Annotated in this window: 56 protein-coding genes (1 of these 56 running past the window's edge); 29 read left to right on the top strand and 27 right to left on the bottom strand. The window is 61.5% G+C overall.

The features are described from left to right. On the bottom strand, positions 1-482 hold the 5' portion of the coding sequence (locus LB543_RS15805) for a PLP-dependent aminotransferase family protein (RefSeq protein WP_224614703.1). Its footprint begins 904 nt before the window's first position; only the first 482 of its 1,386 coding nucleotides appear in the window; it begins with the start codon at positions 480-482; its stop codon lies off the left edge, out of view. Positions 483-565: 83 nt separating this feature from the next. On the opposite strand from LB543_RS15805, the gene LB543_RS15800 reads away from it, so the two are divergent. The 4 genes from LB543_RS15800 (at position 566) to LB543_RS15785 (ending at position 5,204) form a co-directional block, all read left to right on the top strand. Continuing rightward, complete coding sequence (locus LB543_RS15800) at positions 566-1,057, top strand: Lrp/AsnC family transcriptional regulator (RefSeq protein WP_224614702.1); 492 nt, start codon at positions 566-568, stop codon at positions 1,055-1,057. A gap of 130 nt (positions 1,058-1,187) precedes the next feature. Beyond that, on the top strand, positions 1,188-2,681 hold the full coding sequence (locus tag LB543_RS15795) for an NAD-dependent succinate-semialdehyde dehydrogenase (protein ID WP_224614701.1): 1,494 nt from the start codon (positions 1,188-1,190) through the stop codon (positions 2,679-2,681). Positions 2,682-2,711: 30 nt separating this feature from the next. After that, positions 2,712-4,091: an aspartate aminotransferase family protein gene (locus tag LB543_RS15790; RefSeq protein WP_224614700.1), complete on the top strand. Its 1,380-nt coding sequence runs from the start codon at positions 2,712-2,714 to the stop codon at positions 4,089-4,091. Positions 4,092-4,100: 9 nt separating this feature from the next. Beyond that, complete coding sequence (locus tag LB543_RS15785) at positions 4,101-5,204, top strand: alcohol dehydrogenase family protein (RefSeq protein ID WP_224614699.1); 1,104 nt, start codon at positions 4,101-4,103, stop codon at positions 5,202-5,204. Positions 5,205-5,361: 157 nt separating this feature from the next. Here LB543_RS15785 and LB543_RS15780 read toward each other — a convergent pair whose 3' ends face one another. Continuing rightward, a complete protein-coding gene (locus LB543_RS15780) occupies positions 5,362-6,804 on the bottom strand; it encodes an NAD(P)-dependent oxidoreductase (protein WP_224614698.1) in 1,443 nt (480 codons plus the stop codon). Between the two features lie 318 nt (positions 6,805-7,122). On the opposite strand from LB543_RS15780, the gene LB543_RS15775 reads away from it, so the two are divergent. Both LB543_RS15775 and LB543_RS15770 read left to right on the top strand, forming a co-directional pair. Continuing rightward, a complete protein-coding gene (locus tag LB543_RS15775; protein WP_224614697.1) occupies positions 7,123-8,976 on the top strand; it encodes an ABC transporter ATP-binding protein in 1,854 nt (617 codons plus the stop codon). Next, positions 8,976-10,868 carry an ABC transporter ATP-binding protein gene (locus LB543_RS15770; RefSeq protein WP_224614696.1) on the top strand — a complete coding sequence of 631 codons (1,893 nt, stop codon included), beginning with the start codon at positions 8,976-8,978 and terminating at the stop codon, positions 10,866-10,868. The genes LB543_RS15775 and LB543_RS15770 overlap by 1 nt, the downstream gene beginning before the upstream one ends. 53 nt (positions 10,869-10,921) lie before the next feature. On the opposite strand, the gene LB543_RS15765 is transcribed toward LB543_RS15770, so the two are convergent. After that, positions 10,922-12,346, bottom strand: coding sequence for a DHA2 family efflux MFS transporter permease subunit (locus tag LB543_RS15765; RefSeq protein WP_224614695.1), 1,425 nt, complete (start codon positions 12,344-12,346; stop codon positions 10,922-10,924). Between the two features lie 307 nt (positions 12,347-12,653). Between LB543_RS15765 and LB543_RS15760 the strand changes: the two genes are divergently transcribed. Further along, entirely contained in the window at positions 12,654-12,983 is a 330-nt protein-coding gene (locus tag LB543_RS15760; RefSeq protein ID WP_224614694.1) for a hypothetical protein, read from the top strand. A 35-nt stretch (positions 12,984-13,018) separates the two neighbouring features. On the opposite strand, the gene LB543_RS15755 is transcribed toward LB543_RS15760, so the two are convergent. From LB543_RS15755 to LB543_RS15725, 7 genes are all read right to left on the bottom strand, one after another. Then, complete coding sequence (locus LB543_RS15755; RefSeq protein ID WP_140715331.1) at positions 13,019-13,801, bottom strand: ABC transporter ATP-binding protein; 783 nt, start codon at positions 13,799-13,801, stop codon at positions 13,019-13,021. Between the two features lie 10 nt (positions 13,802-13,811). Continuing rightward, positions 13,812-14,675, bottom strand: a complete 864-nt coding sequence (locus LB543_RS15750; protein WP_263488785.1) for an ABC transporter permease — start codon at positions 14,673-14,675, stop codon at positions 13,812-13,814. 28 nt (positions 14,676-14,703) lie between these two features. Continuing rightward, entirely contained in the window at positions 14,704-15,714 is a 1,011-nt protein-coding gene (locus LB543_RS15745; protein ID WP_224614693.1) for an ABC transporter substrate-binding protein, read from the bottom strand. 425 nt (positions 15,715-16,139) lie between these two features. Then, entirely contained in the window at positions 16,140-16,871 is a 732-nt protein-coding gene (hutC, locus tag LB543_RS15740) for a histidine utilization repressor (protein ID WP_140757797.1), read from the bottom strand. Between the two features lies 1 nt (position 16,872). Further along, entirely contained in the window at positions 16,873-17,901 is a 1,029-nt protein-coding gene (locus LB543_RS15735; RefSeq protein ID WP_224614692.1) for a zinc-dependent alcohol dehydrogenase, read from the bottom strand. Between the two features lie 15 nt (positions 17,902-17,916). Next, positions 17,917-19,239, bottom strand: coding sequence for a histidinol dehydrogenase (hisD, locus tag LB543_RS15730; protein WP_224614691.1), 1,323 nt, complete (start codon positions 19,237-19,239; stop codon positions 17,917-17,919). An 80-nt stretch (positions 19,240-19,319) separates the two neighbouring features. Beyond that, positions 19,320-20,093, bottom strand: a complete 774-nt coding sequence (locus LB543_RS15725; protein WP_224614690.1) for an SDR family NAD(P)-dependent oxidoreductase — start codon at positions 20,091-20,093, stop codon at positions 19,320-19,322. Between the two features lie 362 nt (positions 20,094-20,455). On the opposite strand from LB543_RS15725, the gene LB543_RS15720 reads away from it, so the two are divergent. Beyond that, positions 20,456-20,749, top strand: a complete 294-nt coding sequence (locus LB543_RS15720) for an FAD-binding oxidoreductase (protein ID WP_318012965.1) — start codon at positions 20,456-20,458, stop codon at positions 20,747-20,749. 219 nt (positions 20,750-20,968) lie between these two features. Here the strand turns inward: LB543_RS15720 and fghA are convergent, their stop codons facing one another. Next, positions 20,969-21,832 (bottom strand): S-formylglutathione hydrolase, encoded by an 864-nt coding sequence (gene fghA, locus LB543_RS15715; protein ID WP_224614689.1) that lies wholly within the window; start codon positions 21,830-21,832, stop codon positions 20,969-20,971. A gap of 625 nt (positions 21,833-22,457) precedes the next feature. On the opposite strand from fghA, the gene LB543_RS15710 reads away from it, so the two are divergent. From LB543_RS15710 to LB543_RS15680, 7 genes are all read left to right on the top strand, one after another. Further along, complete coding sequence (locus LB543_RS15710; protein WP_224614688.1) at positions 22,458-23,429, top strand: SDR family oxidoreductase; 972 nt, start codon at positions 22,458-22,460, stop codon at positions 23,427-23,429. A 10-nt stretch (positions 23,430-23,439) separates the two neighbouring features. Continuing rightward, a complete protein-coding gene (locus LB543_RS15705; RefSeq protein WP_224614687.1) occupies positions 23,440-25,152 on the top strand; it encodes an HAD-IIB family hydrolase in 1,713 nt (570 codons plus the stop codon). A 76-nt stretch (positions 25,153-25,228) separates the two neighbouring features. Beyond that, on the top strand, positions 25,229-25,546 hold the full coding sequence (locus LB543_RS15700; protein WP_027042484.1) for a hypothetical protein: 318 nt from the start codon (positions 25,229-25,231) through the stop codon (positions 25,544-25,546). A 26-nt stretch (positions 25,547-25,572) separates the two neighbouring features. Continuing rightward, entirely contained in the window at positions 25,573-26,016 is a 444-nt protein-coding gene (locus LB543_RS15695) for a PPC domain-containing DNA-binding protein (RefSeq protein ID WP_224614686.1), read from the top strand. Positions 26,017-26,035: 19 nt separating this feature from the next. Further along, positions 26,036-27,049 (top strand): ATP-dependent DNA ligase, encoded by a 1,014-nt coding sequence (locus tag LB543_RS15690; RefSeq protein ID WP_411908762.1) that lies wholly within the window; start codon positions 26,036-26,038, stop codon positions 27,047-27,049. A 113-nt stretch (positions 27,050-27,162) separates the two neighbouring features. Continuing rightward, complete coding sequence (locus tag LB543_RS15685) at positions 27,163-27,681, top strand: ferritin-like domain-containing protein (protein WP_140808049.1); 519 nt, start codon at positions 27,163-27,165, stop codon at positions 27,679-27,681. A 129-nt stretch (positions 27,682-27,810) separates the two neighbouring features. Further along, entirely contained in the window at positions 27,811-28,086 is a 276-nt protein-coding gene (locus tag LB543_RS15680; protein WP_140765710.1) for a hypothetical protein, read from the top strand. 22 nt (positions 28,087-28,108) lie between these two features. Here the strand turns inward: LB543_RS15680 and LB543_RS15675 are convergent, their stop codons facing one another. From LB543_RS15675 to LB543_RS15630, 10 genes are all read right to left on the bottom strand, one after another. After that, positions 28,109-28,273, bottom strand: a complete 165-nt coding sequence (locus tag LB543_RS15675) for a hypothetical protein (protein ID WP_224614684.1) — start codon at positions 28,271-28,273, stop codon at positions 28,109-28,111. Between the two features lie 121 nt (positions 28,274-28,394). Then, a complete protein-coding gene (locus LB543_RS15670) occupies positions 28,395-28,589 on the bottom strand; it encodes a hypothetical protein (RefSeq protein ID WP_140765714.1) in 195 nt (64 codons plus the stop codon). Positions 28,590-28,704: 115 nt separating this feature from the next. Further along, the gene (locus LB543_RS15665) at positions 28,705-29,718 is read right to left on the bottom strand and encodes an acyltransferase family protein (RefSeq protein WP_224614683.1); all 1,014 of its coding nucleotides are present in this window, start codon (positions 29,716-29,718) and stop codon (positions 28,705-28,707) included. Positions 29,719-29,733: 15 nt separating this feature from the next. Then, the gene (locus LB543_RS15660) at positions 29,734-30,426 is read right to left on the bottom strand and encodes a methyltransferase family protein (protein WP_224614682.1); all 693 of its coding nucleotides are present in this window, start codon (positions 30,424-30,426) and stop codon (positions 29,734-29,736) included. A 274-nt stretch (positions 30,427-30,700) separates the two neighbouring features. After that, the gene (locus LB543_RS15655) at positions 30,701-31,240 is read right to left on the bottom strand and encodes a prepilin peptidase (RefSeq protein WP_224614681.1); all 540 of its coding nucleotides are present in this window, start codon (positions 31,238-31,240) and stop codon (positions 30,701-30,703) included. 1 nt (position 31,241) lies between these two features. After that, positions 31,242-31,802, bottom strand: a complete 561-nt coding sequence (locus LB543_RS15650) for a tetratricopeptide repeat protein (protein WP_224614680.1) — start codon at positions 31,800-31,802, stop codon at positions 31,242-31,244. A 54-nt stretch (positions 31,803-31,856) separates the two neighbouring features. After that, complete coding sequence (locus LB543_RS15645; protein WP_224614767.1) at positions 31,857-32,807, bottom strand: type II secretion system F family protein; 951 nt, start codon at positions 32,805-32,807, stop codon at positions 31,857-31,859. Positions 32,808-32,825: 18 nt separating this feature from the next. After that, positions 32,826-33,797 carry a type II secretion system F family protein gene (locus LB543_RS15640; protein ID WP_224614679.1) on the bottom strand — a complete coding sequence of 324 codons (972 nt, stop codon included), beginning with the start codon at positions 33,795-33,797 and terminating at the stop codon, positions 32,826-32,828. Further along, positions 33,797-35,185: a CpaF family protein gene (locus LB543_RS15635; protein WP_224614678.1), complete on the bottom strand. Its 1,389-nt coding sequence runs from the start codon at positions 35,183-35,185 to the stop codon at positions 33,797-33,799. The genes LB543_RS15640 and LB543_RS15635 overlap by 1 nt, the downstream gene beginning before the upstream one ends. Before the next feature lie 109 nt (positions 35,186-35,294). Next, positions 35,295-36,428 carry a phosphatase PAP2 family protein gene (locus LB543_RS15630; protein WP_224614677.1) on the bottom strand — a complete coding sequence of 378 codons (1,134 nt, stop codon included), beginning with the start codon at positions 36,426-36,428 and terminating at the stop codon, positions 35,295-35,297. A gap of 496 nt (positions 36,429-36,924) precedes the next feature. On the opposite strand from LB543_RS15630, the gene LB543_RS15625 reads away from it, so the two are divergent. The 12 genes from LB543_RS15625 (at position 36,925) to LB543_RS15570 (ending at position 45,624) form a co-directional block, all read left to right on the top strand. Beyond that, the gene (locus tag LB543_RS15625; protein WP_224614676.1) at positions 36,925-37,212 is read left to right on the top strand and encodes a Flp family type IVb pilin; all 288 of its coding nucleotides are present in this window, start codon (positions 36,925-36,927) and stop codon (positions 37,210-37,212) included. A gap of 46 nt (positions 37,213-37,258) precedes the next feature. Next, complete coding sequence (locus LB543_RS15620; protein WP_224614675.1) at positions 37,259-37,474, top strand: Flp family type IVb pilin; 216 nt, start codon at positions 37,259-37,261, stop codon at positions 37,472-37,474. A gap of 51 nt (positions 37,475-37,525) precedes the next feature. Next, complete coding sequence (locus tag LB543_RS15615; RefSeq protein ID WP_224614674.1) at positions 37,526-37,741, top strand: Flp family type IVb pilin; 216 nt, start codon at positions 37,526-37,528, stop codon at positions 37,739-37,741. 94 nt (positions 37,742-37,835) lie between these two features. Continuing rightward, the gene (cpaB, locus tag LB543_RS15610; RefSeq protein ID WP_224614673.1) at positions 37,836-38,876 is read left to right on the top strand and encodes a Flp pilus assembly protein CpaB; all 1,041 of its coding nucleotides are present in this window, start codon (positions 37,836-37,838) and stop codon (positions 38,874-38,876) included. Positions 38,877-38,929: 53 nt separating this feature from the next. Continuing rightward, positions 38,930-40,366 carry a type II and III secretion system protein family protein gene (locus LB543_RS15605; RefSeq protein ID WP_224614672.1) on the top strand — a complete coding sequence of 479 codons (1,437 nt, stop codon included), beginning with the start codon at positions 38,930-38,932 and terminating at the stop codon, positions 40,364-40,366. After that, positions 40,353-40,646, top strand: coding sequence for a hypothetical protein (locus tag LB543_RS15600; protein ID WP_224614671.1), 294 nt, complete (start codon positions 40,353-40,355; stop codon positions 40,644-40,646). The genes LB543_RS15605 and LB543_RS15600 overlap by 14 nt, the downstream gene beginning before the upstream one ends. Before the next feature lie 71 nt (positions 40,647-40,717). Further along, positions 40,718-42,217, top strand: coding sequence for a TadE/TadG family type IV pilus assembly protein (locus tag LB543_RS15595; RefSeq protein WP_224614670.1), 1,500 nt, complete (start codon positions 40,718-40,720; stop codon positions 42,215-42,217). 4 nt (positions 42,218-42,221) lie between these two features. Then, complete coding sequence (locus LB543_RS15590; RefSeq protein WP_224614669.1) at positions 42,222-42,716, top strand: TadE/TadG family type IV pilus assembly protein; 495 nt, start codon at positions 42,222-42,224, stop codon at positions 42,714-42,716. Continuing rightward, entirely contained in the window at positions 42,710-43,345 is a 636-nt protein-coding gene (locus tag LB543_RS15585) for a TadE/TadG family type IV pilus assembly protein (protein ID WP_224614668.1), read from the top strand. Before LB543_RS15590 ends, LB543_RS15585 begins: the two co-directional genes overlap by 7 nt. Further along, on the top strand, positions 43,342-44,505 hold the full coding sequence (locus tag LB543_RS15580) for a CpaE family protein (RefSeq protein ID WP_224614667.1): 1,164 nt from the start codon (positions 43,342-43,344) through the stop codon (positions 44,503-44,505). Before LB543_RS15585 ends, LB543_RS15580 begins: the two co-directional genes overlap by 4 nt. Then, positions 44,492-45,064, top strand: a complete 573-nt coding sequence (locus LB543_RS15575; RefSeq protein ID WP_224589857.1) for a L,D-transpeptidase — start codon at positions 44,492-44,494, stop codon at positions 45,062-45,064. The genes LB543_RS15580 and LB543_RS15575 overlap by 14 nt, the downstream gene beginning before the upstream one ends. Next, positions 45,061-45,624, top strand: coding sequence for a hypothetical protein (locus tag LB543_RS15570; RefSeq protein WP_224614666.1), 564 nt, complete (start codon positions 45,061-45,063; stop codon positions 45,622-45,624). Before LB543_RS15575 ends, LB543_RS15570 begins: the two co-directional genes overlap by 4 nt. A 16-nt stretch (positions 45,625-45,640) precedes the next feature. On the opposite strand, the gene LB543_RS15565 is transcribed toward LB543_RS15570, so the two are convergent. The 3 genes from LB543_RS15565 to LB543_RS15555 form a co-directional block, all read right to left on the bottom strand. Further along, a complete protein-coding gene (locus LB543_RS15565; protein ID WP_224614665.1) occupies positions 45,641-46,177 on the bottom strand; it encodes a hypothetical protein in 537 nt (178 codons plus the stop codon). Between the two features lie 91 nt (positions 46,178-46,268). Then, positions 46,269-46,895: an MraY family glycosyltransferase gene (locus LB543_RS15560; RefSeq protein ID WP_224614664.1), complete on the bottom strand. Its 627-nt coding sequence runs from the start codon at positions 46,893-46,895 to the stop codon at positions 46,269-46,271. Between the two features lie 158 nt (positions 46,896-47,053). Further along, on the bottom strand, positions 47,054-48,067 hold the full coding sequence (locus LB543_RS15555; protein WP_224589861.1) for an NAD-dependent epimerase/dehydratase family protein: 1,014 nt from the start codon (positions 48,065-48,067) through the stop codon (positions 47,054-47,056). Positions 48,068-48,450: 383 nt separating this feature from the next. Between LB543_RS15555 and LB543_RS15550 the strand changes: the two genes are divergently transcribed. Beyond that, entirely contained in the window at positions 48,451-50,466 is a 2,016-nt protein-coding gene (locus LB543_RS15550; protein WP_224614663.1) for an acyltransferase family protein, read from the top strand. Positions 50,467-50,546: 80 nt separating this feature from the next. Here LB543_RS15550 and LB543_RS15545 read toward each other — a convergent pair whose 3' ends face one another. The 3 genes from LB543_RS15545 to LB543_RS15535 form a co-directional block, all read right to left on the bottom strand. Next, the gene (locus tag LB543_RS15545; RefSeq protein ID WP_224614662.1) at positions 50,547-52,520 is read right to left on the bottom strand and encodes a hypothetical protein; all 1,974 of its coding nucleotides are present in this window, start codon (positions 52,518-52,520) and stop codon (positions 50,547-50,549) included. Continuing rightward, positions 52,521-53,783: a glycosyltransferase gene (locus LB543_RS15540; RefSeq protein WP_224614661.1), complete on the bottom strand. Its 1,263-nt coding sequence runs from the start codon at positions 53,781-53,783 to the stop codon at positions 52,521-52,523. It lies immediately after the preceding gene. A gap of 127 nt (positions 53,784-53,910) precedes the next feature. Beyond that, positions 53,911-54,576 carry a hypothetical protein gene (locus LB543_RS15535; RefSeq protein ID WP_224614660.1) on the bottom strand — a complete coding sequence of 222 codons (666 nt, stop codon included), beginning with the start codon at positions 54,574-54,576 and terminating at the stop codon, positions 53,911-53,913. A gap of 382 nt (positions 54,577-54,958) precedes the next feature. Between LB543_RS15535 and LB543_RS15530 the strand changes: the two genes are divergently transcribed. Beyond that, a complete protein-coding gene (locus LB543_RS15530) occupies positions 54,959-56,767 on the top strand; it encodes an ABC transporter ATP-binding protein (RefSeq protein WP_224614659.1) in 1,809 nt (602 codons plus the stop codon). Positions 56,768-56,939 lie beyond the last annotated feature (172 nt).

Genomic DNA, 56,939 nt, shown 5'->3' with positions numbered 1-56,939 from the left:
TGCGGGGAGGCATCGAGGCCGCACTGTTTCAGCCATTCGACGGCCACGGCGCGGTGGCGCGGGAACACCATGTTTGGCCGGAACGACAGAGCCGAACTCGACGGCAGGTTTTCGGCGAGCCAGCCCAGTGCCTGCTTCATCCGCTCCAGATGCATCGGCTCGCAGACCGGCTTCAGGATCGAGAGATCGATGACTTCGCCCAGGCGCTCGGGCAAATAAGGCGGCTCCGGCTCGCGGCGCTGCGTCTGGACGAAGCTGCCGCGGCCGATCTCGCCCGAAATCAGGCCGCGCCGGATCAATTCCTCGTAGGCACGGCTGACCGTCTGCACCGAGAGCTTCAGATCGTCCGCCAGCCTGCGATGCGTCGGCAGCCGCGCGCCGTTGGCAAGGCGTCCGTCATGGATGGCGCGTGCGAACTGATCGGCCAACGATTGATAGGCTGGCCGCCGGATGAGCGTTGGATCGGGTTGCCACAATGTCATGACTTATTAGAGATCGAAATCAGTGCAATTGACAATCGAAATAATGCGCCGTCATGGTACGATCGACGAAAAAGTGAGCGCTGATGACTGCTGCGAAACTCGACCCGATCGACCTCAAAATCCTGGACGCCATCCAGCGTGACGGACGCATCACCAAGCTGGCGCTGGCCGAGCAGGTCGGGCTGTCGCCGACACCGTGCTGGATGCGGCTGCGCAAGCTGGAAAAAGCCGGCATCGTCTCGGGTTATCACGCCCGGATCGCCATGCGTGTCGTGGCACCTGTCGCCACCGTGCTGATGGAGGTGACGCTGGCCAGCCACCGCCAGGCCGATTTCGACCGCTTCGAGCGCGTCATCCGCGACATCCCCGAGATCGTCTCCTGCTGGTCGGTGGGTGGCGGCGTCGACTATGTACTGAAGGTGATGGCGCGCGACATCGACGCCTATCAGCGGCTCGTCGACGGCCTGCTCGAACGCGAGATCGGCATCGACCGCTACTTCACCTACATCGTCATCAAGACGGTGAAAGACGATATCGTGCTGCCGATAGCCGACCTGTTGCCGGCATCGACATAGCGCCGGAGAAATGGGCTGCCCCCTCGGCGCAATAGAGAGATTCTCTCTGCGGCCAGGCATCCAAACAGCCTCTCTGTCTGCCAGTGATGGATAGTCTCCCCGCATCAAACCGAACCGGGAGGCTTCGACCATGTCCGCGCATTTTGCCCGCTCGCATCGCCACGAAGCGCTCGACCGGCTCGCCGACCGCCGATTGCTGCGCGAGCTTGCCTATATCGACGGCCATTGGACGGCGAGCGAGGCGGCCGAGAGTTTCGAGGTCACCGATCCGGCGACCGGCACCACCGTCGCCTTCGTCGCAGCACTCGACAGCCGGCAGACGACAAAAGCCATCGACGCCGCTGCGCGCGCCTTTCCGGCGTGGCGGGCGCTGTTGCCGCAGGAGCGCTCGAAAATCCTGCGAAAATGGTTCGAGCTGATTATAGCAGCGAAAGACGACCTGGCCCTGCTGATGACGCTGGAACAGGGCAAGCCGTTGAAGGAGTCGCTCGGCGAGATCGGCTACGCCGCCTCCTTCATCGAATGGTATGCGGAGGAAGCGAAGCGTCTCAACGCCGAGAGCGTCACCAGCCACCTGCCAAACGCGGAAATGATGGTGCGGCGTGAGCCGCTAGGCGTTGTCGGTGTCGTCACGCCGTGGAATTTTCCATCGGCCATGTTGACGCGCAAAGCGGCCGCCGCGCTTGCCGCCGGCTGTACCATCGTTGCGCATCCCTCCTCGGAGACGCCGCTGTCGGCGCTGGCGCTGGCCGAACTTGGCGAACGCGCCGGACTGCCCGCCGGCGTGTTCAACATCGTTACCGGCAAGGCCGCGACGATCGTCGGACGCATGTGCGAAGATCCGCGCGTACGCGCCATGAGTTTCACCGGCTCGACCGAGATTGGCCGGCTGATCGCCGCGCAAAGCGCGCCGACGATGAAGCGGCTGGTCATGGAACTCGGCGGCCACGCGCCGCTGATCGTCTTTGCCGATGCCGATATCGACAAAGCGGTGACCATCGCCATCGACGCCAAATTCGCCACCTCGGGCCAGGATTGCCTCGCCGCCAACCGCATCTATGTCCAGCGTCCGCTCTACGACCGCTTCTGCGCCGCTTTCGCCAGACGCATCGAGGCGCTGCGAGCCGGCAACGGCCTCGCCGACGATATCGACATCGGGCCGCTGATGCATGAGCGCGCCGTCAAGAAGGTCGAAGAACAGGTCGCAGACGCCGTAGCCCTTGGCGCGCGCTGCCTTGCCGGCGGCAAGCGGCATCAGGCCGGGCCGCTCTTCTACCAGCCGACACTGCTGGCCGATGTCGCCGACGACGCACTGATCATGCGCGAGGAGACCTTTGGCCCGGTCGCGGCCGCCACCCCCTTCGACGACGAGGGCGAAGTCATCGCCCGTGCCAACGCGACCGAATACGGCCTGGTCGCCTATGTCGTGACCGAGAACGGCGCCCGCCAGCAGCGCATGGGCCGCGCGCTCGACTATGGCATGGTCGCCATCAACCGTGTGAAGATCACCGGCGCGCCGATCCCGTTCGGCGGCGTCAAGCAGTCCGGTATCGGCCGCGAAGGCTCGCGCCATGGCCTGGAGGCCTTCACCGATCTCAAATATCTATGCCTCGACGTAGCGTAGGCCACACCGGAATTTTGAAGGAGTAAAAAAATGCTCGACCAGTCCAACGAACTCGCCGCCTGGGATCGCGACCATTTCTTCCATCCCTCGACCCATATGGGCACGCACGCGCGCGGTGAATCGCCGACGCGCATCATGGCCGGTGGCGAAGGCGTCACCGTCTGGGACAACAATGGCAAGAGGAGCATCGACGCCTTCGCCGGTCTCTATTGCGTCAATGTCGGCTATGGCCGCCAGAAGATATCAGATGCCATCGCGACCCAGGCGAAGAACCTCGCCTACTATCACGCCTATGTCGGGCACGGCACCGAGGCCTCGATCACGCTGGCCAAGATGATCATCGACCGCGCGCCGAAGGGCATGTCGAGGGTCTATTTCGGCCTCTCCGGTTCGGATGCCAACGAAACCAACATCAAGCTGATCTGGTACTACAATAATGTGCTGGGACGCCCGGAGAAGAAGAAGATCATCTCGCGCTGGCGCGGCTATCACGGCTCGGGCGTGATGACGGGCTCGCTGACCGGGCTCGACCTGTTCCACAACGCCTTCGACCTGCCGCGCGCGCCGATCCTGCACACCGAGGCGCCCTACTATTTCCGCCGCGCCGACCGCTCGATGAGCGAGGAGCAGTTCTCGCAGCATTGCGCCGACAAGCTCGAGGAGATGATCCTCGCCGAAGGGCCCGAAACGGTAGCCGCCTTCATCGGCGAGCCGATTCTCGGCACTGGCGGCATCGTGCCGCCGCCCGCCGGCTATTGGGAAAAGATCCAGGCGGTGCTGAAGAAGTATGATGTGCTGCTGGTCGCCGACGAGGTGGTGACGGGCTTCGGCCGACTGGGCACGATGTTCGGCTCCGACCATTACGGCTTGACGCCCGACCTGATCACCATCGCCAAGGGCCTGACCTCCGCCTACGCGCCGCTGTCGGGGGTCATCGTCGCCGACAAGATGTGGCAGGTGCTGGTGCAGGGCTCCGACAAGCTCGGTTCGCTCGGCCATGGCTGGACCTATTCGGCGCATCCGATCTGCGTCGCCGCCGGGGTCGCCAATCTCGAACTGATCGACGAGATGGACCTGGTGCGGAATGCCGGCGAGACCGGCGCTTATTTCCGTGCCGAACTGGCCAAGGCCGTCGGCGGTCACAAACATGTCGGCGAGGTGCGCGGCGACGGCATGCTGGCGGCAGTGGAATTCGTCAGGGATCGCGACGATCGTGTCTTCTTCGATGCTTCGCTCAAGATCGGGCCGCAGATTGCGACGGCCCTTGCCGCAAGCGGCGTCATCGGCCGCGCCATGCCGCAGGGCGACATCCTCGGCTTCGCGCCACCGCTATGCCTGACCCGCGAGGAAGCCGACATCGTGGTGGCCAAGACCGCCGATGCCGTAAACAGCGTATTTGCCAATCTCTGAGACCGACCGATGAATGCCATCACCCAAACCCTCCCCGCCACCATGGCCGCCGTGCTGCTCACCGGGCACGGCGGACCGGAAAAGCTCGTCTACCGAACCGATGTCAAAGTGCCTGCCCCCGCTTCAGGTGAAGTGCTCATAAGGGTCAGCGCTTGCGGGATGAACAACACCGATGTCTGGGTGCGTCAGGGCGCCTATGGCACCGAGGAGGATGCGGGCGCGGTGTCGACCTGGCGAAGGCAGGGCAATACGCTGACCTTCCCGCGCATCCAGGGAACCGACACTGTCGGCACCATCGTTGCCGTCGGCGAAGGCGTTTCTCCCGATCGTATCGGCGAACGGGTGATGGTCGATTTCTCCATCTACAACCGTGAGGACGATTCACTCGCCGACATCGACTATATGGGCCATGGCCGCGACGGCGGTTATGCCGAGTATCAGGCTGTGCCGGCCGACAACGCGCATGTCGTCGACACCGACTTGAGCGATATCGAACTCGCGACCTTCTGCTGCGCCTACCTTACCGGCGAACAGATGCTGGAGCGCGCTGGCCTGAAGGCTGGCGAGCGCGTGCTGGTCACCGGCGCCTCGGGCGGCGTCGGTTCCGGCATCGTGCAGCTGGCGCGGGCGCGTGGCGCCATTCCCTATGCCGTCGTCGGCAAGGGCAAGGAACAGGCTGTGCTCGACATCGGCGCCGAGGCCGTCATCACCCGCGGCGTCGCGGACCTGCCGCAAGCCGTGACCGAAGCGACCGGCGGCCAGTCGATCGACGTGGTCGCCGATCTCGTCGGCGGCGCGATCTTCAACGACCTGCTGCGCATCCTGCGGCCCGAGGGCCGCTACACCACTGCCGGCGCGATTGCAGGCCCGGTCGTCCAGCTCGACCTCAGGACCATGTATCTCAAGCAGCTGCAACTGCATGGCTCGAGCCAGGGCACGCGCGCCGATTTCCGCCGCATCGTACGCTACATCGAGGAGGGCAAGATCCGGCCCTTGGTCGGCGGCGTCTACAAGCTCTCCGATTTCCACCACGCGCAAGCCGATTTCGTCGCAAAGGATTTTGTCGGCAAGCTGGTGGTGGTGCCCGACGCTGTCGCGGAGCGATCGGCGTAGTCGCAAAAATCCTGGTCCAGCATGGGTGAAGGACCGCAGCGCACCTTCGCCGCAGTCCGTGCGCTCGTCAGCCCGCTCGACGACGATCGTGAGATGAGCGCCGACATGACGCGGGTCGCCCGTATGGTGGCCGTTCCCCGGGACTGAGAGTTCCGGCTTATCGCTGGAAAGGTCCCCTGAGATTGAGGTTCTCGGCCAGAAGGCAGAAGCGGTCGATCAGCCTGACAAGCGCCTCACCCTGTTCGGCGACAATCTTACCGCGCTCGGACTGCGGCGTGTCAGCCAAGATCCTCCACAACCGGCTCTGCCGATCACAGACATCCGCCAATTCAGCGCAGTCGTTGGAGGTCAATTTCAAAAGATGATCCGCAGTCACCGGTCCGATGCCTGGAGGCGTGGTCGCTCCAAACGAAAGATAGCCTGGCGGCACGGTGCCTTTTGCGTTCACCACCGTCTTGCGGCAGAGGACATCGAATATCTGGTCGACGGCCTGCTTGGCGCCGGCGACGCGTGAAGGATGGTCCGTGTCGGCCGCCGCATGCGGCAGAAGCTCGAGCCTGGCGCCATGCTTCCCGACCAGGCCGAGATAGGGCAGCATCGGACCGGACAAGCTGCCGGTCGAGGCATCCCTGAACAGGTCGGCATCAATGGCGGCATGACGTAACCGGCCTGTATTCAGAGCCTCATCAAGAGCTTCGATGTCGACAAGCTCGCCGCGATCGTAGTTGACCAGCACCGCGTCCTTGTTCATGCGTGACAAGATGTCCGCGCCGATGAGCCCGGCATTGGCGTAGCGGCCGGTCTGCGCATCCTGCTTGCCCAGGCCGACATGAACGCTGAGCACATCGGCGCCTTCAGCCGCGTCGGCGAGGTCCGCCGCATAGGCAAAGCCCTCGGCTTCTATCCAGTCCCGATGCCGAGGCCGCGCGTGGATCACCACGCGCATGCCGAAGGCGCGGGCAAGCTTGGCGACCTCCCTGCCGATATTGCCGTATCCGATGATCGCGATCGTCTTGCCTTCGAGCTTTTCGGTCGGGAAATCGCGCAGTTCCCTGCCTGTATCGAAGGCGCCGCGCGCCACCCGGCTTTGAAGCAAGTCCACCGGGAGATCCGGCAGCACTTTCAGGATCGCCTTCATCACCATCTGCGCCGTGGCGCGGCTGTTGATGCCGGGCGTGTTCATCAGCACGGCGGTGCCGCCCTCGCCACTGCCGCCGCCCCATGAGCGCGAGCCCATATTGCCGGTGCCGGCGCCGATCCGCACGCCGGCCAGCGGAAAGACGGTCTCGGCCGGCAGGAAGGTGGCGGCGGCAATGACGGCGTCATAGCTTCTGTCGCCGGCGGCTTCGATCAGCTCTTCGCGAGTGCTGAGATCCGGCTGGTAGAAAAAATGAACGCGCCCACGTTCGAGAGCGGTCTTGTCGCCAAGTCCGGTCGCATGAAAGCGGCCGCCCTTGGCTTCGATATGGGCACGCACCTCCGAAGGGTCGGGTTTTCCGTCAGCATCGAAGCGCAAGCCGATCAGATCGCAGATCAGAACGGCGTAGGCGCGTTGCGGATCGATCGACTCAACGGCGTGTGTGTCTGTGGTCGCGGTCACGTCGTTCCCTCATGCAGGACGGAAGCCTACTGGTAGAGCAGGCGCTGAATAATCAGAACCTATCCGCCCAGAGAGGCGCGGGGTCGATCACCGGCGGCAGACCAGCGGCGAGTTGCGACACGCTCTTGCCGGTGACCGCACCGCCGATCAGTTCTTGATGGCCATGCTCGAGATGGCACCCGGCACCGCCTTTCAGGTACAGTGCGATGGCGCCATTGGCCCCTTGAACGGGCCAGCCGGACGCGCGTAAAATCGCGCTATCTGATTGAGTCTGCTACATTCGTTCGGGCTAATGTCCGGATTGGTCTGGGTATTTCCTTGCACACGGATGCAACCAGCGCGGCCAAGCGCGGCAAATCATTTGCCCATGTGGCCGAAGCCTCCTGGGGCAAGGGCCTCAGCACCTTGCTGCGCATCGTGCGCATGACGCTGCGCCATCCCTGGCAGGTTGCCATCACCCTCGTCTCGACCTTTGTCGCCGCGACGCTGCAGCTCTTCATTCCGCGCCTCTTGGGCCGCGCTATCGATCAGGCTCAAGGCGTAATGGCGGCGGGTGCCGGCACTGCGGCCGAGCAGGCGCTATGGAATACCGCGCTGACGCTGCTGCTCGTCAGCATCCTGCGCGGCCTCTTCACCATGGCGCAGAACTACTATGGCGAGGCCGTCGGCCATCAGACCGGCTATGAGCTTCGGCTCGCCTTCTACGAGAAGATCCAGCGACTGAGCTTTTCCTTCCACGACAAGGTCCATACGGGCGATCTCATCACGCTCGGGCTGCTCGATCTCGACGGCGTGCGCATGTTCTTTTCCACGGGCATCCTGCGCGTGGTGCTGCTTGGCGTGCTGATCGGCGTCGGCGCCTATCTGTTGATCAGCACCGACCTTGTGCTCGGGTTGTTGAGCCTCAGCTTCGTACCATTCGTCGCCTGGCGCTCCTCGGTGACGCAGCTCCGACTGCGCAGCACCTGGCTGACGCTGCAGGAGCGGCTGTCGGTGCTGAGCCGGGTGATGGATGAGAATCTCGGCGGCATTCGTGTCGTGCGCGCCTTCGCGGCACAGCGGCATGAGCTGGCAAAATTCGACCGCGCCAAACAGGATGCGCTGGACCTCGCCAATGAGCGCGTCGACATCCGCGTCTCAAACACCAGCGCCATGAACTTTTCGTTCCTGGCCGCCATGGGCCTGGTACTCTGGTTCGGCGGCCAGAAGGTGATCGCGGGCCAGATCAGCGTCGGCACGCTGGCCCAGTTCCTCACCTTCATGACCATATTGCAGATGCCGGTGCGCCAGCTCGGCCTGATGGTCAACTCCTTCGCGCGCGCCTCGACCTGTGGCACGCGGCTGTTCGAACTCCTCGATACGGAGCTCGACATCGAGGACGCGCCCGATGCCAAAGATCTGGTCATCACCGACGGCGTGCTGCGGTTCGACAATGTCGGTTTCCGCTACGAGGGTGCGGGCGAGCGCCCAACGCTTTCCGGCGTTTCCTTCGAAGCCAGGCCTGGCGAGACCGTCGGCATCGTCGGTCCGCCAGGAAGCGGCAAGTCGACCATCGCGCATCTGATCCCACGCTTCTACGACGTGACCTCAGGCGCGATCACCATAGACGGACAGGACATCCGCGAGGTCACGCTGCAGTCGCTGCGTAAGGCAGTCGGCGTCGTCCAGCAGGACGCATTCCTGTTCACCACCTCGATCGAGAACAACATCGCCTATGGCAATCCTTGGGCGCGCGAGACCCGCATCGGTCAAGCTGCCGAGTATGCCCAGCTGCACAACTACATCATCGGGCTTCCGGCCGGCTACACCACGGTCGTGGGCGAACGCGGCGCGTCGCTTTCCGGCGGCCAGCGGCAGCGCCTGACCATCGCGCGCAGCCTGATGCTGCGGCCATCGGTGCTTGTCTTCGACGATTCCACCGCGGCCGTCGACGCCGGCACAGAGCAGCGGATCCGGGCGGCGATGAAGCGCTTCGCCAGGGATCGCGTGACGCTCATCATCTCGCACCGGCTGAGTTCGCTGATGCATGCCGACCAGGTCCTGTTCGTCGAGAGCGGCCGCATCGTGGAACGCGGCACGCATGAGGAATTGCTGGCGCACGGCGGACGCTACCGCGCGCTTTACGACCTGCAGCTGCGGCCGGACGACGATCGGCTCGAGGGAGCCGCCTGATGTCGACGCAGAACGACGACGAGAAGGAAGACAAAAGCGGACGCCCGACCAAAGCGGTCGTCGGCTCGCACCGCGACGAGGAAGAGGTCTTCGGCAAGGCCTACGATCCGCGCATCGTCAGGCGCATCTGGAGCTTCGTCAGACCATATCAGGGCCGGATTTTCATCTCGGTCGCCGCTGTGCTGGTGTTCACGCTGACGCAACTGGCGATCCCGCTGGTCATCCGCTACGCCATCGATCACGGCATGGCGCCAGGCAGGCTCGACCGTTCGGTGATGATCTCCGCGATCGCCGCTTTCGCCGTGATCATCCTCATCAACTACGCCGCCAGCCATGTCCAGGAGAGCGTCGTCGGCAAGGTGGCCGAGAACGTGCTGTCTGACCTGCGTCGCGCCATGTTCAGCCATTTGCAGCGGGTCTCCCTGGGCTTCATGGACAGGACCGAGGTCGGACGGCTGATGTCGCGCCTGCAGGGCGACGTCAATTCGATGCAGGAATTCCTCGAAACATCCGTCATGTCGGTGGGTGACATCGTGCTGTTGTTCGGCATCGTCACAGTCCTTTTGTGGCTCGATTTCCGGCTCGGGCTGCTGACGCTGTCGACAATGCCGATGCTGTTCATCGTGCGGCTGTTCTGGCTGCCGCGCGCCAAGGTCGCCTTCATGGCCGCCCACGAGACCAACTCCATCGCCAACGGCGCGCTTGCCGAGGGCATCCATGGCGTGCGCACCGTGCAGAGCCTGGAGCGCCAGCACGTCAATTTCGACCTCTATGACGAGAAGGTGCTGGCCAATCTCAACGCCCATCTGCGGTCGGCGAGATACGCGCAGGTGATGGTGCCGATCGTCGACACGTTGACCGGCATCGCCATGGCGACAGTCATCGTCGTCGGCGGGTCGATGGTGCTGTCGCATAGCCTCGACATCGGCGTCATGGTGGCGTTCCTGTTCTACATCCAGCGCTTCTTCGACCCGATCCGCTCGCTCACCATGCAGTACAGCGTCATGCAGCGCGCCATGGCTTCGGGTCAGCGCATCTCCGAAGTGCTCGACGTACCCGTGGATGTCAGCGACAAGCACGGCGCCATCGCACTGTCGCGCGACATGGACGGCTCAGTCGAGTTCAGGAACGTCACCTTCGGCTACCGGCCGAACCAGCCGGTGCTGAAGAACATCTCCTTCCGCGTCAATCCGGGCGAGACAGTCGCGCTTGTCGGCCCGACCGGATCGGGCAAGTCGAGCTCGATGGCGCTGGTGCACCGCTTCTACGATGTCTGGTCGGGCGAGGTCCTGGTCGGCGGCCATGATGTGCGCGAGCTGACGCAGGATTTGCTCGGCGACCAGGTGGCCATGGTGCTGCAGGAGCCGTTCCTGTTCTCCGGCACCGTGCTGGAGAACATCCGCTATCACAAGACTGGAGCCAGCCGCGAAGAAGTGGTGCGCGCAGCACAAGCCGTCGGCGCGCACGACTTCATCGAGGACCTGCCCGACGGCTACGATACCGAACTCGAGCAGCGCGGCGGCAATCTCTCGCTCGGCCAGCGCCAGCTGATCAGTTTCGCGCGGGCGCTGGTGGCCGACGCCAAGATCCTCGTGCTCGACGAAGCCACCGCCAGCATCGATTCCTACACCGAGATGCTGATCCAGAAGGCGCTGATCAAACTGCTGGAGGGCCGCACCGGACTGGTCATCGCGCATCGTCTGGCCACCATCCGCGGCGCCGACCGCATCATCGTGCTGCAGAATGGCGAGATCGTCGAAAGCGGCAACCATGAACAGCTGATGAAGAGGAAAGGTCTTTACGCCCGCCTCTACAACATGAACTACGCTTCCTTCGACGACATTTCCGAGGAACAGATGGGAATGGACGCTTCGGTCGGCAAAGCGACGTGAGCCGGTGCCGGCAGCGTGCGAACGGACGGATCGCCTGCTGCCTCCGACAGGACCTATTTGCCGGATCGCCTGACGTGGCCGCTGACCTGCACGCCGTCTTCGGCGCGCAGGTACAGAAATCCGGGAATGGAGAGCAGCGGGATGATCGCGGTCAGCAGGAACACCTGATGAAAGCGTTCCGGCGTCAGGACGTGGCTTTCGCCCGCGATCAGGCCCAGCAGCATCGCGGCGATTGAAACGCCGAGCGATACGCTGAGTTGCTGCAGCACACCGCCGAGGCTGGTGGCGCGGCTGAGCTTGTCGGCCGGCAGATCGGCGTAGGACAAGGTGTTGGAAGTCATGAACTGCGCCGAGCGGACGATGCCGAACAGGAAGACATAGAAACCGATCAACCAATGCGGCGTACCGGGCCCCATCAGGGCAAAGCCCGCCACGGTGGCTGAGCCGACGACCGCGCTGCCGATCAGCACGACACCGAAGCCGAAGCGCCGCAGGAGCGGCGACAGCAGCGGCCGCATGAGCAGCGCCCCGAAACTGCCGACGAATGTCAGCGAGCCCGATGTGACCGGGCTCATGCCGAAGCCGACCTGCAGCATCAGCGGCACCAGGAAAGGCACGCCGTTGAGACCGACGCGGCACAGGCCGCCCGCCAGCGTGCCGACCCAGAACGAGCGGAACCGAAACAGCGTCAAGTCGACAGCCGGCGCGACGACGCGGCGCGCATAGCGCCCGAAGGCAAGCAGCAGCAGGAATGCCGCGGCCAGCACCAGCACCGTCGCAGACCCGGGAATGATCGGCCGGCCGATGTTCTCCAGCCCGAACTGCAGGAGCGCCACGCCGACGCCCACCATCAGGAATCCCGGGACATCGAAACGTTGCACCGCCTCGCCATGGAAGTCGTCGACGAAGCGCAGCGCGGCCAAGATCCCCAGGCAGCCGAAAGGCACGTTGACATAGAATATCCAGCGCCACGACGCGTAGGTGGTGAGCAGGCCGCCCAGCAGCGGCCCGATGATCGGCCCCATGATGGCCGGCAGGGTCGTGTAGGTCATGGCGGTGATCAGGCCGCTGCGCGGAAAGCTGCGCAGCAGGATCAGCCGGCCGACCGGCGTCATCATGGCGCCGCCAAGCCCCTGCAAGGCACGCATCGCCAGCAGCATGCCGAAACTGTCGGCCACGCCGCACAGTGCCGAGCCCAGGGTGAAGGTGAAAAGCGCCAGCGCGAACACCCTGCGTGCGCCGAACCTGTCGGCAAACCAGCCGCTGACGGGAATGAACACGGCGAGCGTCAGGATATAGGTGGTGATCGCAAGGTTCAGCCGGACCGGCGTCGTGTCGAGGCTTTGCGCTATTGCCGGGATCGCGGTGGTGATGATGGTGGAATCGAGCTGCTCCATCAAAAACGCGATGGCGACAATGATCGGGATGATCAGCCTGAGCCTCGGGTCGCGCTCGGTGGCAAATTGGGGCTGTTCCAATGCTCTGGTCAATTCCGTCATACAGCTGGCTTATAGGCTCTGGCCAAAGTGGCGCATCCCGGTTCAAAGGCAAGATTGCCTTGCCGGCCACCCGGGCCTCATCGCAGGCGGTCTTATGGTCCGGCAAATAGACGAGCGGTAGTCATTTCCAGATCGCGGGAAGTCAACAAATCTTGACCGGCACCACGAAGTGACGCGGACGAGACACTGCCCGTTTCAGCGAACGGCGTCCCGATTTCGTGAAGGAACATGTACATCGAGGCGCGCGTTCTTTTCGATATGTCTCGAATGAAAAGGAGACATGCTCATGAGAAAGCCAAGCGTATTTCTCTGTTCCATCGTGTTGACGTTGGCGACGAGCGCTGTCTCGTTTGCCACAGTCGCCGATGCCGCCGTTGTCAGGCACCACTATGTCCGCGTCACCACCGTCCGCAATGGCCATACGCACGCCGCTAACCGCGGACGCGGACACCATTACGGTTGGGCCGGTAGCGGTTGGACCGCCGACAATTCGACCGACAACAGCGACTGGATGGGCAGCTACTACAATGGCTACGGCAGTTACCGTGGGTATGCCGGCGACTTTTGCGGAACCATCGCATGGACGCTCGAGATATGCAGTCCCCACGGCCCCTGATTCCTGACCGCAGGTGAAGCCAACGAAGGTTGCATTTACGCCATTTCGGGGCGTCTTGACGCCTCGCGGATCGCCTTGTGCACGCCGCGCTGCAAATCCATGAAGGCGGGGGTCTCCATCACCTCTTCCCGGCGCGGACGCTCAATGTCGACATTGAAGGTCTGCATGATGCGTCCCGGGCCGATCCCCATGACGACGATGCGATCCGAGAGGTAGACGGCCTCCTCGACGTCATGCGTGACGAAGAGCACGGTGAGACGATGCTCTTCCCAGATCTGGGTCAGGAGCTCCTGCATCTGGTGCCGGGTCAAGGCATCGAGCGCGCCGAAGGGCTCATCCATCAGCAGCATCTTCGGCCGATAGGAGAGCGCGCGCGCGATGGCGACGCGCTGCTTCATGCCGCCCGACAGTTCGGACGGGAAGCGATCGGCACTCTGCGACAGCTTGACGAGGTCGAGATGCTCGAGCGCGATCTCGCGGCAGGCGGCGCGATCATAGCCGGCAGCCTTGAGGGCGAACTCGATGTTCTGCCGCGCCGTCAGCCAGGGAAGCAGCGTATAGGACTGGAAGACGACACCACGGTCGAGACCCGGTTGCAGGATCGGCGCGCCATCGATGCTGAGATCACCGGCGTCGAAATCCTGCAGCCCCGCCACGATCGACAGCAGCGTGCTCTTGCCGCAGCCCGACGTGCCGACGAGGGAGACGAACTCGTTGTCGGCAAGGTCGAGATTGATGTCCCGCAGCACTTGTGTGCGCCGCTCGCCGGTGCCGAAGCTCTTGTCGAGGCCGGCGATGCGCAATTTGGGAACAGTCATCGGCGGTTCCTCATTGCGGGTGGCCTTCCTGCCGGAACAGCACCTTCTCCAATGCCTTCATGACCTGGTCGGTGATGAGGCCGAGTACGCCCAGCAGCAGGATGTAGCCGATGATGGTGTTTGTCTGGAAATAGCGCTGCGACACGGTGATGCGATAGCCGAGGCCGGATGTCGCCGCGACGAGCTCGGCCAGAACCAGCCAGGTCCATGCCCAGCCGAGGCTGATGCGCAGCGTGTCCCAGATGCCCGGCAAGGCGCTGGGCACGACGATGCGCGTCAGGATCTTGCGGTCCGGCAAGCCGAGCGTACGCCCCAGGCCGATAAAGTCGGTAGGAACCCGTTTCACATTGTCCATGACCATCAGCACCTGCTGGAAGAAGGTGCCGATGAAGATGATCAGGAATTTCTGGGTATCGCCGGTACCGGCCCACAGGATGGAGAGCGGCACGAAGGCGACAACCGGCATATAGCGGATGAAATCCACCAGCGGTTCGATGGCCGCCTCCCAGGAGCGGAAACTGCCGATCAGCACGCCGATCGGGATGGACAGTGCCGAGGCCAGGAGAAAGCCGATGGAAATGCGGTACATCGAGGCCCTGAGGTCCAGCCACAAGGTGCCGTCGGCCGCGAGCTTGGCGATCTGGGTCGCGACGCTGCCCGGCGACGGCAGGAAGATGGGCTTCACCCACCCCAGCCCGGTCGCCGCCCACCAGGCGAGCCCCAGGCCGACGAAGACGGCCACCGCTATCGCCAGGAAACGCGACCGGGCGATCGGCACGCCGATCCCGGAGGATCGGCGACGCCTCGCCGGTTTCGCGGCGGGCGCCGGCGCCGGGCGGGCCAAACCGGTTTTCGCGGGAGGCTCCCCGGACATCTGCGCTACCACCGCGATCCGAATCTCGTCATTGCGCCGCCTTGACGAAGGCCGGGTCGATCATCTGCTCCGGCGTCACATCGGCCTGAAGCAGCTTGGCATTCTTGGCCGCCGCTTCGACATCGGCGAATGTCTTGGTGGTGAAGTCGCCGGTGAGCGCCGTCTTGTTTTCGGCCAGGGAATAGTAGCGCACGCCGTCGAAGGCGGTGTTGAGGTCCTTGACGTCGGAACCGACGGCCTTGGCGATGATGGCGCGACCGCCAGAGGTGTCGGCTTTGTAGTCCTTGAGCGCGGCGTCCCAGCTCTTGATCATCGCCAGCACCTGGCCAGGCCGAGATTTGATCACCTCGTCGCGCACCACCAGCACGTCGCTGATCAGGCCGGGATCCTCGCCGGCGGTGAACAGCAGCTTGATGTCCTTGTTCTGCGCCATGGCGACAGTGAGGTACGGCTCGTAGGTGACTGCGACCGGCACCTGGCCCGCGATCAAGGCGCTGCCGGCGTCGGCGGCAGGCATCGGAACCGGCTGGATATCGGCGACCGACATGCCGTTCCTGGCGAGCGCGTATTTGAGCAGGATGTCGCTCGTCGTACCTTCCTCGAAAGCGACCTGCTTGCCCTTGAGATCGGCGATGGAGGTGACGTCCTTGCCGGCGACGATGGCGTCTGCCGTCATGGAGACATCGAGCAGCAGCACGATCTTCACCGGCAGGCCGGCCGCAACCATGCCCATCGCTGTGTGAGTGGCGATGTTGGCGGCGTCGAGCTGGCCGCTTGCGAGCGCGGCGTTGATATCCTTGTCCTCGGCGAAATTGACGATCTGGACGTCCGACAGGCCGTTCGTCTTGAACAGGCCCTTGGCCTCGGCGACATGCCACTGGCCATATCCAAGCCAGGGCTCGATGCCGATCTTGAACGCGCCGGCCTCGGGCGTCGTGGGAATGGCCGCATCGGCCGCGTGGGCCGCCGGGGCAGCGGTGAGCCCGACGGCAATGGCCATCACCAATGCACGAAATTGTCCTGCTAGATTGAGCGTCATCTTTCGTTCCCCTTGATGATCAGACCGCTTTTTTACCCAGGCATCCGGTCTGGTGAGACTGCGGGGTTCTGCTCTTGCGGCACTGTGCCTCGGCGTCTTGCCCGCCACTTCATGGTTGAAGCGCTGACATATTTCAGCGTCAGCGGCAGCGGATGTCAAGGCGGAAATACATACATGCATATACAAGTTGGGGTGACTCAAATTTTGCATTGATCCGGCGAGTGCCCAGCCCGACTACTCATGCTTTCAGGATCCGATCAGATCGAGAAAAACCGGTCATCCGGTCGGTTTCGCCATCTGGCTCGACCATCCCTTGCGGGTGGAACTCGAGCGTCGCGGCATGCTGCCGGTGGATTGGCGAGCAATGCTGCGATCAGGACTTTTCCTGTCGCCGTGAAACCTCGGCTTGCATTGGCTCGTCGACTTCAGCTTGCCCTGGAAGGCGAGTAGCGGCTGCCCAGCGAGTAACGGCTGCCGGCATAGGTCAGCTTGCTGATCGTGGCCACGACTGCCCCCGTCCATGTCCGGCGATGCAGGAGAAGGCAGCAACTGCCGACATCGATGCCGAGATGCTGCGCCGTCTCCTTGTCGGCCGGGATGGCGGAGATGATATGCTCGACCTCGGTTACCGGGGTCTTCTGCATGAGGTAGTCGTAGGTCGCCGTCTTGGTGAAGTCCTGCTTGTCATAGTCGGGGATCAGGCCCGGATTGACGAAGCGCTCCTCCAGCTGCACCGGCAGGTCGTTCTCGAAATTGACGACGACGGAGTGAAAGATCGAAACCCGCTTCGCAAAGTCGAACGACAGCGCCAGTTCCTTGGTCGGCATGATGGTTTCGAGGACGAGGACTTCGGAGCGATGCCTGTTGCCGCGCTCGACGATCTCGGCGGCGATGTTGTTGATCTCGATCAGCGTCGACTGTGGCCGGGGTGGCGCGATGAACGTGCCGACACCTTGCAGCCGGATCAGAAATCCCGCAGCGGTCAGTTCCCGCAGAGCCCGGTGAACCGTCATCCGCGACACACCCAGCGAAACCACCAGCTCGTTCTCGGACGGCAGCTTGCGATCCTTGCCCCATTTGCCCGTCCCGATGTTGGTCAGGATGTAGTCCTTCACCTTCTCGTAAAGGGGGCTCGCCGTATCGGGCAAATCGATCATTTCAAAAATCCTTTCCGGCAGGTTGCCGCATGCGGATGATTGTTTTCAAGCCATCGCTCTGCCCGGCCAGCAGCCGCTCATAGGCGGCTGGAATGTCGTCCAGGCCGATCTCACGGTCGACCAGGGCCAGCAGCGGTTCACTCAGTTCACCCAGCATCCGCACGGCCTCGGGCAATTCGTCGGCGAAGGCATGACATCCCAGCAATGCGATCTCGCGTTCGACCAGAACATTGGGGTCGATGTCGAGCCGGCCATGGAAGATGCCGACCATCGCCACCGCGCCGCCGGGATCGAGAACGCCGAGCAACTGGTTGAATGCCGCGATGCTGCCGGTCGCCTCGACGGCCGCCAGCAGCGGGGCATTGGCGGTCGCGGCTGCAATGGCATCGCGGTCGAGATCGACGATGGTGGCGCCGGTCACCCGCGCCACGCGGGCACAACGTGCCTGGTTACGGTCGGCGACAAGCACGGTGCCGGCGAAGGTTCGGGAGAGCAGCAGCGCGGCAAGACCACCGATCGGGCCGCAACCGACGACAAGCACCGCGCCCGCCATCTTCGGCAGACGCCGCACCGCGTGCAGCGCGACCGCGAGCGGCTCGGCCATGGCAGCGACCCGTTCGTCAAGACCGGCGTCGATCACATGCAGCAGACGTGCGGGCAACACCGCCTGTTCGGCAAAGCCGCCATCGCAGATTTCGCCGATGAAGCCCAGCGAGGTGCAGAGATGCCGCCTGCCGGCACGGCATTGCGCGCAATCCCCGCACCAGAAACGGGAATCGGCAACCACCCTGTCGCCGAGGGCGACGGCATCGACGCCTTCGCCCAGCGCGATCACCGTGCCGGTCAGTTCATGGCCCGCCGTCGAGGGCGATTGGCTTATCCATTGGCCGGTGCGGAAATTATGCAAGTCCGAACCGCAGATGCCGGCGGCATCGACCCTGAGCTTAACCCAGCCCGCATCCGGAACGCCCGGCGCGGCGATGTCCTCGACACGCAGATCGCCCGGTCCATAAAGTCGAGCCGCCTTCATCGCGATCGACTTTCTTCAGCCGGCGAGATAGCGGTCGCGGATTTCCGAGACCGCGTTTTCGTGCGAGCTGAAGCCCTCGTAGCGGGCGAGCCTGCGGGCGTGCAGCGCCAACTCCGGATAGGCGGCGGAGGTGACGTAGCCGACCGACGAGCGCTTGACGAAATCCGTCACCGAAAGCGGCCCATAGGTTCGCGCCCAGCGGCTGGTCGGCAGCACGGCATTCGGCCCGAGGACGAAGTTGGCAAGGGTCACCGGCGTATGCGGACCCATGAGGATTTCGGCCGCCTCGGTGATGTGCCCGAGATGCGCGAACGGCTCCTTCGACAGGATTTCCAGATGTTCGGGCGCGTAGTCGTTGATGAAGCGATAGCTTTCTTCCAGCGACGCGGTCAGCACGATGCCGCCGCGCTCTCCCGTCAGCACCGCGCGCGAGAATTCCACGCGCTGCTCGGTCATCCGCGACCAGTGGTCGGGAAGTGCAGCAAGTGCCGCCTCGGCAACCTTGCGGCTGTGCGTCACCAGATAGGCCGAGGAATCCGGCCCGTGCTCGGCCTCGATCAGCAGATCGAGCGCGGCGAGGCCTCCATCGACGCTGTCGTCGGCAAAGATGATGGCTTCGGACGGCCCGGCAGGCAGGCCCGTGTTAATGATCGAGGACAGTACGCTCTTGGCCGCCACCACCCAGGGGCTGCCGGGGCCGACGATCTTGAGCGCCGGGTTCACCGTCTCGGTGCCGTAGGCGACGGCGGCAACGGCTTGCGCGCCACCGCATTTGTAGACGGTGTTCACCCCGGCGAGACGAGCAGCGACAAGCGTGGCCGCATCCACGGAACCGTCCGCTGTCGGTGGCGTCACGATCGCAATCCGCGGCACGCCGGCAATGACAGCCGGAACCGACGTCATCATGGTCACCGACGGAAATGCGCCCTTGCCGCGCGGCACGTAGAGCGCGACCGATGCGATCGGCGTATATCGGTCGCCGGCATAGGCGCCCGGCCGAACTTCCTTGAGCCACATGGTTTCCGGCTTCTGCTCTTCATGAAAATGCCGGATGTTTTCGATGCCGAACCCGATGCTCTCGACGACATCCTTCTCGACCTTGTCGAAGGCAGCGTCGAACTCCGCTTCCGACACTTTCAATTCGCTTTCGGCCACATTGGCCTTGTCGAAGTCCCTGGCGAACCGGATCAGGGCGGCGTCGCCCTCATCCTTTACCGCCTGGATGATCGGGCGGACTTTTTCGACGAAGACCGACAAATCGCCTTCGGCGCGTTTCAGCAGACCGGCCCGCCGGGTGGCATCGAGGGATGACAGATCGTGGAAGCTGATGTCGGACATGGTATTCCCTTCTGTTGAAACGCAATGTGCCGGCCGGTCACATTGCGGAAGACTTTGTTCTCGAACCCGGGCCCGCCGCCTCAGATCGATGCAAGGAAACCGCCATCCACCGGAATGGACTGGCCGGTTATGTAGGCTGCCGCATCCGAGGCGAGGAACACAGCGACGCCGTGCAGGTCGCGCAGATCGCCGAAACGATGCTGCGGGATCTTGGCGAGCATGGATTGCCGCCACGCCTCGTTGTCGTAGAACACCTCCGTCATCGCCGTCCTGAAATAGCCCGGGGCGATGGCGTTGACCCGGATGCCAAGCTCCGCCCATTCCGCTGCCAGCGCCCGAGTCATGCCGAGCAGGCCAGACTTCGACGAGCCGTACGGCACCGCCGTTGGAATGCCGACTTCTGAAGTCAGCGAGCAGAGATTGATGATGGCACCGGGCCGGCCAGCATCCCGCATCTGCCGCGCCGCCGCCTGGGCGCAGAAGAACGCCCCCTTGAGGTTGGTGTCGACGATCCGGTCCCACAGCGCCTCGTCGACATCGAGCGAGGGCCGGACCTCTTCCACCCCGGCGTTGTTGACGAGAATGTCGAGGCCACCAAGCAGGTGGGCTGCCTCGGCGGCAGCCGCGCGGCACTGGCCGACATCGGTCACGTCAAGGGCAATGACATGCGCGACTCCGCCGGCCGCGCGGATGGCCGCCGCCGTCTCATCAAGCGAGTCCAGGCTACGCGCCGTGACCGCGACGTCGGCGCCGGCCGCGCTCAGCGCCTCGGCGATGCTGCGCCCAATGCCACGGCTGGCGCCGGTGACAAACGCCTTCCTACCCGAGAGGTCGAAAAGAGAAGCGTTGCGCATATGATCCTCCTTGGCCGCTCCGGTTGCGCAGCACAGAGAATATCAGATCAACTTACATATACAAGCATATACAAATTTGCCTCTGGCGAGATAGGGGTGACGTTATCCGCCGCAAGCGCGATCGCATAGTTGGCTCTCCCGTACGAGATGCCACGGGCGGCGATTGTTCGAGGTTTGTCCAAGACAATAGTCGGCCGGCGATGGGGAAGACCAACATGTCCAAAGCTGTGATTTCCGAAAGCCATGCAGAATTTCCTGGCGTACCCGACAAAAAAGTCTGGGTCTGCCGCGCGTGCCAGATATCAGGCAATTGAAAGCCGGTTGCCCATCAAGCTCGCCGCCCTATCGTGAGTGCCCGTCATATGCTGGAAAGCAGTCCGCCCAGGAGCCTCTATCGCGAAACGGCTGGCGGCGCCGGCAATTACCCCGTCCTTGTCGGCCCACAGCGGGCGAGGGTCGCCATCGTTGGCGGTGGCTTCACGGGCCTGTCCACCGCCTTTCATCTGGCGGAAGCCGGCGACGATGTTTGTGTGCTCGAGGCCCATCAGCCGGGCTGGGGGGCGTCGGGCAGGAATGGCGGCCAAGGCTGGAACGGCCGGGTCGCGATCACCAATACCATCTCCCGCATTTTCACGAGCCGGAAGACAGCATCCTGATCTGCCTTGGCTACAACGGTCGTGGCGTCGCCACGGCCTCGGCGATGGGCAATGCGCTAGCAAATCGCCTTCGCGGCGATGCGACCACTCCCTTCCCGATGCCGATATCAGGGCTCAAGCCAATTCGGTTCCATCGCTTCTGGCCGCTTGGCGTCAAGGCGGCGATCCTTTCGGGCCGGGTGAAGGACCGGTTCGGCCTCTGACGAGAAGGGTCCGCGGCTATGCTCCGGCTTCAGCGTCAGACAATCTTCGGGCGTGCCATCTCAGATGGTCGCCCATGAATGTCGAAATGAAGAAATACGAGTGATCGTAGCCGTCCTGCATGCGCAGCGTCAGCGCAATGCCGGCCTTGGCGCATGCCGCTTCCAGCAGCCAAGGCCTCAGCCCGTCATCGAGAAATCCATCCGATGTCCCTTGGTCGACGAAAAGCTCCGGGAAGCGGTGACCATCCTCGATGAGCAAGGTGGCATCGTAGCCCCGCCATGATTTCTCGTCCGCACCGAGATATTTTTCGAAGGCCGGCTTCGACCAGCCGGCGGTGCTGGGTTGCACGATCGGCGCGAAGGCCGAGCAGCTCTTGAAGCGTTCGGGATTCTTCAGCGCGATGGTCAATGCGCCATGTCCACCCATCGAGTGGCCGAAGATCGCCTGACGCGTCATGTCGGCCGGAAACTCCTGCGCGATCAGCGCCGGCAATTCCTCGGTAACATAGGAATACATGCGATAATTACTGGCATGGGGTTCCTGCGTGGCGTCGACATAGAAACCGGCGCCGCTGCCGAACTGCCAATTGTCCTTCTCGTCGGGAATATCGGTGCCTCGGGGGCTGGTGTCGGGACAGACGACGACCAGGCCGAGTTCGGCGGCCGTGCGCCTGTACTCCCCCTTGTCCATGACATTGGCGTGGGTGCAGGTAAGGCCGGAGAGATACCATACGACAGGGCAAGGTTTTTCGCGGGCCTGTGGCGGCACGAAGACGGCAAAAGTCATGTCGCAGCCGCAGACATCCGAAGCGTGGGAATAGACGCCCTGCACGCCGCCATGCGACCTGGCAGCGGAGATGATTTTCATCCGGTCCGACATGTGTTTCTTCTCCGCCAATGTTGATTCACCGCCGCTTGTCTACGGCATCGGCTAGGACCACGGCAACCTCGACGGATTGGGCTTTGGATGTCGGGCCAGGTTCGATCGGCGTCGGCCATCGCCATCGAAATCGGTAGCCCGCATATCCTGGCAGCCGATGCGACTATTGGCGAAAAGGGATGGCCATCACCCTTTGTTCGGAACCGGATCGCCCGGCGGCTGTTTCCGTTCAGGCAAGCACGGAGGAAGCCATGGCACGCGACAAGACCGAATATGAAACCGGCGCGCGGAAATATCCCGCGAGGACCGGCCCGGATCCGAGCGATGATTTCTCGCTCGATGCGGCCGGCAACAAGCCGCCGGCAGGCGGAATGGGCCTCACGCGACCAGCGGATCAGACAAGTGGAGAAACACATCAGTCCGAAGGACGGAACCCACCTGGCCAGGCGACGCCCGGCCCCGCAAAAGGGAAGGCATCCGGCGCGGGCTCCGAACATTCGAAGGACGCGAAGTCCCCAAGATCGGGCGCCAGCCCGGCGCCTATGTCAAAGACTGACGCGCTTTAGCGTCGCGCAAACCTTTTGGTCTGCCGCGCGTTGAACTTTCTTCAACCGAGGAGACGACCATGGAGACGAAATCCCAGACCGCCGGTGAAGCCGCCAAGCAGCGCCATATCCAGCGTGGCATCGATGCCAAGGACAAATCGAAGAGCAACGGCAAGGCGCAGCATGCCATGCAGGCAGGCGCGCGCGTCTATCCCGAGCCGCCCTTCCCCAAGCAACATCAGGCGAAACCCGGGCATGAGGCGGCGGTCGAACCTGCCCCGCTCTACGATGCACCCTACTATCTCGGATCAAGGAAACTCGAAGGGAAGGTGGCTCTCGTCACAGGCGGCGATTCCGGCATCGGTCGCGCGGTGGCGGTATTGTTCGCCCGCGAACGCGCCGATATCGCGATCGTCTACCTGGCCGAGGACAGGGACGCCGAAGAGACAAGATCCGCCGTCGAAAAAGAAGGGCGACGCTGCATCCTGATCAAGGCCGACGTCAGCGAACGTCAGGATTGCCAAAAAGCCGTGGCGGCCGCGGTCGAAACCTTCGGCCGCATCGACGTGCTGGTCAACAACGCCGCATTCCAGATCCATTCAAGCGACTTCAGCGACCTGACCGAAGACCATTTCGACACCACGCTGAAGACCAATCTCTACGGCTATTTCCATATGGCACAGGAAGCGGTGCCACACATGAAGCCGGGCTCGGCGATCGTCAACACCGGTTCGGTTACCGGCATAGACGGCTCGAAGCAACTGGTCGACTATTCGATGACCAAGGGCGGCATCCACGCCTTCACGCGTGCGCTTTCGGGCAACCTCATCGCCAAGGGTATCAGGGTGAACGCGGTCGCGCCTGGCCCGGTGTGGACGCCGCTCAATCCATCGGACAAGGAAGCAGGCGACGTCTCGAAATTCGGCGCGGACACGCCGATGAAACGGCCGGCACAACCGGAGGAACTGGCTCCGGCCTATGTGTTCCTCGCTTCCCCGCATTGCTCGAGTTACATCACCGGCGAAATCCTGCCGATCGTCGGCGGCTACTGAGGTCATCGCAATGTATTTCATTGCCTTGGCGACCGACTATGACGGGACGCTCGCGCATGACGGGGCTGTCTCCAGGAAGACGCTGGCCGCGCTGGAGCGGTTCAAGAAAAGCGGCCGCAAACTGCTTCTGGTCACCGGACGCGAGTTGCCCGACCTCAAGCGCGTATTTCCCGACGTCCGCCTGTTCGACAAGGTCGTCGCCGAGAACGGCGCCCTGATCTACACCCCGGCGAGCGAGGAGGAGCGGGTGATCTCGCCGTCGCCGGAGCCCAAATTCGTCGCCAGACTGAAAAAGCAGGGGGTGAAGCCGCTTTCGGTGGGACGGTCGATCGTCGCCACCTGGGAACCACATCAGGCGACCGTGCTCGAAGTCATCAAGAAGATGGGGCTCGAGGTCGAAATCATCTTCAACAAGGGCGCGGTGATGGTCCTGCCGAGCGGCGTCAACAAAGCCACTGGGCTGGCGGCCGCACTCGAGGACCTTCATTTGTCGCCGCACAATGTGGTGGGTATCGGCGACGCCGAGAACGATCATGCCTTTCTGCAGGCCTGCGGCTGCAGCGTTGCGGTCGACAATGCCATTCCCGCGGTCAAAGGCACCGCAAACCTTGTCACGCGCGGCGCACGCGGCAAAGGCGTCGAGGAATTGATCGCCAAGCTGATCGAGCGCGACCATGGGATCGTGGCAAAGCGTCATGACGGCATTGTTCTCGGATCGGCCGGTGGCGACGACATCTATCTGTCGCCGACCGAAAGCGTGCTCATCGCCGGCAGTTCGGGCATCGGCAAATCCACCCTGGCCACCGCGCTGACGGAACGCTTTGTCGAGAGCCGATTTCAGTTTTGCGTCTTCGACCCCGAGGGCGACTATGATGGCCTCGAGGATGCGGTTCGGCTGGGGGACGGATCGAGCGCGCCGACAAAGGCGCAGGTGCTGGATTTGATCGCCAAGGCCGACAGCAATGTCGTCGTCAACGGGCTGGCGCTGCGTGTCGATGAACGGCCTGACTTCTTTGCCGATCTGCTGCCTGGCCTTGGCAGCTTCCGCCGCCGCACCGCAAGACCGCATTGGCTGGTCATCGACGAAGCGCACCATCTTCTTCCGAAGCGGCGCGACGACACGCGCTCCGTGCTCTCCCTGGAACTGCCGGGCACGATCCTGATCACCGTCCATCCCGAGGCGATTTCGACCGACGCCCTGCGCCTGGTTACGGCCGTCATCGCCCTTGGCCCGAAGGCGAAGGACGTGGTGAAGACGTTCTGCCATGAGACCGGCATCGAGCCGCCGAAGAACATTCCCAACCCCAAGGGCGACCGGGTTCTGTTCTGGCGGCCGCAACTGCGCAAGAAGCTCATGACGGTCAAGGTGATCGAACCTCGTCAGTCTCTCAAGCGCCACAGCCGCAAATATGCCGAGGGCCAGCTCGACGAGACCGGCAGCTTCTATTTCCGCGGTCCCGACGATGCGATGAACCTCAGGGCCCATAATCTGATGATCTTTGCCCAGATGGCCGAAGGCATAGACGACAAGACCTGGGAGTTCCATCTGCGCGCGGGCGACTATTCGAAATGGTTCCGCCAGCAGATCAGGGACAGGGACCTCGCCCGCGAAACCGCCGAGGCGGAAAAGGACAGGAAGCTTTCGGCGGAAGCGAGCCGCAAACGGGTGCTCGACGCCGTTCGGCGGCGCTACACCGCACCCGCGACGGCGCCTGAGGAATAGCAGCCGGTTCGCCGACCGCCATTGGAACCCGGGCGCCGACTTGACGTTCAACCTCCATCGAGAAGGAGAAACGATCATGCCACGAGGCGAGAAATCCAAATACACCGACAAGCAGGAACGCAAGGCCGACCATATTGCCGAAGGCTATGAGAAGCGTGGCGTGTCCGACAAGGAAGCCGAGCGACGCGCATGGGCGACGGTCAACAAGGACGATGGTGGCGGCAAGAAAGAAGGCGGCTCCGGGCGCGGCAAGCACACCGGTAATCCAGCAGCGCACAAGGGCGGCAAGAGCGGCGGAAAGGCGTCCGCTTCCCGATCGGCCGCGAGCCGGTCCGAATCGGCAAAGAAGGCGGCGGCGACGCGCAAGAGGAACGCGGAACACCACGCCCACTGAACGGCCTCGAGGATCGGAACACCGGCATGAAATCGCGACTCGTCAACGAGGCCAATGGCCAGCGGACATTTGTCGTGGTGCTCGACCCGGGCGAGGAGGCATTTTCGGCGCTGACCAGCTTCACGGTCGAGCAGACGATCGGCAGCGCGTCGCTGACTGCGATCGGCGCGTTCCAACGGGCCACTGTCGGCTGGTTCGACCTGCAGGCGAAGAGCTATCGAAAGATCGCGGTCGACGAACAATGCGAGGTCCTGAGCGCGATCGGTGATGTCGCGACCGGGGATGATGGCAAGCCAAGCCTTCATGTCCACGCGGTGCTTGGCTTGAGCGACGGCACGACCAGGGGCGGTCATCTGCTCGAAGGCACCGTTCGGCCGACATTGGAAATCACCGTGGTGGAAGCACCGGATCACCTGCGCCGCCGCAAGCGTGCCGAATTCGGTGTGGCTTTGATCGATCTCGGCGCCTGAACCTGCCGCGGCGGGAGCGATGGTAAAGCCAATGACGGACAGGTTTGCCCTACCCCTGGACACACCTCCCATGGAGGCCAGGGCCGCCGATGTCCTGCCGGAAGGCGAAGACCTTTGGCAATACGAGCCCAAATGGGACGGGTTTCGCTGCCTTGCCTTCAAGGGCGACACGGATGTCGACTTGCGGGCCAAGTCCGGCAAACCCCTCGGCCGCTATTTCCCGGAACTCGTCGCCATGCTGCAGCAGGTCGAGGCCCGAGGATTCGTCGTCGATGGCGAGATCGTCATCGAACTCGAAGGCCAGCTTTCCTTCGACGCGCTGCAGATGCGGCTTCACCCGGCCGAAAGCCGCATTCGCAAGCTGAGCGCGCAAACGCCTGCCCGGCTGATCCTGTTCGACATGCCGGCCGCGCCTGGCGGGACGATCCTGCTTGCCGAGCCGTTGTCGCGACGCCGCCGGGCGGTCGAGGGCTTCGTTCGGGATTGCGCCAAACCCGGCTTGCGGCTCTCGCCCAGCGCGACCGATCCGGTGGCCGCCAGGCGCTGGCTTGAAGGGGCCGGTCATGGCCCCACCGACGGCGTGGTCGCCAAATTGCTGGCCGATCCCTACCGGCCGGGTGAACGCGCGATGGTCAAGGTCAAACGGTTGCGTACGGCCGACTGCGTGGTTGGCGGATTCCGCTATCTGAGCGGCAGCAAGGAGGTCGGCTCACTCCTGCTCGGCCTCTACGACGAGAGCGGCAAACTCGACCATGTCGGCTTTACCTCGACCATCGGCAGGGATGACCGGGTCAGTGTCACCCGAAAGCTGGAAAAGCTGCGTGGCGGACCGGGCTTCACCGGCAAGGCGCCAAGCGGGCCGAGCCGCTGGAGCACGCAGCGCAGCGGCGAATGGGAGCCACTGCGGCCGGAACTGGTGGTCGAGGTCCGCTTCGACCATGTCACCGGCGACAGGTTCCGGCATGGCACGAAACTGTTGCGCTGGCGGCCGGACAAGGCGCCGCGCCAGTGCACCATGCGGCAGATCGAGTGACGGAGTTCGCGCCGCGGGCGCCTCTTTGCGAAGTCGCTGGAACAACCGTCAGCATAGCAAGTTGTGCCCCAGCTACACCGCAGGTGGGCTTCACACAATCGGAGATGACAATCATGGCGACTGCTAAGAAAGCGGCAACGAAGGGCCTTGAAGCCCTGTTCCTCGACGGGCTGAAGGACATCTATTATGCCGAGAAGAAAATCCTGAAGGCGCTGCCGAAAATGGCGAAGGGCGCCGAATCCGAAGATGTTTCGGCGGCGTTCGAGAAACATCTGCAGGAGACCGAGGGCCAGGTCGACCGCCTCGAACAGGTCTTCGAGCTTCTCGACAAGCCGGCCCGAGGCAAGACCTGTCCGGCCATCGACGGCATCATCGAGGAGGGTTCGGAAGTCCTCCAGGACTATAAGGGCGACCCCGCGCTGGACGCCGGGCTGGTCGGGGCGGCGCAGGCCGTCGAACACTACGAGATCGCGCGGTACGGCACGCTGATCGCCTGGGCCGAACAGCTCGGCAAGAGCGACGTGGTCAAACTCCTCAACCAGACTCTTGAAGAAGAGATGGCGACCGACAAGGCACTTTCCAGCCTTGGCGAGGGCGGCGTCAACGAACGTGCCTTGCAACAGGCCGCCTAGACTCTTTGTTTTCGCGCAATTCCGGACGGAAAACCGCTACGCACTTTTCCTGGAATTGCTTTAGCAGGCGAGCTGTTGCCCCGGGCGCCAGGCGATCCGGGGCAACTCCCCGGATTTCGGAGAACGACGATGAACCCCCGCAAAAGAGAGCAACCGGCAGCGCAGACGGAAGACCCGGCGGAAACTGAAGGTCCCACGGTGGAGCAGCAGGACTGGGACGCGCTCGCAGGCGCGAAAATCCTTCCCGACGACGTCGAGGTGGAAGACGAGGCCGAGGGCGACTTGCCCGAGGAAGATGACGACAACGCCTACCAGGAAAGCGACGAGGCATTGCCCGACGATATCGAGGAGGCGGCTATTTCACGCGATCCGTCAAGGGAAGGCGGCCGCTTCGACGAGGATTGACCCGACGCCGAGCGCAATCCGGTCAGCCGGCCGCATGCATCGGGGGCTCTACATTCTCATCGGGATTGGGTAACGGCACCTCATCGGGCAATTCGTGCGGCTCCGGCTCACCGATCGGCTTGGGCTTCCAGTTGGGAGCAGGCATGGGCACGTCGCGGTTGGGGTCGGGTTCTCTCGGATCGGGCATCAAATCTGTCTCTCTTTGGGCGGACTCTCTTTCGCCGGACGGGCGGCTTGGCTTTGGCCCGCGGCATACATGCAAAGCCCATCCCGAGCGCTCGGGACGGGCTCTGTGCCACGCGGGTTGGCTAGCGATTCTTGTGGCTCTGCTCGCCGGCTTTCACATGCTGTTCATGGGTTCCGCCGCGCATGCCGGAGCTGTCGCCTTGCTGGCGCTGGTTGCCACCGGCCGCCTGCTGCTGACGGTTCTTGTCGTCCATGTTCTTGTGGCTTTGCTGGCCCGCTTTCACATGTTGCTCATGGCTACCACCTTGATTGGGCATTCTTCTTCTCCTTTGAGTTGTCGAGGCGAACGGCCGCCTCGGGGGTCAAAGAACCTGGCGGCCCGGATGTTCCCTCACGTAATATTTCGTGAATCGTGCCGCCGAAGCGTACCCGTCAATCCCGTAGTGCCACGCCGGTTGGAGGGCAGCCAGGCTTCAACAGGGAATCATACCGGCGCAGGAATTTGCGCAGCGGCAGCTCGAACCGAATGTACATCCGCCAACCAAAAAGAACTGATGTGGCTGTGCCGATCACGATGATGAGGTCGGGAGGAATCGGAAAAGCGGTCCACACCATCAGAAGCAGCGTTATCGGCAGAGTGTGGATCAGATAAAGCATATAGGAGGCATCGCCGAGAACCGTCCATGCGCTCGGCTGTGCGTCGATCTGCATCGTGCCGAAGACGATCATCGCAGCCGGGAGACCGTAGACCAGCACGCGCTGGAAGCCGTTGTCGCCGGCAAGGAACTCCATCGTTCCCCCTTGCGGCGCCATCCCAATGAACCCGACAGCTATCATCGCCCCGGCGCCTATCGGCAGGCACCACACCGCCAATTTCCACTTAGGTGCATAGGCGAGAGCGACGCCAAAGCCGAATTCGATGATCAGCGGGTTGCCAAGAAACTGCAGCACCGGACCCGCCGAGCGAAATATCATTGCGAGGCCGAAGATGCCGATGAGACCCAATAGCAGGCGCCTGTCGACGAGAATGACGGTTGCGGCGGCGTAGAACAGCATTTCGAAGCACAGTGTCCAGGCCGCGGGCAGTGCTGGTGCGGTCATTTGATCCGTAGCGGGCCAAAGCAAGAGTGTCGCCACCGCGTCCCGCCAGCCGAAGCCGGTTTTGTAGGCGACGATCGCATAGGGGATGCTGACCAGCAGGTAGAGCGGAACAATGCGCCGGAATCGTCTCCAGGCGAAAGATCGCCAAGTCAGGCCAGGCGCGGTCTTGGCAATAATCACCCCTGATATGACAAAAAAGATGTCTACCCCGGCGAAGCCGACCACTTGAAAATCGTGAGGTAATAGCCCGTTGGATCCGGTCACCTTGACGGCAGTCTGCGCCGCGTGGACATATACCACCATCAGCGCGGCAACGAAGCGAAGTACTTGCAAGGACCAGATCAACAGGGCGAGTCCTGATTATTGGCCGCCAGAGTTTGGTATGGCTCCGCCAAGGAGCCGCGGCAAGAGCATGGGGACGCGCCTGACGTAATCGTCGTACTCTGGGAAGGTTTTCTGAAGGATAGACTCTTCATTTTTCGCGCGTCTATACTGCAAAAGAAACTGAAACGCACCCAGTGTCACCATCAGCATTGAAAAATGCGAAAGGGTCATCCCGAGAACGAATACCCCCTCACAGATGTAAAGCGGATGCCGGACAATCGAATACGGGCCAGTGGTAACCAGGCGACGAGCTGTCGCCATGAGAGAGAAGGAACGGCCCAGCCAATAAAGACAGAAAATCGAACTGGTCGTACCGATGAGGACCAAGCAGAGAGCGGTCACCTGCGCCGCCTCATTTTGCAATGCCGGCGTCAGGCTCAATGCGAGCAGGATCATAAATGTTCCAGCCACCGAGATTACTCTCGGTTCAATTCCCTGCGCGGTTCCCTTTGGCGGAAGGCGGGCGATTGTCATCACAAGCTGCAACAACAGAAACAGGGTCGACGCCAGTTGAGTAACGATTGCGAGCGAAATTACTGAGGCATCCTGACGAAAATAGAGGAACAGAGGTATCGCGCCGGACGTCGCCAAAACCGTCATGGCAAAGATGATGGCAATTCGGCCAAGAAAATCCTCGTTCAACATTTTCATCCCTTCCCCAGCAGTCATTGAAACATCACTTCTGCGCCTCAACAAACAAGGTGTTTGCAAAGAGTTAAGCGCTAAGCCGCCTCAACCTCTGATTAATCTGTCCGGCCTATTGTGGCCAAATGCCAAACCTTCTTTCCGTGCTTCGTTTCCTGGCGCCGATCTCAATTCTGGTTTCTGCCATTGCGATGATCGCGCTCAACCCTCACAGCGCAACGTTTGCGTTTTGGCTGGCGCTGCCCGTGAATGCGGCTGGACGGCCCGCGCTTCGCACGGCAGAGCGGGCTGCCGCCGCTCAGTTAAGCTGATTCAGGATTCCGGAGCTGCTCGCCAACACCACACTTTCGTAGATCACGAGGGCTGTCGTGCAGATCGCCGCGACCGAGATTGGCACGCCGAACGGCACAACGCCTTTGCGGTCGAGATGCTGGACATAGACGCGGAAGGCGCCCGCGGGCAGCAGGAATGGATTTTTCATGCCCGCTGCGGTGATGAGGGCGAAAACCAGTAGCAGCATGGAAAAAACGACGAGGTCTGCGCCGCCGGTCAGAAAAGGGACGACCGCCATCAGCTTGACGTCGCCGGCGCCGATCTTGCGCAAGACCCAGAACGGGAACAAGGCAAGAAACAGAACGAGGCCGGCAGCCGCGCTCAGGCCCATGTCCCACCATGATCCGGATCGGAGCGCCAGCAACAACAGCGATCCCACTCCCAGGCAGAGCAGTAGCAGCACATCGCGATTGGCAATCCTCTGCGTCGTGAAGTCGAGCCACGCAATCCTGGCGAGCAGCGGGATGGCGAGGGCCTTCAACAGCAGCGCTTCGACGAGCAGCATGCTAGCGCTCGATGTTCTGCACGCTCGACGACAGCAGCTTCAGATTGTTGGCTACTGTCGGATCGTTTGGTGCCAGCTCATAAGCCTTGAGAAAATTCGTGCGGGCGTCCTGCAGTTTGCCACGCAGCAGATCGGAATAGCCGACATTGTTGTAGTACTCGGGCGACGGCCCCATCAGCTTGAACGCGCGGCCATAGGCGCGATCGGCGAGGTCGAAGCGGTGGATCCGGTCGCACGAAGCGGCCAATCCCATCCAGGCGCCGCCGTCATTGGGCGCCAGTTGTGTCGCCTTGAAGAACAGCGCGCCGGCATTGCCATAATTTTCCGCGCGGAACTGGTTCTTGGCTTCGGCCACGGCCTGGTCCGAGGCGTAGTATTCGACGTTGCTGACCGTCTTCAATCCATCGAACGCATCGCCGAAGGACGTTACATCGCCTTTCGAGGGTTCATTGGTGCGCACGACACCGCCGGTGGCGTCGGCGCCGTTTGTCTGGCAGCCGGCAAGGGCCGCCATCAACAGACTGGCAGCGACGACGGTTGCGAGGCGCATTGACCCTGTCATTTTTATCCCCCGAGAGTCCTGCAACTCTGTTTTAGAATCAAAGCATATACCCATTTAGAAGAAAACGCCCCTCATGCGGATGATCACCGGCAACATGATGACCATCATGACGACAGGGAAGATGCATAAGCCCAACGGAATCATCATCTTGACAGGCAGCGCATTGGCCTTCTCCTCCGCGCTCAGGATTCTTTGTCCGCGCATCTCGTCGCTATAGACGCGCAGCGCATCCGTCAGGCTGGTGCCGAGCTCTTCCGACTGCCGGAACAGCACGGCGAGCGAGCGCGCCTCTTCCAGCCCGATGCGGTCGGCGAGTTCGCGCAGCGCCTCCCGCAACGGTTTGCCGGCGCGCATTTGCAGGTTCATGATCGCAAGCTGGATGCCCAGCCATTTGTGGGTGCCGGCCAGTTCGGCGCCGACACGCTCGACTGCCGCTTCCAGGCTCATCCCGGCGTCGGCACAGGTGATCATCATGTCCATGAAATCGGGAAACCCGCGACGATAGATCTTTTTTTGGGTGTTCTCGAAGCGATCGAGCAGGATAGCTGGAATCACGATGCAGGCTAATCCAAACAACGCGGAACCGGCAAAGGCCATGAAAGCGGGGAGTTGGGGCGGGAGTATTCGTACAAGGAGCGTATAGGCAGCCAAAAAGCCGATACAGACCGCGCCCAGTCGCGACAAGGTGTAGATGAGCGGAGCACTGGGTTGATAGAACCCGGCGCGAAAGAGCTTCGCCTCGAGCGCATTCGGCTCATTGCGTTCCTTCTCCATCGATCGAAAGTAGGCAGCAACCGGACGTTGCGCCGAGATTTTGAGCAACTGTTCCTGACCCGCGAGCGAGCGGTGGTCGACGATGCCTTCCGACGTCAGGCTCTGGGCAACTAGCTTGCGTGTCTGCAACGCCGGCAAGAAGACAAGCGCGCCGAACAGGAACAGCGACACAGCCGCCACGAACACCGCGGTGGAGACCAGGAAACTCAGTCCCTGAATATTCGATAGCAGGTTTATGGCTCGCTCCTGTCAGAAATCGAAATTGACCATGCGATACATGATGAAGTCACCCAGCAGCGCCCATATTCCGAAGATCAGGAAGACCGGCATGACCAGGGGGTCGTGCCATATCTGGCCGTAATATGCCGGAGCGGCGAGCTGGAGAATCAGGAACATTACGAGCGGAAAGAGCGAGATGATCCACGCGGACACCCGGCCCTCCGACGAAAGCGCCCTGATCTTCATCCTGAGTTTCTGACGTTCGCGCAGAACCGACGAAAGATTGGCCAGGATCTCGGTCAGATTGCCACCCGTCTTCGATTGGATCGACAGCGACACCGACAGCAAATGGAGGCCTTCGAAACCCACGCGCTGGGAAAGCTTCCGCACCGCCTGTTCGATACTCAGTCCGAAGGTGATTTCGTCGGAGACGATGCCGAATTCGGTGCCGAGCGGATCGGGCATTTCGCGCGCGACCAGACCTATGGCCACCGTTGCCGGGTGCCCCGCCCGCAGTGAACGCACGATCATGTCGAGTGCGTTCGGGAGCTGTTTCGCGAATTTCTGGATCCGTTTCCTGCGCGCACGCCGCAGAACGAGAAGTGGCAAGGCAAATCCGGTCACCAGAAAAATCAAGATGCAGGGCAATATGGAATAACGGAGAAGGAATGAGAACAGCAGCGCGATTGCAAGACCTGAGAGCAGGAAAATCGCGGCGAAAGTCAGCGGGTTTCCGGTAACGCCGGATTGGGTATAGAGCCTGTTCAGACCGACCATGCCGAAAAGAAAGTCACCCGTATCTGTCAGGCCACGCTCGCGCAGCAATCCCTGCAAGGCCTTTTCGGCCGGAACCTCATCCGACAATCGCTTCAGCCGCCGATTGATCAGGCCGGCACGGGATCGGCGATCGGCGAAGGAAAGATACAGCGCCTCGCCGGCGAGAATGACGCTCGCGGCCGCGAGCGTGTAAATGAAGTAGAGCAAGGTCTGGCCGGTGGGCATCAGAGCGCCACCTGGGGATTGAAGGCGTCCTTGGCGAAATGGTGCCCGAGTGTCGCCGCTTCCGGGGCAAAACGTGGGCGGACGCCGGTGGCGCGAAATTCCCCGACGATCTGACCGTCAGCCGTCACCTCGCGACGTACGAAGGTGTAGATCTCCTGCATCTGGACGACGTTGCCTTCCATACCGGTAATCTCCGATATCGAGGTCACGCGACGGCCGCCGTCGGAGAGGCGCTGTGTCTGCACGATGACGTCGATGGCGGAAGCAATCTGCGCCCTGATGGACTCATGCGTCATCGGCATTCCTGCCATGCCGACCATCTGCTCAAGGCGCGATATCGCGTCGCGCGGCGTGTTAGCATGGATGGTAGTCATCGAGCCTTCGTGGCCGGTGTTCATGGCCTGCAGCATGTCGAAGGCTTCCTCGCCGCGAACCTCGCCGACGATGATACGGTCGGGACGCATGCGGAGCGCATTCTTGACCAGTTCGCGCTGGCGAACCTCGCCTTTTCCTTCGACACTGGGTGGACGTGTCTCCAGCCGGCCGACATGCGGCTGCTGCAATTGCAGTTCCGCCGCGTCCTCGATGGTGATCAGGCGCTCCCTGGACGGGATGTAGCTCGACAGCGCATTGAGCAAGGTCGTCTTGCCGCTGCCCGTCCCTCCCGAAACGAGGATCGACTTGCGCGCCTGCACGGCGATCCGCAGCAGGTCGACCATCGGCGGTCGGATCGAATTGAGCGCCATCAGGCGTTCGAGTGAATAGGGATTCTTGGAGAATTTCCGGATCGACACCAGCGGGCCGTCGACCGAGATCGGCCGCACCGCGATGTTGACGCGGGAGCCATCTTCCAGCCGGGCGTCGACCATCGGCGCCGATTCATCGACGCGCCGGCCAATGGCCGACACGATCTTGTTGATGACCCGCAGCAGATGCGCCTCGTCACGAAACCGGATTGCCGTCTCTTCAACCAGGCCACGCCGCTCGATGAAGACCCGTTTGTGGGTGTTGATCAGGATATCGGTGATCGTGTCATCCTTGAGCAACGGTTCGATCGGGCCGAGTCCCAGCATCTCGTCGGCGGTCTCGCTGGTAATTTGGTCGAGCTCGCGTGCGTTCAGCGGCACGCTGTGGGTGCGCACGAACTCGCGCACGATCGGACGGATCTCGTTCAGTATCTCGTCCTTGGACGCCGTTTCGAGCGCGGACAGATTGAACCGGTCAATCAAATGGCGATGCAGTTCGACTTTCAGCGTCAGGAAGTCCTCGCCTTGCGGCGCCAGATCCACAATCGCCGGAATTGGCGTTGCAGCGGGAAGTACGCTCGTGATCGACTGGTCGAGCGGCTTTGGCTGTTCAGCCGGCCCTTTGATGAAGCGGCCTAACATGTCGCGCAACTCCGAAATTCACTTGATAGGAAATCACTCCTCGACCCGGAAGTGCGCGAACCGAGGTCCGGCGGATCGTGTCGAAACATAACTGCTTGGTTAGCGGCGGTCATGACAGAGGCACCTGTTGTCGGCCGGGCGAGCGTCGGGCGACGTCCGAGTTTGACTGCAGGGGCGGCCGGACTTGGGCAATCCAGCGGACAAATTGAATTGCAACGGCCGCGACTGCTAATCCCGCCAGCACGTCGACGAGATAGTGCCCGCCCTCGGGAAATGTGGCGAGGATCAGCATCGCGTTCAGAGCGTAGACGGGAAGCGAGATATAGCGGATGCCACGCATTGAATAGGCGAAGATCGCAGCCAGGGTGGAGTGGAAAGAAGGAAACGATACAAGACCTTCGGGATGTTCCAGCAGGAATGGTTTCAGTGTCCGCAGGGCATGAAGCTGCTCAAGGTACCGCACCGAGGCGCCGGGACCAAAGGAACTCAGAATATCCGGCGACGGATGGTAAAACTCAAAGGCCCCTGCCGCCGGCACTGCCATCGTGACCAGGCACATCAAACAACCGGCCACCCCGTAATGCGCGACAAATTCCTCTAGCCGGTGAGATCGAGCGCTCAACGCGAGGATGGCCGGCAGCAGCAACAACTGAATGCTCAAACTGTTGTAGGCGATCGAAAGCACATAATCGATTGATGGGTAGCCGTTGAGCAGCCTCACATAGGCGACCCAGTTGAAGCCCAAGCTTGCGTCGCCCGCAGCCAGATAGCTGTCCAGAAGTGGACGGCTTGTCGCGGTAGCCAAATAGGTAATGAGCAGAAGCACCAGGGAAAACAGGGTTATGGCGGTCAAGGCCATGGCCAGCGCCTGTATCCTGCCAGCGAACTCACTTACCATGTCGCGATAGCGAAAAGGCGTTTTGCGAAGTTGAAGGCGCATCGTTCCAAGGAGCAGCCACAGCAAGGCCATGGGCATCGTCATCGCCACATCGAACCAGATAGATTTATTGAGATACACGGTCGAGAACGGCACCCAGATCAGATTTGTCACCACTACTCCGGCCAACAAGGCTGAAACAAAGGCAACAAGCCGACTTTTCCCAAATTTCGCCATTTCGCATCGGGCCCATCCATGCAGTCGGCGGATAAATGATGTGGCCGCCATCGGATCGATGGCCGAGTCGCCGGCCGAAAGCGACGGGTACGGAAATGCCCGCCCTTCGCTTTCCACCAATCCAAGCATCGGCCGTCCCATCACGCCTCGTTAGCCTTCTCTAAATTTGGAATGCATAAACTAACGGTTAACCACATGCGGGACAAGCGCCCTCGGGTTCGAGGAGAACCAATACTTGCAAGATAGTTAAGATGTGCGCGGAAAAAATATCGTTTTTATTTTTGGTCCCCGCACCGCCAAACATGAGTGGGACAACAAGCTTTGACGCATCCTTCGCCCCTCGGGTGCTCCGACATCGGCATCCATTCCATATCTGGCTATAACCCCTTAGATATAAAGGGGTATGCCTTACCGCTAAAGTAGCTACTGCTTTATTAGGTTGCATGCATAATTATGAACGAATGGTTAAGGACGCTTGAAAAATTAGACGAATCAAGCTCTTGCTGAATTTTAAAACCGCGTCCAACTCCCGAGTTCATGTATTGGGAAGTTAAGGAACCGTTAATCCCGTTTGACTCCGCAATTTCTCGGGACCTAGGATCGAGATGACGGGGGATGCTTGGGTATGGAGTTCATCCTTGGCTCTGTCTCGTCGGGTTCAAACCTCCAAAGGGGAGAAATTGACATGAATAAACTCATGACGATGACCCGGCAGTTCCGCGACGACGAAAACGGCGCTGCCATGGTCGAATACTCAATTCTGATCGGCATCATTGCCGCGGCATCCATCGTTGCGGTTATCGCGATCGGCGGATGGGTCGGCAGCCAGTTCACCGGCCTTTGCGCCAAGCTGAGCGGCAAGGGTCTCGACGCTGCTGGCACCGGCACTGGCGCTTGCAACCCGGCTGGTTGATCAGAAACGCCCTGGATCCGAATCGGCCAGGGAAGGAGGATATGATATGAAGCGTTTTATCAACATAGCCAGGCAGTTCCAAGACGATGAAAACGGCGCTGCCATGGTCGAATACTCAATCCTGATCGGTATCATTGCCGCGGCATCCATCGTTGCGGTCATTGCCATCGGCGGATGGGTCGGCAGCCAATTCACCGGCCTTTGCGCGAAGCTGAACACAAAGGGTGTATCAACCACTGGCGCCGGCACTGGCACCTGCTGACGCTGTAGTCAGCTCTTTGGGCCGGAATCGGCCAAGGAAGGAGGGATAGGCATGAAGCGGTTTATCGACGTAGCCAGGCAGTTCCATGCCGACGAAAACGGCGCTGCCATGGTGGAATACTCGATCCTGATCGGCATCATTGCCGCGGCATCGATCGTTGCGATCATTGCCATCGGCGGATGGGTCGGCAGTCAGTTCACCGGCCTTTGCGCGAACCTGAACACCAAGGGTGTATCCAGCACCGGCGGTGCCGGTGGCACTTGTTAAAAACTTTCTGGGCCGGAATCGCTCGATTTCGGCCCAGGATTCTAGGCTTTGAAGGGGTTGAAATTCGCCCGGCGGGCGATGGTGGGGTGGAAAGATGCGTGTCAATACGCTTATCATGATTGTCCTCGCCGGCGTGTTCGGCGTGCTGGCGGTGGTGCTCGCCAATATCTGGCTGGCCAGCCAGCGCAATGCCATGGCGCGGACGGATGACGTCCCGCGCGATACGGTCGTGGTGGCGGCCGTACCTTTGAAATTCGGTGACACGCTGACATCAGACAAGTTGCGCGAAATCGCCTGGCCCGCGGGCGCGGTTCCGACCGGCGCTTTCAAGACAACGAAAGAAATGCTGGCTGGCGAAGGCATAAAGCAGGCGCTGCAGGCGATCGGCACCAATGAGCCCGTTCTCGCCACCAAGATCACCGGCCCCGGCCAGCGCGCCACGCTCTCGGCGGTGCTTGGCGAAGGCATGAAAGCCGTTTCCATCAGGGTCAACGATGTGCTTGGGGTGGCTGGATTCGTCTTCCCTGGCGACCGCGTCGACGTACTGCTGACGCGCACGACGCGCGGCGACGACGGGGCCGACAAGAGTTTTGTCGACGTGCTGCTGCAAAGCATGAAGGTGCTCGCAGTCGATCAGGTTGCCGATGTGAGCAAGGATAGCCCGACCGTCGTCAAATCGGTGACGCTGGAAGCCAGCACGAAAGATGCACAGAAGCTGACCCTGGCAGCCGGCGCCGGGCAGTTGTCGTTGGCGCTGCGCCAGGCCGCCGCCAGCAAGGGCGAGACGACCGAGCGCGTGACGCTTTCGGACCTGACCGGCGAAACGCCAGAAGACGTCGCCAAGCGACAGGCCGAACTCGACAGGAAAGCAGCCGCGGACGCGCTGGCGGAAGCCGAGCGCAAGCGCGCCGATGACAAGATTACCGGGCTCGCCCAAGCCGTGGAACGCGTTGGCAACAGGCTTGACGAGTTGGGCAAGGTCAAACCCGCTCCGGCCGTGGCATCTGCGCCGGAAGTGCGCGAGGTCGTCAAGGAAGTGGTCAAATATGTGCAGCCGGAACCGCCGAAGAACGTAACCGTGGGCGTATTTCGTGGCGTGAAGCTCGAGACATATGACGTGCCGCGACAACCGTGATAAGCTGCAGCTAATGAAAATGGGCTGCCACAGCAGCGATTGGGGAGACGGGTATGCAGGGGGTTTGGGTAAGGATGGCGGCGGCCGCGTTGTCGTGTCTGGCGGCGCTGTTGCTGTCGAGCCTGGCGGCTGAAGCAGCCGACCGCTTCATCGACGTGTCGAACCCCAGCGTCCATCGTGTTTTCCTGCCGATGTCGCAATCGGTGACAATCCAGGTGAATGCCAATCTCGGCGACATCGTCGTCGGTGACGAGAAGATCGCGGACGCGCAGCCGATGACCGACCGCACGCTCTATGTCATCGGCAAGGGCGCCGGCACCACCACGGTCAACCTGTTCTCGCCCGACAAACGATCGCTCGGTGTCATCCAGATCGAGGTCGGCGTCGACGTCAGCGACATGGCGGCGGCGATCCGCCAGGTTTCGCCAAGGTCGCGCATCGAGATCGGCTCGGTCAACGGCAGGGTGCGGCTTGGCGGCCACGTCAAGGACGGCGCCACGCTGGCGGCCATCATGGAAGTGGCGCAGCAATACGGGCCCGACGCCATCATCAATGCCGTCACCGTCGACGACAGCCAGCAGGTCAATCTCGAAGTGCGCGTGCTCGAAGCGAAGCGCAATGCGGGACGGGATCTCGGCGTCTCGTTCAGAAGCAGGGACAGCAATGCAACTCATTTTGGAACGGGCATCGCAGCCACCACTCCACCCGGAGCAGACCCAGGGACTCTCGTGACCGGCCTGCTGTCGAACACCAATCCCTTCGCGTCGTTAATTACCCAGATAATCGACGCCAATATCAAGGTCGACCTTATCATCGAGGCGCTCGAGGCCAAGGGGGCGGTGCGCACGCTTGCCGAGCCGAACCTCACCACGCTTTCCGGCGAACCCGCCAGTTTCAACGCCGGCGGCCAAGTCCCTGTTCGCAGCGTTACCAAAGATGGCGAGGTGCAGGTCGAGTACAAGCAATTCGGCGTCAATCTTCTGTTCACGCCGATCGTGCTCGCCGATGACAAGATCCACATCCAGCTGGCGCCGGAGGTCAGCGACCTGACCGGCTTTACCACCGCCGGCGACCCGATCTTCACCAACCGCAAATTGTCGACCGTCGTCGAACTGCGCGACGGCCAGAGCTTCGCGGTCGGTGGACTGCTGTCCAGCAAGACCACCAAGCTTCAGAACCAGGTGCCATGGCTCGGCCAGGTGCCTGTCATCGGCACGCTGTTTCGCAATTCGAGCAGCCAGAAGGAAGAGACCGAACTCGTCGTCGTCGTCACGCCGCACATCGTGCGGCCGGTGAAGCCCGGCGAACAGCTGGCGACGCCTTTCGACAAGACACGGCCGGCGAACGACCCGGAGTTCTTCCTGCTCGGCCAGCTCGAAGTGAACAAGGACATGATCCGCAAATACGAAACAGGCGACGGCGTCACCGGCCCCTATGGCCACATGCTGGACTTCAAATCGAAGGACAAGATGCTCTATGTCAAGAAATAGCGCCTTGATCCTCATCCTGTGTGCCGGTCTGCTTTCAGGCTGCGCCGCGGATTATCTGAACCACTACGACACGGTGACCTTGGCCGCCGGCGACACGCAGAAATACAATTCGATGCTGCAGACCGTCGACCCGCTCAATCCGGCCTCAAGGAACACGCATATCGAAGGCGACGGCACGCGCGCCGCTCTTGTCGCGCATGCCTACAAATTTCCGCCGCCACCGCCGCCGCCGCCGGCCATCACGGTCAATGTCGGCGGGTCGGGTGTGACGACGCCGTGAACTGAACGGAAGGATGCGGAGGGCGCCGGGCGTGCGAGGGGCCCTTGCGCAGGAAAGCAGAGAGTAAGGTCATGTTGAGGACCATTCGTGCCTTCTGGAACGATCAGCGCGGCATAGCGATGCTCCTCGTCGCCATCATGATCCCGGTGCTTATCGGCTTCTCGGTGCTGGCCATCGACATGAGCCGGCTCAACAGCCTCCACAACGATCTGCAGAAAGGTATCGATGGTCTGGCGCTGGCGGCCGCCGGCGAACTGGACGGCAGAACAGACAGCATCACCAGAGCCAACAACGCCGTTGCCAAACTTGTCTCGAACGGTACTTTGTTTTCGACGTCTGGCTCTCATGCGATCGTGTTGGCCGATGTGACCGTGACCTATCTGACCGGGATACCAGCCAGCGACGACACGGCTCTTAGTGCGGCAGGCGTCGATGCCAATGGCGTCAACTGGGCAAGCACCGACCCCAAAGCAGTGTCCTTCGCTGAAGTCACTGTCAACGCGGCCGGCGCAGGTTCCTTCGCGACGATCTTCCCCGCAAGTCTCGTCGGCAGCACGGATACCATGGACATTCAACCACAAGCGGTGGCCGGGTTTGTTCAATCTATCTGCGAAACGGTGCCGCTTTTCATGTGCAATCCCTTCGAGACAGCAGACCCGTCGACCAGCAAAACGATCCAGCAGGCCTTCGCATCGGGGGATACCTACGGACGAGAGTTCCGTGTTTTGAAAGTGGACTCGAATCCCGGCCCCGGCAATTTCGGGCTGGTAGACAACAACCTGAGTTCAATTCGAGACGCAATCGCGATGGGAACCTCTGGCACCTGCTATAATCGGGATGCACTCACCACCAAAACTGGCGTCACTTTGGGTCAGGTCAACACTGGCCTGAATACAAGGTTCGATCTTTACAGCGGCTCCCTTAATGGTCAGACCAAGAACTGGCAGTACCGCCCGGCGAGCAACGTCCGGAAGGGACAGAAAAACGGCTGCAGCAAGTATGACCCGGTTACGGACGGAACGGCGCTACCCCTGCCGCCCGGCACCAACTACAACGACGCTAAGGGGATGTCCGACCCAATCGGTTCGCAGGGCTTCTGGGCTAATTACTGGCAGGTCAACCACGGGGCGGCATACCCAAATGTACCAAGCGCCACCAATCCGACCGGCGCCGCCGTACCTGCTTCCAGGTATGATGTCTACAAATACGAGATTTCTAAAGGGCTCGTCGGTGACAAATCACTGGCACCGACGAAAGAAACCGGCACGCCATCTTGCTACAAGGGAGATGACCCGACACCGGATCCCGATCGCCGCCTGCTCAACATGGCGATTGTCAACTGCCTCGCAAACCAAGACAAACTCAACGGGCATGTCCAGGTGAAGCCTGACGGCTACGTGAGTGTGTTCGTCAATACCCCGGTTCAGAAGCAAGACAATACCAAGGACCCCGACGATCCGTCGGCCGGCGAGAAGCCCATCAGTCTTGAGATTGTCGATGTCGATGGCGGGTTTGCCAACAACACTCTTGTCGACAAGGCATTCCGCAACGAAGCCCAGTTGTACCGGTAGCGCCATGTTCATCGCACTCAGACAATTCCTCCGGCGGTTCCACAAAGACGAACAAGGCGCTGCCTTGGTCGAGGTGGCGATCGTTACGCCATTCGTGTTGCTGCTGTCGGCCGGTGTCTATGAGTTCTCGAACATCTTCAACACACGCCTGCTTCTCGAAGCCGGCGTCGAGGATGCCGCTCGCTACATGGCGCGCTGCAGCAGTGACTGGAACACCTGCTCAGGATTGGCGACAAACCTGGCAGTGAACGGGGCCGTCCAGGGCGGCAGCGCGAGGGTTACCGGATGGACCGCAAATCAAGTCGAGATCACCAAGGCACAATCGCTCCAGGCGGTCGATGCCACCGGCACCGAACTCTATCTCAGCAGCACCGGTACGGTCATTGTCGTGCAGGTCAAAACCTCATATCCCTATCCTACTCTGGGTCTCTGGTCTTATCTCGGCTTTGGTGACCTTACGCTCTCCGTGCTCCACCAGGAGCGTGTCTTCGGATGGTGATCTCGCGCGGCACGTTTTGGAGAGATCGCTCCGGCGCGACAATGGTCGAGATGGCCATCGCAATGCCCGTGCTGCTCACTCTGCTGCTCGGCTTTGTCGATTTCGGCTACGCTTTCTATCAATGGAACGCCGGCAACAAAGCGGTGCAGGCCGGCGCCAGGCTGGCGCAGATTTCCGCTCCGATCGCCAGTGGACTTCTGCTCGAAGCGAAAACGCCCAGCGACACGCTGGATGTGGGAAAGGCGGTTCCAGCCAACACTTACAGCTACATCTGTACGGCCAATGCCGCTGGAACTGTATCTTGCACCTGTGGAACAGGCGCCACATGCCAGAACCTCAATGTGAGCCAAGCCGCTTTCGACTTTATTTTTAGCGGCAGCAGCACCCGGCCGGGGATGCTGACGTTCCTGCCAACTCTTCTGAAATCCGAGGTCCAAATCCAATATCAGGCTTCAGGCCTCGGCTACTGGACGCGCCCAAGCGGCCCGGTGCCGACCATCACCGTCAGCATTGTCAAACATCCCTTCCAGTTCTTCTTTCTGGCGGGATTGCTCGGATTCGGAACCATCACCATGCCCTCCATGCTCAGCACGGTCACGGGCGAAGACATGAAGAGCACCTATCCATGAACGCCATCAACACCAAGGTTACACCGACCAAGCGAAAGCAGGTCGCGCTGTTTTCCTCCGATCCGAATTTCAAGCGGGAGGTGGCGACGCGGCTCGATGCGCTGGCGATCTATGATGTGCGGGTTGCCGAGACGGGTGATTTTCTCAAGGGGCCGCCCGCCGACACGCGCCCGGGCATCGTCATCCTCGATCTCGGCAATGGCGAATTGCTCGGCAGGCCCGGCATCGTCGAGGCGCGCGCGCTGTGGGCGACCGTGCCGCTGATCGCGGTTTCCGACGAGCTGACCTCGGAGCAGACGCGCGTCCTGGTGCGCATGAATGCCTCGGACTGGCTGCACAAGCCGCTCGACGGCAAGGAGCTGCTCAACGCGGTGACCTTCCACGACAGCGGCAACCAGGGCGCCAAGAGCCGCATCATCACCTTCATCAGCGCCAGCGGCGGCGCCGGCGCCACGACGCTGGCGCTGTCGGCGGCCGAATTCCTGGCCTCGAAATCGACCGAGCGCGCGGCCTCGACCTGCCTGGTCGACCTCGATTTCCAGAGCGCCAATTGCGGCGCCTATCTCAACCTGTTCAACCAGTTCGACCTTGCCGGCATCATCGGCCAGCCGGAGCGGCTCGACGTCGAACTGATGGATGTCATCAAGCTGTCGCGGCCGTCCGGCCTGACGCTCTACGCCTTCGAGCGGCCGCAGCTGCCGTTCGAGCCGCAGGGCGCCGATTTCGTGTTCCGGCTGCTCGACCTCGTCGCCTACCGTTTCGACGACATCGTCATCGACCTGCCGAACATCGAAACGCCCTGGCACAATTCCGTGCTTTCGACGAGCGACGAGATCTTCATCGTCTTCGAGCTCAACGTCGCCTCGCTGCGGCAAGGCAAACGGCTCTACAAGAAGATCCGCGAGCTGCGCGGCAATGCCGTCTCAATCACGCTGGTGGCCAACAAGCACAAGCGCAAATGGTTCGGCAACCACTTCTCGCGCAGCGAGCTGGAGAAGATCTTCAAGGCGCCGCACATCAAATCGGTCGGCCTCGACAACGCCCTGCTGGCCGACGCCCTGAACCGCGCGATGCTGCCGTCCGAAGTGGATGGGCGGGCGCGCTTCAGCAAGGATCTGAAGAAGATGTTCCGCGAGCGGCTCGACGATGCGGCCCGCTAGCGGCCATCGCGTTCGACTGACGGCCGCCGGCCTCCTAGGCCTGGCGCTGGCGTTTCCGGCCGGACAGATCGCGCGGGCGGACAGCCGCCCGCCTTTGCCGGCCATGGGACCCAGCCTGCGCAAGACGGTGGCGTTTTCCACGGCCGAGAAGATTGGAACCATAATCATCCGCAAGCAGGAAAAAGCGCTCTACCTGGTGACCGGCAAGGGCGAGGCCCTGCGCTACCGGATCAGCGTCGGCCGCGATGGATTCGGCTGGACGGGTACGGTGCAGGTGGGGGCGAAGACCGAGTGGCCGGCGTGGCGCCCGCCCCGGGAAATGCGCGCCCGCCAGCCGGAGTTGCCGGAGATGGTTCCCTCGGGGCCGTACAACCCGCTCGGCGCCAGGGCGCTCTATCTGCTTCGGGATGGTCGCGACACGCTCTATCGCATCCATGGCACCAACGACCCTTCGGGCGTGGGTTTCGACGGCACGTCGGGCTGTTTCCGCTTGACCAATACCGATGTCATCGATCTTTTCAGGCGCGTGCCTGTCGGCACCAAGGTGGTGGTCCAATGACGACGATCAGCGATCCCGACGACCTGGTGGCGGCGGTCGAACCGCCATTGCTCGACAAGGAGAAGAGCCGGTTCAGGCTAGCCGTTGCCGTCGGTGTCGGCCTGGCGCTGTTTGCGCTCCTGAACGCCACCGCGGCCGTCTATCTCTACCGTGGCATCAACGACCTGCGCACGATCGAGGCGCGGCTGGAAGACCTTGGCCAGTTCGAGCAGCGGATGAGTGCGCGGCTGGACACCGTCAACAATGGATTTCAAAGCCGGTTCGAGGCGCTGGACGACCGGCTGCGGGCGAGCTTCGGCGAGGTCAACGCCAACATCGCCAGGCAGGCACCGGAAATGTCGGGAAACCACGTCGGTGACGAGCCGCGCGTCGTGGAGGTCCCCGCGCCCGCCGAGGATACGGCGGCGGTTGCCAGCGCCGCCGAGGCGGAGCCCGCCATGGAGGATATGCCGCGCATAACGCGAAGGAGGCAGGCTCCGGCGGCGCCTCCCGCGCCAAGCTCCAACTACCAGCGGATCGTATCCCCGGAAGGCAAGGTCACCTATCACAAGATAAACTAGCTCTGGCCGAGCCGCGCTAGAAATCTCTCTGCAGCGCCATGATCCGGACACGCCGCGATTCAACGCGCATGCCGAGTTCACGGACATAGGCAAAATGGCAATAGGCGCACGCCGTCAGCCCGATGACCGCCAGCAGGCAGTTCAGCCAGGTGAAGTCCATCATCAGCGAGAACTGAAAACGGCTCGGCGCCGTGAACGCGGCAATGGTGCTGGCGGTCTGCGAGCGGCCGCCGATGAAAATCATCGATGCCGCGAGGATCAAGGCGCCATGGTTGGCAAGAAAGAAAGCGGCCGACCTTCTGGCCCGGCATGCCATCCAGCAGATCCCCAGCGCCGCGCCCAGCAAGGCGAAATCCAGGACCATCGACCCTCCCAGATAGACATCGACCTGCTGCCAGACCATCCCGGAAGACGAGTGCAAGGTGAGCCAGAGCTTCCACATATCGGGGCTCGCGGAGTAGGTTCCGAGCAGGATCGTGGCCATTCGCTCCGCCGCCAGGATCAGCAGGACAAAGGCCGGGAAGGCGAAAAGCAAGTGTGGTTTGCGTTTCATGGTGCCTCGCAATCTGGCGGGCAGATTATGCCGCATATATTGCGCGAGGCTTAACGGGGCGTTTTTGCAGATCGGTATCGCGAAGATTGGCCTATGGATTGGCCAAAGCAGAGAATATCAGCCCTATCGCCAGTGCCGCCACTGCGTAAATAGCCGGCAAAAGCCGACGGTTCACACCAACCCGAAGCAAGGTATGACCAAGGTGATCCGTGCCGCCCATCCAAGGCCTCCGCCCCTGTAGCAAGCGGCGAGTGGTTACGAATATTGCATCAATCAGCGGGACGGCAATCCACGCCAACGAGGCGTCAAAACCTCTTTTCGAAGCAAGAAGAACGATTGCCGCCCCGAGCAGAAGGCTGCCGCTATCGCCCATGAAAACGCGGGCGGGCGGATAGTTGAAGCAAAGGAACCCGACGCATGCGCCTGCGCCGGCAATCCCGATATCGCCGCCCAGCCCCAGGAAGGCGGCCGTGATTGCACTCGCGGCAAGACCATCGGCATGGTCGAGCATGTTGACCGCGTTGCAAGCCACCCAAATGACGATCGGGACCCACCACAGACCTGTGATGATTCCAGCCAAGATCGCGGCAGCGGCCAATGCCGCGGCCTTGGCACCGGCGGAAAGGGACCGGACGTCATCCAGCGCCCCGATCAGGCAGAAAACAGCCAGCAGAAGAATATGCTCAACCGGGAGCCACGGAGCCATCGCGATCAGCATGGCCGGCCCTGCCAGCCGGGGTACCTCGCCCGATGTGTGCCATCGGTCGCTCTTGACCTTTGAGACCGCTCCGATGCGTATCGCCAGACGCGCAAACAGCCAGACACAAACGGCCGATATGAGCAAGGCCCCGATGAACGGGACCAATGGACCAGGTATCAAGCCATTGCTCGTTCGGAACGCATGTGCTCGATGCAGTCGAGCACTGTCTGTTTGGTGCTTCGCAGTGGCCGCCATCCGGTCATGGAGGTCAATAGACTTGTGTCAGGCACGCGATCGTGCGTTACGGCGAACCGCTCACCAAAGACCGCACTGGAAGATTTCATGACGATGGTCGCACTCGTCTGGGTGGCATCAACCACCATCTTTGCAAGATTTCCAATCTGAACCGCCTCGCTGCCGCCCAGGTTGACTGGCCGGCCTCGCAACGACCGGCACTGCATCACCTGAAGCAAGCCCTCGGCGGCATCGGCTACGTGGAGAAAAGCGCGCCTCTGCTCGCCATCGTCGTGAACCACGAGCGGTTCGCCCCGCAACGCCGCGTCGACAAACACTGGCAATACGAGGCCGGTCGCCGAGCGCTGGCGCGGTCCGGCCATGTTAAATGGTCGAACGATCCAAGTAGGGATGCCCAAATCAAAAAACAGTCCAGCAACCAGATGCTCAACCGCTGCCTTGGCAGCGGCATAACCCCATCGCGGTCGCAGATCCGTCATAACCGGATCGGACTCCGTGATTGGCCGGTCCCGACCGGAGCCGTAGACTTCTGAACTCGACGTATAGAGAAGCGGGCGCCTGTGCAGCCGGCATGCTTCGACGATTGAACAACCCGACTCGAGAATACCGCTGGTGACGGCGAAGCGTTCCTTGTGAGCACGCTCGACGCCAATCGGACTCGCCAGATGGAATACGACATCGGCCAGGCCAACCTCATCCTGGACCGCCGCATTGTATGCAGGATCGCCGACCCTGAAGGTACGGATCGTCAAGCGGGGGTCACCAGTCGGCAGATTGCGAAGCAAGCCGTTCGAAAGATCATCGACAACGGTCACGGTGCAATTGCGCGCAAGCAACATATCGACCAGTGCCGACCCTACGAAGCCTGCGCCCCCAGTAACCAACACATGTGCGTGCCGGCCGAACTCAACCACGTCCGCGCTATGGTTGTCCAACGTTGACAGCCTCCAGAACGACCCGTGGTCTCGCAACGCACGGGACAATCTTCTATACAGTCAGGGACGGGACGAACAACTCGTTTTTCTATCAAGCGAGCGAGTTTTCATCGGCCCCTATATCATTAACGAATAAGTACCCCTCCGAAATGCTGCCATTAGTCCGACGCCCAGGTCCCGGACCGGCAGGACTGATTCTGACATATGCGTACCAATGTTTAGGTTTTCGTCGTTCTAGCGCGAAACAAATTGTCAGGGTATCCCCACGTTTCTCAAAATGCGACTTGTAAGTCTAACCGCGAGTGCCGCCACTGTATACATCAGGTCATCGACTCATGTTGCGCAATTGGGCTATGAGGCCGGGAGACGACCCCGGAGAAGCTTTGACGTTCGACTATCGGCCAGATATCGACGGATTGCGTGCAATCGCGGTGGCCGCCGTCATACTTTTCCATTTTGACGTACCCGGTTTCCCGGGTGGCTTCGTCGGCGTCGATATCTTCTTTGTCATTTCTGGCTACTTGATCACGCGCCTTTTGGCGGGTGAAGGCGCTAAACTGTCCCTGATCGAGTTCTACGCCAGACGCATACGCCGAATTCTGCCGGCGATGCTGATAACGATCTGCTTCTCGCTCATTGCTGGGTGGTTTCTGTTGCTCCCCGGGGACTATGCCGGCTTAGGACACAGTGCGGCATATTCCACCGTCGGGTTGGCGAACTACTACTTTCTCTGGAACACGGGCTATTTCGACCGCGAGTCGACGCTTCTGCCCCTGCTCCATCTCTGGTCGCTCGGCGTCGAAGAGCAGTTCTACCTAGTGTGGCCGGTTTTGCTTCTGGTCGCGAACCGGTTGGCACGGGGCCGCCGTCTGCCGATCGTCGCGCTGATTTCTATCGTCGCACTGATCAGCTTCTCGATTGCCCTCCATCTGGTGGCGATCGATCCAAAACAGGCGTTCTATGTTCCCTTCAGCCGAGCCTGGGAACTGGCTCTCGGCGGCCTGCTGGTCTTTGCGGCGCCCATTCGCCGCCGAGGCACTTCCGAAGTTTGCGGACTGGTCGGCCTTTGCCTGGTCGCCGCCAGCACCATCTGGCTGTCGCCGGGTCAACCGTTTCCAGGCCTGAGCGCTTTATTCCCAGTGATCGGCGCTGTCCTGCTCATCTGGCCGCGTTCGCAGTCGATGATCTCAGCGCTACTTGCGAGCGCGCCTTTGCGATCGACGGGCAAGATTTCTTATAGCCTTTATCTCTGGCACTGGCCGATCCTGGTCTTCTTCCGTCACTACGCAGGCACCGCAATGCCGACGGCGGCCGAGGCGTCGGTCCTTGTCGCGGTGGCCTGGCTGGCGGCGTATTTATCTTGGCGGTTCGTCGAAGAACCCCTTCGCCGTCTGCGGGCGCCTCCATCCAGGGCATTTGCCGCCGGTCTTGCCGCCGCGGTGATAGTTTGCCTAAGCGGCAATGCGATCTTCGAAGCCGGCGGTTTCACCAGCAGGATTCCGAAAGAAGCCGAGGCAATAAGCAGCCTCGATGTGATGTGGGATTGGCCGTGTCCACAGACGGTCGGCATCCCTGAACTCGGCAGCACGTTTTGCGCGTTTGGGGCGCCCTGGAACAAAGCGAGACATCACGCCATCCTGTGGGGCGATAGTCACGCGGAACACCTCGCCCCGTTATTCGATGCTGCCGGCCAGCACGAGAATACGGCCTTCTTTCTTTATCGTGCGTGCCCGGCCGCATTCGGAGAAGGTGTCCATCGCGATTTTCCAGAACATCCCGACTACCAGGAAAGCTGCGCGACTTCCCGAAAGGCGGTCGTCCACATGCTGAGACAGCGAAAAGATATCGACCTCGTGGTCCTGTCTTCCGCCTGGACAAACCTTGCTGACACCAATGTCGTCGCCGATGACGGCCGGCCGGCCGACAGGGTCTTGCTGTTGCGCGATGGCCTGCTCAGCCTCGTAAAAGAAATCACCGCTCGGCAACGACGCATCGGAATCATTGGACAGGTGCCGGTGCCAGGCGTGGATCTGACGTCCTGCGCGGCAATGCGGGAAAGCGGGATGCTGAGACGTTGTTCGACAGACATGGATAGCGAGCAAATCCTACGGCGTTGGTCGCCGGTGGTGACCGCGTTAGAGTCGCTTGCGGATGAAAATGGGGTGTTCTTCGTCGATCCACTCAAAGGTATGTGTCCGGACAGGCATTGCGCCACCTACATCAATGGCGAGTTCATTTACCGCGACAAAGCTCACCTGCGCCGAAACTTGAGACCGGAGACCGATGATGCGATTGCGCGGACGATAGGTCTCTACTCCGCTTTCGCCACTGGCCAAGAGCAAAAACAGGTATCGACTGCGGACGCTGCGCAGCCCCACACAGCCAGCAAGAGCAATTGAGCGCGATGCCGCCGGACACGGTTTCCATGTCGACGATCAACACCTTTCGATCTTCGGCGCGAGGCTTTTTGTTCCGAAAATTATCCAGAGGCTCGAGACCGATTTGTTAGTGGCGTCACGGCAACCACCGTCGCAACCGACCACGCGATGATTGTGCCTAGAAGAATGAAACAGAGTGCACTCACCGAAACCGGAACGGCGACCTCGTAGGTTCGCTCATTGCTGCGAGGGTCGCTCGAATCCGTCGGCGCGAACAGCACAGCATCCCGCCGGCGGAAAGTATACTCGCCCTGCCTGACGGCGGGCCATGCATGCGAAGACCAGTCGACGCGGTGGAGCGATGTCCCGTTCTCGTGCAGATAGGATACTTGCGAAGGCGGAATGTCGGACAAGTCGTCAAACTGGAAAAGACCGGGAAATTGTGACCGCGGAAGTAGCGTCTCGTATCCGCCTCGGACAGTAAACATGGTCTCGTTCCGCAGCCGTCCGGTAGAAAGCGGTGGTGTGACGAGCAATATCGCGATGCAGCCGGCGCCAAAGGCCGCGACGCCTGCCACTGTTCCGCAAGCAAAGCTCCAAGGCTCTGTCGGCGATGGCATTTCGGCAGCCACTTTCCGCGCGGCGAGCATGCCGCCAATCCCAAGCGCGATCGGAAGAAAGAGACTTGGTGTCAGCAAGAGGTCATGCGAGGTCAGCATTACCCCTACAACCGCGACACCAAGGGCAAGATCATCGGCGTTTCGAGCAAAGCAGAAGGCGAAGCCGACGATGGCGATCGGAATGAGCCAGCCGAGGTGGCCGAAAGCGATCGCAAACAGGACGAAGGAGTTGTGCGGCGCAAGGGCTTGCGCCTCTTCAAGTCCGCGACCGAAAAAGCCACCCTCCCGATAGGCGAGCAGTCCGCGCTCGAGAAAGAGAGCCCTTGCCGAAATCGAGTTCCTCTTGCCTTCATCCGTCAGCCGTTCGCCGAGCGCCTGCATCTTGGCGACGTTCGTGGATTGACTGGCTGCGGACCAGGTGCCGGATGGCAGAGGAGACGACGTTACGGCGTCCGCAGATGCACCGGGGGGCGTGGCAGTGCCGGCAGAACTTGTCCCTGGCGAAGCCGGTTGATTTGCCGAAGCCCCTTCAGGCGACGCCGCAATTGGCACTGTAACGGCAGGCGGAGGTCGATCGACAGCCTTTGATGCCTCGTCGAGCGCGGTGCTTACAGACAAAATGCCGGCAAAGGATTCGCCCATGGCGATGCGGAAGGAAGCATTTGTTGTCAGCGCGATGCCGATCGCTCCCAGCAGTCCAAACGCGACGGCGACCGCACGGCCCCAACCCCCAAGATCGATCTGAAAACGACGGCCGCTGCGAAATTGTTGCCAAACGCGAACGACACTCGGAACCGCCACCGTTGCAAAGGCGGCGAGAAGGGTCGAGCGAGAAAGCGTCGCAAGAAGCGTTATGGCTACGAGAACAAGAAAGCTTGCACGCCATTTTTGTGCGACGGCGCGATAGCTCGCCGCAGCCCCAAGCAGAAGTCCGGCCGCCGCGACATTGGGATTGATCGCCAAACCGGCGGCCCGGCCAGGAGTGTTGGTGAAGCCGTTGGCAAAGAGGAGATCGAGGAAGCAAACCACCGCATTGAGCGCTGTGACTGACGCCGAGAGGCGCAACACGATTACCGGAGCGGAGGCAAGCATGAGGACAATCGCCGCGCCGCCGAGGAAAAGGGTGATGAGGTAACACTTGGCGACGATCCCGACCGGATGAAGCGCAACCGGGACGACCGCCATGGCGGCGGCGATCGCAAGCAGGAGGATCGCGCTACGCACCTCTCGACGCGTTGCAAGAACCGCGATCGAAACAATCAGCACGCCGCCATACAGCGCATGGAAAACCAGCCTCGCGAACTCGTCCCGTCCCGTAAAGAACGGCAGAAAGTATGGCATGAACCAGGACTGATAAATGACTATGGAAAATGCGCACAGACCGGCGGCGATACAAGTGAGAATCCCCGCCAGCGGACGCGCCGAAGATCGTTCAGAGTGAGCGATCCCGCTCATTCATGTGTCCTCGAGATAGAGGCGTTCATAAGCGTCGACCATGGATCCGACCGAGTAGCGCTCTCTCATAGTCCGTTGCCGAAACTCGCGGTCAGTTGCCGGCTCCGGCAACCGGTCGATAACGGCGAGGAGCCCGCGAGCGAGATCGGCAGGGTCACGAGACGCCACCAGTACACAACCCGGCATACCCGAGACAGCCTCGGGATTTCCTCCGACATTGGTAGCGACGACCGGAAGACCTGCCGCGAGCTTTTCCATCAAGGCGTTGCAAAAACCTTCTTCGTGGGAGGCGATCACACCGATATCCATGCCGGCGAGCAGGCCCGGAACATCATTCTGCGATCCCAACAACCGCACTTTCGATCCAATCCCGAGGCGCTCGGCTTGCTCGCTCAGAACCGGCCCGATGCCCCGATCCTGTCCTGCCACGAACAACCTTAGCTTCGGTCGACTTCTGCTGGCGAGAGCGAACGCCTCGATGAGATCGGCATGCCCTTTATATGGAATGAGATTGGCGATTATGACGATGCCGACGTCGTCGGCATCGAGACCGAGGTGGCGCCGCGTGTCGCCTCGTCGACGGCCCACATGGTCGAAGCGGCTCAGATCGAGACCATTCGCAATCACTCGAACACGGCCGATATCGTAGCCATCGCGAGCCGCCATATCGGACGCGACCGCATGCGAGTTCGCGACCACCACATGTGATAGCCGATTGGCGATGCGATCCATACGCTTCAGCCGTGGCCAGCGCTCCTGGTGATAGCCAAGACCGCGTCTCGAAGTGATGACGAGTGGTGCCAACGCAAACCGTCCTGCCAGGGCGCCCAGGAAGTTGGTCAAAGGCAGGAAGGCGTGGACAACGCGCGGCCGCGTCAAAGCAGTGCGAACGACCAGCGAAGTGACCGCGGCGCCGAGAACCAGCATCGCCTTCATGCTCGGGCGCGTCTTCGCGGCCACGCTCGATTTGGTCGCCGTCTTGGCCGTTGTCGGCGATTCAGGTGACGGATTCGGCCGATGAAACCCGTACGATACCCGGACTCCTGCACGATGCAGTGTTTCCGCCAGAACGCCGCCCTGCGAAAGCGCAAAAACCTCGACGTTCCAGCCTCGCTTCTTCAACTCCGTGGCAAGCAGCACGAGTTGGCTCTCCGTGCCGCCGAGATCAAGCGTCCCAATAACAAAGAGCACCTTGCGACGAGGCCTTCTCGCCAGCGCGGTCGTAGGCCCGGCAGCGCATTGTCGGCTTTCAGTATCCGTCATCGGAAATTCTTCTCGCAGCGTCATCCGCCCCGCCGCCTGACCTGGGCTTGCCATAAGGTGCCGGCGGTCTGCAAGCGGCAGTCTCTCTCGGACAATGGGTTCTGCAAATGGTCATGAGCAAGCAAAATCAAATCGACCGAGCAGTTCTGCGAACCCACAACGGCACAAGCCGGGCAAGCCTTTCATGATGCCGGAGCACCATGCCAATAGCCGCGAGCAAGACACCGGCTGCCAGAAGCGCCAGCGGCGGAACCCATTTCAGGCGTTCGAACTTTGCCTCGTACGCACGCACGTCGTTGAAGTCTTTGGCGGTCCCAAGCGGTTGCCAAGCCTGACCATACGCCCTTCTTAGCAGAGGCAGCATCGGCCCGAATTGCGCGTAGTAGGTGTCGATGATCGACGGGTCCTGTTGTACATCCTCAAGCGAGTGGGGAACGAAGACACCATAGTCGGAATCGAGAATGTTGCCATTCGACTCAACCACAGTGTGCTCGGGCGCACTGTAGATCGTCGCTTCGATGCCTTGATCGGCAAGGACAGAGTAGACGATCTTCGAAACCTGAGAACAGAACCCATAGCCCCGATCAAGTGCCTTTCGGGGAGTCACAAATTCATAGTTCCGCAGGTTTTCCCGGTATTCTGGGCGAAAGCTGAGCATCCAGAGGAGGTAGTTGTCGAAAGCACCGATCCGCGTGTAGGGCACATCGGCCGCCGCCCAGCGATCACCTTCCGTCCAATAGTGCACCATTCCACCCGCGACGGCCGTAGTCAGACGCTCGAGATACGCCTGCATTGGCTCACTCTGGCGACGGTAGAGGTCCTCGACGGACCCCACTTTCTGCGCAAACCCCAGCGGTCCCTCTATTGCCGAAGCTGGCGGAGCCGGGTAGGCGCTGACCAATCCGAGCGGATATGCCGAGACAAAGAACAGAAACGCCGTCCCTACCCCGGCCGATAACACACCGAGTATACGAAGCAATGCCGCAATTAAGCTCAGCCACTGCCTTCGATCCCGAATCTTTATAGCGTCACTCATGGTTGAAGCATATCACTTCACCGCAATCACGGTCTCTCGCCCATTACGCAGAGTTGTGGACAGATCACCTTCGGACTTCTGTGATAAATTTGTCAATGGGCATCGGTTGTGACTTGTCGTGGAGCGCCGAACGTGTGCATTGAGCGCTCTGAATGCGGACATCGATTTGGCATTGAGCGGAAACCGAAACTCAGGCAGCACTCTCGACACACTGCGGCGCTTGTGGCGGCAGGTATCGAAGCCTAGACAGAGGCAGTTTTTCGGCCTCCTTGTCTTGATGATGTTCGGTGCACTTGCGGAAGCCGCTACGCTTGGTGCTTTGCTGCCGTTTCTTGCGCGCATCGCCAATCCCGAGGCGGTTGGCGGCCAGTCCTTCCTCGCGCGCCAGTTTGCCGGCTTCCGGCTGACCGGCCCGTCAGACAGCCTTTTCGGTCTGACGATTCTGTTTTCGGTGGTGGCGATCATAGCCGGCGCCGTGCGCATATTCCTTGCCTGGGCCACGAATTCTTATGTCTTCTCGCTGGGACATGAGGTGGGCGTGAAGGTCTATGACCAAGTACTCCGCCAGCCCTACAGCTACCACGTTTCACGCAATTCCAGTTCGGTGTTGGCCGCGCTTCGTCAGGTTCAGACCATCACCGCGGGTGTGATGCTGCCCCTGTTGCAATCGATCAGCGGCATAATCATCGGTGTCTTCATCATCGCTGCCCTTTTTGCCCTAAGTTCTTTCATCACCTTCGTTATCTTCGCGGGCTTTGGGGCGGTCTACCTCGCCATGTCGCTCGTCATCCGCAAGCACCTCAAGAGGAATGCGCAAATTATCGCCAGCGCGCAGGCCGAAGGCATCCGATCTGTCCAAGAGGGACTGGGTGGCATTCGTGATGTCATCATCAACGACACCCAGCCGTATTTTCTCTCGCGATACAGCCAACTCGACTTACGCCTGCAGCGCGCGAATGCAACGAACGCGCTTGCGGCGGGCGCTCCGCGCTTCGCGATCGAAGCTGCGGGTATGGTGATCATCGCGGCGCTTGCTTATTTCCTCATCACCCGCTCGAACGATGCCGGCCAAGTTCTGCCGATACTTGGAACATTTGTTCTTGGAGCGCAGCGTCTGCTCCCATCCATGCAGCTTGTATACGGCAATTGGGCGCTGATACTGAGCAATCTTGCCGGCGCTGAAGTCGTGCTCCAGGCACTCGAGGCACCACTTGGCCCAGAGTGGAACCAGCCTCCGGCCGAGCGCCTCCCATTCGATCGAGCGATCATGCTCAAGGATGTGTCGTTTCGTTACGCTTCTGACCAACCGCCGATACTCGAGCGGTTCAATCTCACGATCTCGAAAGGGACCAAGGTCGGGTTCGTCGGCAAGACAGGCAGCGGCAAGAGCACGACAGTCGATCTGATTATGGGCCTGCTCGAGCCGACCAGCGGCGCGATCGAGATCGACGGGCAAAGGCTGGATGGCGCTACACGGCGCGCCTGGCAAAGACAGATCGCCCATGTGCCGCAAAGCATCTTCCTGGCCGACGCCTCGATCGCCGAGAACATCGCTTTCGGTATCGACCCCAGCGGAATCGACCATGATCGCGTCCGCAGTGCCGCACAGCAGGCCGCTTTGGCTGAGTTCATCGAAGGTTTGCCCCAGGGGTATGAGGCGCGGGTCGGCGAGCGCGGTGTCCGCCTGTCAGGCGGCCAGCGTCAGCGCATCGGCATCGCCCGGGCGTTGTACAAACAGGCCTCCTTGCTCGTCTTCGACGAAGCCACGAGCGCGCTCGACATGGAGACCGAGGCCGCGGTCATGGAGGCGATGCGGGAATTGCCGGCCGACCTGACGGTGCTGATCATCGCCCACCGCCTCACGACTGTCGAAAATTGCGATGAGATCGTAACCCTCGAAGACGGCAGACCGCGTATCTGGACAAGAACCGGCGGGCCGGCCGCTTGAAACGAGTCGCATCTAAATGGATTGGCGATGCGATTGATGTCTCTGTCGCATGTGGTTCTCCCAAAAACCGCCACGCACTTTGGGGCATACGTTATTAGAGCGGGATGAGATTAGCTTTGGTCATAGCCTGAGTTTTCGAAGTAGTGTGAGCACTCTGTCGGTGTGACGCGGT

Origin of the sequence: Mesorhizobium sp. ESP7-2, from assembly GCF_020164715.1 — a bacterium.
GTDB lineage: Bacteria > Pseudomonadota > Alphaproteobacteria > Rhizobiales > Rhizobiaceae > Mesorhizobium.
This window is presented reverse-complemented; position numbering and strand designations above follow the sequence as displayed.

Excerpts from the sequence above, each read along its gene's own strand:
- LB543_RS15760 (WP_224614694.1), top strand. The coding sequence starts at position 12,654 with ATGAGAAAGCCAAGCGTATTTCTCTGTTCCATCGTGTTGACGTTGGCG.
- LB543_RS15620 (WP_224614675.1), top strand. The coding sequence starts at position 37,259 with ATGAAGCGTTTTATCAACATAGCCAGGCAGTTCCAAGACGATGAAAAC.
- LB543_RS15660 (WP_224614682.1), bottom strand. The coding sequence starts at position 30,426 with ATGACTGCTGGGGAAGGGATGAAAATGTTGAACGAGGATTTTCTTGGC.
- LB543_RS15615 (WP_224614674.1), top strand. The coding sequence starts at position 37,526 with ATGAAGCGGTTTATCGACGTAGCCAGGCAGTTCCATGCCGACGAAAAC.
- LB543_RS15800 (WP_224614702.1), top strand. The coding sequence starts at position 566 with ATGACTGCTGCGAAACTCGACCCGATCGACCTCAAAATCCTGGACGCC.
- LB543_RS15690 (WP_411908762.1), top strand. The coding sequence starts at position 26,036 with ATGGTAAAGCCAATGACGGACAGGTTTGCCCTACCCCTGGACACACCT.
- LB543_RS15770 (WP_224614696.1), top strand. The coding sequence starts at position 8,976 with ATGTCGACGCAGAACGACGACGAGAAGGAAGACAAAAGCGGACGCCCG.
- LB543_RS15545 (WP_224614662.1), bottom strand. The coding sequence starts at position 52,520 with ATGAGCGGGATCGCTCACTCTGAACGATCTTCGGCGCGTCCGCTGGCG.
- LB543_RS15630 (WP_224614677.1), bottom strand. The coding sequence starts at position 36,428 with ATGCTTGGATTGGTGGAAAGCGAAGGGCGGGCATTTCCGTACCCGTCG.
- fghA (WP_224614689.1), bottom strand. The coding sequence starts at position 21,832 with ATGTCGGACCGGATGAAAATCATCTCCGCTGCCAGGTCGCATGGCGGC.
- LB543_RS15650 (WP_224614680.1), bottom strand. The coding sequence starts at position 31,802 with ATGACAGGGTCAATGCGCCTCGCAACCGTCGTCGCTGCCAGTCTGTTG.
- LB543_RS15560 (WP_224614664.1), bottom strand. The coding sequence starts at position 46,895 with ATGCTGATCGCGATGGCTCCGTGGCTCCCGGTTGAGCATATTCTTCTG.
- LB543_RS15670 (WP_140765714.1), bottom strand. The coding sequence starts at position 28,589 with ATGCCCAATCAAGGTGGTAGCCATGAGCAACATGTGAAAGCGGGCCAG.
- LB543_RS15600 (WP_224614671.1), top strand. The coding sequence starts at position 40,353 with ATGTCAAGAAATAGCGCCTTGATCCTCATCCTGTGTGCCGGTCTGCTT.
- LB543_RS15785 (WP_224614699.1), top strand. The coding sequence starts at position 4,101 with ATGAATGCCATCACCCAAACCCTCCCCGCCACCATGGCCGCCGTGCTG.
- LB543_RS15725 (WP_224614690.1), bottom strand. The coding sequence starts at position 20,093 with ATGCGCAACGCTTCTCTTTTCGACCTCTCGGGTAGGAAGGCGTTTGTC.
- LB543_RS15580 (WP_224614667.1), top strand. The coding sequence starts at position 43,342 with ATGAACGCCATCAACACCAAGGTTACACCGACCAAGCGAAAGCAGGTC.
- LB543_RS15540 (WP_224614661.1), bottom strand. The coding sequence starts at position 53,783 with ATGACGGATACTGAAAGCCGACAATGCGCTGCCGGGCCTACGACCGCG.
- LB543_RS15705 (WP_224614687.1), top strand. The coding sequence starts at position 23,440 with ATGTATTTCATTGCCTTGGCGACCGACTATGACGGGACGCTCGCGCAT.
- LB543_RS15750 (WP_263488785.1), bottom strand. The coding sequence starts at position 14,675 with ATGTCCGGGGAGCCTCCCGCGAAAACCGGTTTGGCCCGCCCGGCGCCG.
- LB543_RS15655 (WP_224614681.1), bottom strand. The coding sequence starts at position 31,240 with ATGCTGCTCGTCGAAGCGCTGCTGTTGAAGGCCCTCGCCATCCCGCTG.
- LB543_RS15685 (WP_140808049.1), top strand. The coding sequence starts at position 27,163 with ATGGCGACTGCTAAGAAAGCGGCAACGAAGGGCCTTGAAGCCCTGTTC.
- LB543_RS15745 (WP_224614693.1), bottom strand. The coding sequence starts at position 15,714 with ATGACGCTCAATCTAGCAGGACAATTTCGTGCATTGGTGATGGCCATT.
- LB543_RS15720 (WP_318012965.1), top strand. The coding sequence starts at position 20,456 with ATGCTGGAAAGCAGTCCGCCCAGGAGCCTCTATCGCGAAACGGCTGGC.
- LB543_RS15625 (WP_224614676.1), top strand. The coding sequence starts at position 36,925 with ATGGAGTTCATCCTTGGCTCTGTCTCGTCGGGTTCAAACCTCCAAAGG.
- LB543_RS15640 (WP_224614679.1), bottom strand. The coding sequence starts at position 33,797 with ATGCCCACCGGCCAGACCTTGCTCTACTTCATTTACACGCTCGCGGCC.
- cpaB (WP_224614673.1), top strand. The coding sequence starts at position 37,836 with ATGCGTGTCAATACGCTTATCATGATTGTCCTCGCCGGCGTGTTCGGC.
- LB543_RS15755 (WP_140715331.1), bottom strand. The coding sequence starts at position 13,801 with ATGACTGTTCCCAAATTGCGCATCGCCGGCCTCGACAAGAGCTTCGGC.
- LB543_RS15680 (WP_140765710.1), top strand. The coding sequence starts at position 27,811 with ATGAACCCCCGCAAAAGAGAGCAACCGGCAGCGCAGACGGAAGACCCG.
- LB543_RS15695 (WP_224614686.1), top strand. The coding sequence starts at position 25,573 with ATGAAATCGCGACTCGTCAACGAGGCCAATGGCCAGCGGACATTTGTC.
- LB543_RS15585 (WP_224614668.1), top strand. The coding sequence starts at position 42,710 with ATGGTGATCTCGCGCGGCACGTTTTGGAGAGATCGCTCCGGCGCGACA.
- LB543_RS15635 (WP_224614678.1), bottom strand. The coding sequence starts at position 35,185 with ATGTTAGGCCGCTTCATCAAAGGGCCGGCTGAACAGCCAAAGCCGCTC.
- LB543_RS15575 (WP_224589857.1), top strand. The coding sequence starts at position 44,492 with ATGCGGCCCGCTAGCGGCCATCGCGTTCGACTGACGGCCGCCGGCCTC.
- LB543_RS15565 (WP_224614665.1), bottom strand. The coding sequence starts at position 46,177 with ATGAAACGCAAACCACACTTGCTTTTCGCCTTCCCGGCCTTTGTCCTG.
- hutC (WP_140757797.1), bottom strand. The coding sequence starts at position 16,871 with ATGATCGATTTGCCCGATACGGCGAGCCCCCTTTACGAGAAGGTGAAG.
- LB543_RS15595 (WP_224614670.1), top strand. The coding sequence starts at position 40,718 with ATGTTGAGGACCATTCGTGCCTTCTGGAACGATCAGCGCGGCATAGCG.
- LB543_RS15710 (WP_224614688.1), top strand. The coding sequence starts at position 22,458 with ATGGAGACGAAATCCCAGACCGCCGGTGAAGCCGCCAAGCAGCGCCAT.
- LB543_RS15570 (WP_224614666.1), top strand. The coding sequence starts at position 45,061 with ATGACGACGATCAGCGATCCCGACGACCTGGTGGCGGCGGTCGAACCG.
- LB543_RS15675 (WP_224614684.1), bottom strand. The coding sequence starts at position 28,273 with ATGCCCGATCCGAGAGAACCCGACCCCAACCGCGACGTGCCCATGCCT.
- LB543_RS15700 (WP_027042484.1), top strand. The coding sequence starts at position 25,229 with ATGCCACGAGGCGAGAAATCCAAATACACCGACAAGCAGGAACGCAAG.
- LB543_RS15790 (WP_224614700.1), top strand. The coding sequence starts at position 2,712 with ATGCTCGACCAGTCCAACGAACTCGCCGCCTGGGATCGCGACCATTTC.
- LB543_RS15590 (WP_224614669.1), top strand. The coding sequence starts at position 42,222 with ATGTTCATCGCACTCAGACAATTCCTCCGGCGGTTCCACAAAGACGAA.
- LB543_RS15605 (WP_224614672.1), top strand. The coding sequence starts at position 38,930 with ATGCAGGGGGTTTGGGTAAGGATGGCGGCGGCCGCGTTGTCGTGTCTG.
- hisD (WP_224614691.1), bottom strand. The coding sequence starts at position 19,239 with ATGTCCGACATCAGCTTCCACGATCTGTCATCCCTCGATGCCACCCGG.
- LB543_RS15535 (WP_224614660.1), bottom strand. The coding sequence starts at position 54,576 with ATGCAGGCGTATCTCGAGCGTCTGACTACGGCCGTCGCGGGTGGAATG.
- LB543_RS15735 (WP_224614692.1), bottom strand. The coding sequence starts at position 17,901 with ATGAAGGCGGCTCGACTTTATGGACCGGGCGATCTGCGTGTCGAGGAC.
- LB543_RS15795 (WP_224614701.1), top strand. The coding sequence starts at position 1,188 with ATGTCCGCGCATTTTGCCCGCTCGCATCGCCACGAAGCGCTCGACCGG.